Annotated in this window: 41 protein-coding genes; 30 read left to right on the top strand and 11 right to left on the bottom strand. The window is 61.4% G+C overall.

The genetic code is table 11. The features are described 5' to 3' along the window. Together APH42_RS17105 and APH42_RS17100 are read right to left on the bottom strand one after the other, a co-directional pair. Nucleotides 1-1162, bottom strand: a 1162-nt coding sequence (locus APH42_RS17105; protein WP_156352810.1) for an ATP-binding cassette domain-containing protein, incomplete at its 3' end; no start/stop codon positions are given. Further along, nucleotides 1163-2335 carry an efflux RND transporter periplasmic adaptor subunit gene (locus tag APH42_RS17100; protein ID WP_041166759.1) on the bottom strand — a complete coding sequence of 391 codons (1173 nt, stop codon included), beginning with the start codon at nt 2333-2335 and terminating at the stop codon, nt 1163-1165. Between the two features lie 237 nt (nt 2336-2572). On the opposite strand from APH42_RS17100, the gene APH42_RS17095 reads away from it, so the two are divergent. From APH42_RS17095 to APH42_RS17075, 5 genes are all read left to right on the top strand, one after another. Then, nucleotides 2573-3049, top strand: coding sequence for a sigma-70 family RNA polymerase sigma factor (locus APH42_RS17095; protein WP_012273369.1), 477 nt, complete (start codon nt 2573-2575; stop codon nt 3047-3049). 169 nt (nt 3050-3218) lie between these two features. Beyond that, on the top strand, nt 3219-3698 hold the full coding sequence (locus APH42_RS17090; protein ID WP_012273368.1) for a response regulator: 480 nt from the start codon (nt 3219-3221) through the stop codon (nt 3696-3698). A gap of 72 nt (nt 3699-3770) precedes the next feature. Beyond that, complete coding sequence (locus APH42_RS17085; protein ID WP_060493840.1) at nt 3771-5096, top strand: MFS transporter; 1326 nt, start codon at nt 3771-3773, stop codon at nt 5094-5096. A gap of 93 nt (nt 5097-5189) precedes the next feature. Continuing rightward, nucleotides 5190-5486: a type II toxin-antitoxin system MqsR family toxin gene (locus APH42_RS17080; RefSeq protein WP_060493839.1), complete on the top strand. Its 297-nt coding sequence runs from the start codon at nt 5190-5192 to the stop codon at nt 5484-5486. A gap of 2 nt (nt 5487-5488) precedes the next feature. Beyond that, a complete protein-coding gene (locus APH42_RS17075) occupies nt 5489-5890 on the top strand; it encodes a type II TA system antitoxin MqsA family protein (protein WP_012273365.1) in 402 nt (133 codons plus the stop codon). Nucleotides 5891-5960: 70 nt separating this feature from the next. Here APH42_RS17075 and APH42_RS17070 read toward each other — a convergent pair whose 3' ends face one another. After that, a complete protein-coding gene (locus APH42_RS17070; RefSeq protein ID WP_071984592.1) occupies nt 5961-7643 on the bottom strand; it encodes an electron transfer flavoprotein-ubiquinone oxidoreductase in 1683 nt (560 codons plus the stop codon). Nucleotides 7644-8175: 532 nt separating this feature from the next. On the opposite strand from APH42_RS17070, the gene APH42_RS17065 reads away from it, so the two are divergent. The 9 genes from APH42_RS17065 (at nt 8176) to APH42_RS17025 (ending at nt 15110) form a co-directional block, all read left to right on the top strand. Continuing rightward, nucleotides 8176-8925: an electron transfer flavoprotein subunit beta/FixA family protein gene (locus tag APH42_RS17065; protein ID WP_012273363.1), complete on the top strand. Its 750-nt coding sequence runs from the start codon at nt 8176-8178 to the stop codon at nt 8923-8925. Then, on the top strand, nt 8926-9855 hold the full coding sequence (locus tag APH42_RS17060; RefSeq protein WP_060493838.1) for an electron transfer flavoprotein subunit alpha/FixB family protein: 930 nt from the start codon (nt 8926-8928) through the stop codon (nt 9853-9855). Nucleotides 9856-9931: 76 nt separating this feature from the next. Further along, on the top strand, nt 9932-10753 hold the full coding sequence (locus tag APH42_RS17055) for an ABC transporter substrate-binding protein (RefSeq protein ID WP_060493837.1): 822 nt from the start codon (nt 9932-9934) through the stop codon (nt 10751-10753). A 9-nt stretch (nt 10754-10762) separates the two neighbouring features. Continuing rightward, nucleotides 10763-11116 (top strand): DUF4398 domain-containing protein, encoded by a 354-nt coding sequence (locus tag APH42_RS17050; RefSeq protein ID WP_012273360.1) that lies wholly within the window; start codon nt 10763-10765, stop codon nt 11114-11116. Beyond that, complete coding sequence (locus tag APH42_RS17045) at nt 11113-11925, top strand: OmpA family protein (RefSeq protein WP_012273359.1); 813 nt, start codon at nt 11113-11115, stop codon at nt 11923-11925. The genes APH42_RS17050 and APH42_RS17045 overlap by 4 nt, the downstream gene beginning before the upstream one ends. A 173-nt stretch (nt 11926-12098) precedes the next feature. After that, entirely contained in the window at nt 12099-13541 is a 1443-nt protein-coding gene (locus APH42_RS17040) for a PLP-dependent aminotransferase family protein (protein WP_012273358.1), read from the top strand. 64 nt (nt 13542-13605) lie between these two features. Continuing rightward, the gene (locus APH42_RS17035) at nt 13606-14088 is read left to right on the top strand and encodes a hypothetical protein (RefSeq protein WP_012273357.1); all 483 of its coding nucleotides are present in this window, start codon (nt 13606-13608) and stop codon (nt 14086-14088) included. Between the two features lie 128 nt (nt 14089-14216). Next, nucleotides 14217-14471: a YkgJ family cysteine cluster protein gene (locus APH42_RS17030; RefSeq protein WP_012273356.1), complete on the top strand. Its 255-nt coding sequence runs from the start codon at nt 14217-14219 to the stop codon at nt 14469-14471. A gap of 33 nt (nt 14472-14504) precedes the next feature. Next, nucleotides 14505-15110, top strand: a complete 606-nt coding sequence (locus APH42_RS17025; protein ID WP_041166550.1) for an START domain-containing protein — start codon at nt 14505-14507, stop codon at nt 15108-15110. A 75-nt stretch (nt 15111-15185) separates the two neighbouring features. Here the strand turns inward: APH42_RS17025 and gltA are convergent, their stop codons facing one another. After that, the gene (gene gltA, locus APH42_RS17020; protein WP_003254218.1) at nt 15186-16475 is read right to left on the bottom strand and encodes a citrate synthase; all 1290 of its coding nucleotides are present in this window, start codon (nt 16473-16475) and stop codon (nt 15186-15188) included. 352 nt (nt 16476-16827) lie between these two features. Between gltA and sdhC the strand changes: the two genes are divergently transcribed. The 11 genes from sdhC (at nt 16828) to APH42_RS16965 (ending at nt 30814) form a co-directional block, all read left to right on the top strand. Next, the gene (gene sdhC, locus APH42_RS17015) at nt 16828-17214 is read left to right on the top strand and encodes a succinate dehydrogenase, cytochrome b556 subunit (RefSeq protein ID WP_008091902.1); all 387 of its coding nucleotides are present in this window, start codon (nt 16828-16830) and stop codon (nt 17212-17214) included. Then, nucleotides 17208-17576, top strand: coding sequence for a succinate dehydrogenase, hydrophobic membrane anchor protein (sdhD, locus tag APH42_RS17010; protein WP_003254214.1), 369 nt, complete (start codon nt 17208-17210; stop codon nt 17574-17576). Before sdhC ends, sdhD begins: the two co-directional genes overlap by 7 nt. 3 nt (nt 17577-17579) lie before the next feature. Beyond that, the gene (gene sdhA / locus APH42_RS17005; RefSeq protein WP_012273354.1) at nt 17580-19352 is read left to right on the top strand and encodes a succinate dehydrogenase flavoprotein subunit; all 1773 of its coding nucleotides are present in this window, start codon (nt 17580-17582) and stop codon (nt 19350-19352) included. Nucleotides 19353-19363: 11 nt separating this feature from the next. Further along, nucleotides 19364-20068: a succinate dehydrogenase iron-sulfur subunit gene (locus tag APH42_RS17000; protein ID WP_003254212.1), complete on the top strand. Its 705-nt coding sequence runs from the start codon at nt 19364-19366 to the stop codon at nt 20066-20068. Between the two features lie 246 nt (nt 20069-20314). Then, nucleotides 20315-23146, top strand: coding sequence for a 2-oxoglutarate dehydrogenase E1 component (locus tag APH42_RS16995; RefSeq protein ID WP_012273353.1), 2832 nt, complete (start codon nt 20315-20317; stop codon nt 23144-23146). Between the two features lie 42 nt (nt 23147-23188). Further along, on the top strand, nt 23189-24409 hold the full coding sequence (gene odhB / locus APH42_RS16990; RefSeq protein ID WP_012273352.1) for a 2-oxoglutarate dehydrogenase complex dihydrolipoyllysine-residue succinyltransferase: 1221 nt from the start codon (nt 23189-23191) through the stop codon (nt 24407-24409). A gap of 93 nt (nt 24410-24502) precedes the next feature. Further along, entirely contained in the window at nt 24503-25939 is a 1437-nt protein-coding gene (gene lpdA / locus APH42_RS16985) for a dihydrolipoyl dehydrogenase (protein WP_012273351.1), read from the top strand. 172 nt (nt 25940-26111) lie between these two features. Beyond that, nucleotides 26112-27278, top strand: a complete 1167-nt coding sequence (sucC, locus tag APH42_RS16980) for an ADP-forming succinate--CoA ligase subunit beta (RefSeq protein WP_008091914.1) — start codon at nt 26112-26114, stop codon at nt 27276-27278. Next, a complete protein-coding gene (gene sucD, locus APH42_RS16975) occupies nt 27278-28162 on the top strand; it encodes a succinate--CoA ligase subunit alpha (RefSeq protein WP_003254203.1) in 885 nt (294 codons plus the stop codon). Before sucC ends, sucD begins: the two co-directional genes overlap by 1 nt. A gap of 372 nt (nt 28163-28534) precedes the next feature. Continuing rightward, the gene (brnQ, locus tag APH42_RS16970) at nt 28535-29848 is read left to right on the top strand and encodes a branched-chain amino acid transport system II carrier protein (protein ID WP_060493836.1); all 1314 of its coding nucleotides are present in this window, start codon (nt 28535-28537) and stop codon (nt 29846-29848) included. 216 nt (nt 29849-30064) lie between these two features. Then, entirely contained in the window at nt 30065-30814 is a 750-nt protein-coding gene (locus tag APH42_RS16965) for a DUF599 domain-containing protein (protein ID WP_012273349.1), read from the top strand. Between the two features lie 67 nt (nt 30815-30881). Here APH42_RS16965 and APH42_RS16960 read toward each other — a convergent pair whose 3' ends face one another. Then, nucleotides 30882-31184, bottom strand: coding sequence for a hypothetical protein (locus APH42_RS16960; RefSeq protein WP_012273348.1), 303 nt, complete (start codon nt 31182-31184; stop codon nt 30882-30884). Nucleotides 31185-31338: 154 nt separating this feature from the next. Here APH42_RS16960 and APH42_RS16955 point away from each other — a divergent pair, with 154 nt between their 5' ends. The 4 genes from APH42_RS16955 (at nt 31339) to APH42_RS16940 (ending at nt 35056) form a co-directional block, all read left to right on the top strand. Beyond that, nucleotides 31339-31815, top strand: a complete 477-nt coding sequence (locus APH42_RS16955) for a PaaI family thioesterase (protein ID WP_012273347.1) — start codon at nt 31339-31341, stop codon at nt 31813-31815. After that, nucleotides 31812-32294 carry a PaaI family thioesterase gene (locus tag APH42_RS16950; protein WP_012273346.1) on the top strand — a complete coding sequence of 161 codons (483 nt, stop codon included), beginning with the start codon at nt 31812-31814 and terminating at the stop codon, nt 32292-32294. Before APH42_RS16955 ends, APH42_RS16950 begins: the two co-directional genes overlap by 4 nt. Nucleotides 32295-32364: 70 nt before the next feature. Continuing rightward, a complete protein-coding gene (gene htpG, locus APH42_RS16945; protein ID WP_012273345.1) occupies nt 32365-34269 on the top strand; it encodes a molecular chaperone HtpG in 1905 nt (634 codons plus the stop codon). Between the two features lie 61 nt (nt 34270-34330). Next, nucleotides 34331-35056, top strand: coding sequence for a dienelactone hydrolase family protein (locus APH42_RS16940; protein WP_012273344.1), 726 nt, complete (start codon nt 34331-34333; stop codon nt 35054-35056). A gap of 32 nt (nt 35057-35088) precedes the next feature. On the opposite strand, the gene APH42_RS16935 is transcribed toward APH42_RS16940, so the two are convergent. Further along, nucleotides 35089-35952: a pirin family protein gene (locus tag APH42_RS16935; RefSeq protein WP_060493835.1), complete on the bottom strand. Its 864-nt coding sequence runs from the start codon at nt 35950-35952 to the stop codon at nt 35089-35091. A 117-nt stretch (nt 35953-36069) separates the two neighbouring features. On the opposite strand from APH42_RS16935, the gene APH42_RS16930 reads away from it, so the two are divergent. Then, nucleotides 36070-37074 carry an amidohydrolase family protein gene (locus APH42_RS16930; protein WP_060493834.1) on the top strand — a complete coding sequence of 335 codons (1005 nt, stop codon included), beginning with the start codon at nt 36070-36072 and terminating at the stop codon, nt 37072-37074. Between the two features lie 67 nt (nt 37075-37141). On the opposite strand, the gene fabB is transcribed toward APH42_RS16930, so the two are convergent. From fabB to APH42_RS16905, 5 genes are all read right to left on the bottom strand, one after another. Next, on the bottom strand, nt 37142-38362 hold the full coding sequence (gene fabB, locus APH42_RS16925; RefSeq protein WP_012273341.1) for a beta-ketoacyl-ACP synthase I: 1221 nt from the start codon (nt 38360-38362) through the stop codon (nt 37142-37144). 11 nt (nt 38363-38373) lie between these two features. Continuing rightward, entirely contained in the window at nt 38374-38889 is a 516-nt protein-coding gene (gene fabA, locus APH42_RS16920; protein ID WP_012273340.1) for a 3-hydroxyacyl-[acyl-carrier-protein] dehydratase FabA, read from the bottom strand. Between the two features lie 207 nt (nt 38890-39096). Further along, complete coding sequence (locus tag APH42_RS16915) at nt 39097-41028, bottom strand: ATP-binding protein (RefSeq protein WP_012273339.1); 1932 nt, start codon at nt 41026-41028, stop codon at nt 39097-39099. Further along, on the bottom strand, nt 41025-41915 hold the full coding sequence (locus APH42_RS16910) for a hypothetical protein (protein ID WP_060493833.1): 891 nt from the start codon (nt 41913-41915) through the stop codon (nt 41025-41027). Before APH42_RS16910 ends, APH42_RS16915 begins: the two co-directional genes overlap by 4 nt. Next, nucleotides 41915-43831 (bottom strand): TonB-dependent siderophore receptor (locus APH42_RS16905; protein ID WP_060493832.1); only part of this gene is annotated, 1917 nt, incomplete at its 5' end. The genes APH42_RS16910 and APH42_RS16905, both read right to left, overlap by 1 nt.

Genomic DNA, 43831 nt, shown 5'->3' with positions numbered 1-43831 from the left:
AGTTGAAGATCTCCGGGAAATAGGTGTTGTTGCCGCCCACATAGAACTTCTGGCTGTTGTTGCCATGGCGCACCATCAGTTTGTCGCCGATCACTGGCATTACATGCTTGACCTGCGGCAGTTGGCCGATGGCCGCTACATCGTCGAGCGTGATGGTGCCGGCGGGCTCACCCAGCGTTGCCGGCTTGCCATTGAGGTAGAGGATGTTCGAGCCGAAGGCGGCCATCTGCGCCATGACCTGGCGCTTGCTGCCTTCGCCCACGGCCAGCATCACCACCACCGAGGCCACGCCGATGACGATACCCAGCAGGGTCAGGGCAGTGCGGAAGCGGTTGACCCACATCACCCGCCAGGCGGCCTGCAGGGCTTCGAGCAATTCGCCTTTCCACGCCCCGCGCAAGGTGGCGCCGCGGTCCAGGCGCTGGCGCAACTGCTCGGCTTGCAGGCCTTGGCCGCTGTCGATCGCAGGCTGTTCGCTGGCCGAGTCACTGATGATCAAACCGTCGCGAATTTCGATCACCCGCTGCGCCCGCGCCGCCACTTCGCGGTCATGGGTAATCAGGATGATCACGTGGCCCTGGCTGGCCAGCTCGTCGAGCAAGGCCATCACCTCGGTGCCGCTGTGGCTGTCCAGTGCGCCGGTGGGTTCGTCGGCGAGGATGATATGGCCGCCGTTCATCAGCGCGCGGGCAATCGACACCCGTTGCTGCTGGCCGCCGGACAATTGGTGCGGGCGGTTGCCGGTGCGGCTGGCCAGGCCCAGGCGGCCTAGCAGGGCGCTGGCGCGAGCGTGGCGCTCGCGGGCGTCAATGCCGGCATAGATGGCAGGCATTTCGACGTTTTCCTGAGCCGAGCCCGACGGGATCAAGTGATAACCCTGGAACACGAAGCCAAACGCTTCGCGGCGTAACCAGGCCAGTTCGTCGCTGTCCAGGTCGGCCACGTCCTTGCCGGCGAAACGGTAGCTGCCAGCGCTGGGACGGTCGAGGCAGCCGAGAATGTTCATCAAGGTCGACTTGCCCGAGCCGGAGGCGCCGACGATGGCGACGAACTCGCCGGGGTGGATGCTGAGGCTGATGCCATGCAGGATGTCGACCTTGGGGGTATCGACACCGCCGTAGGACTTGCGGATGTCGATCAGCTCGATCAGAGGCGTGCTCATTCAGCCTCCACTCACGGCGGGGGCGCCGATGACCAGGCGCTCGCCTTCGCTCAGGCCGTCCAGCACCTGTACCCGCAAACGGTCGCTGAGCCCGGTGCGCACCTGGCGCTGTTCCACCTTGCCGTCGCCGGTCAGCACACGCGCCAGGCGCAGGCCGTCGCCGTCATCCAGCGCGGCCAGCGGCACGGTCAGCACCTGGCTGGCGGTGCCTGCAACGAAGAACACTTGCGTGGTCATCTCGGCCATCAGCGCGCCGTCCGGGTTGTCGACATCCAGCAGCACGCTGTACTGCACCACCTGGCTGCCGGCGCTGCCATTGCTGACGCTGGCCGGGCTGCCGCCGCCCTGGCTGGCCTGCTCCAGGGGCTTGGGCGGGATTGGCAGCACTTGCCGCACGGTGCTGGTCCAGCGGCGTTTGCCGCCGGCCAGGGTGGTGAAATAGGCGGTCATGCCCGGTTTGACCTTGCCGATGTCGGCCTCTGACACCTGGGCCCATACGGTCATTGGCGAAAGCTTGGCGATGCGCAGGATCAATGGGGTTTGCTGCTGGGCGTTGAGGGTTTGCCCCTCGCGGGCATCCACTGCCACCACCGTGCCGTCCATGGGCGCGTAGATGCGCGTGTAGCCTAACTCGGCTTCGTCGCTGCGCAGGCTGGCCTGGGCCTGGCGGATCTGCGCCAGGAACATGTCGATGCGCGCCTGGGTGACTTTCAACTGCGCGGCGGCGGTTTGCACGTCTTCGTCTCGGGTGGCGCCGGCGGCGGCCAGGTCGCGCTGGCGCTTGAGCTGCTGCTGGGCCAACAGGTACTGCGCGCGTTGTTCGGCCAGCTGGGCCTTGAGGTTGTCGATCGAGAAGCGCCCGGCATCCAGCCGCGCCTGCTGGGTGGAAGGGTCGATCTCGACCAGCAACTGGCCTTTGCGCACACTGTCGCCGACTTCAACGTGCAGCTTGTGGATCTGCCCGGAGGCCTGGGCGCCAACGTCCACGTAACGTCGCGGTTGCAAGGTGCCCAGCGCGGTCACGCTGCTTTCGATGTCGGCGCGGGTTACGGCGACGGTGCTCAGCGGCTGCGCGCCATAGGGCAGCGCCTTCCAGGCCAGCAGGCTGCCGAGGCCGAGCAGGCCCAGGCCAGTGAGCAGCACACGGCGACGGGTGTTGGTTAAAGGTCTCATGCAGACATCCAGCCAAGGGGTGTGGGTATGCGTAGCCAGGGTCAGGCGCATACCGGGTGCCAGATAGACGAAAGCGCTAGAGGGGGATTTAGCGAGGGTGAGTGAACGTGCGTCTTGCAGCCCTTGTTGCTGAGAATAATTATAATTTGTAAGATCGCACGTTGACATCACTCGGTCCCGCGTTGCTGCCTGAAAGGGCTTTCTGGCAAAAGCTGGCAGGACCTCTCAGGTAACGTCGTGGAACATTACTATCGCGAACTGGTGGGTTTCCTCTCCGCGCGCCTGGGCAGTCGCCAGGCCGCCGAGGACGTGGCACACGATGCTTACCTGCGGGTGCTGGAGCGCACTGACGCCGAGCGCATCGAGCACCCACGCGCCTTTCTCTACCGCACCGCGCTCAACCTGGTGGTCGACCGCCACCGGCGCCACCTGGTGCGCCAGGCCGAGCCGCTGGAGGTGCTGGACAGCGACGAACGTTGGCACAGCCCGGCGCCGGCCCACGACATGCAGCTGGACCAGCGCCTGGCGCTGATGCAGCGCGCGCTGGATGAACTGAGCAAGATCTGCCGCGACTGCTTTCTGCTGCGCAAGCTCGAAGGCCTGTCGCACCAGCAGATTGCCGAGCACCTGGGCATATCCCGTAGCCTGGTGGAAAAGCACATCGTCAATGCCATGAAGCACTGCCGGCTGCGCATGCGAGAGTGGGAATCGTGATTGCCGGGTTAAAGGAAAATGAAAATTCCGTCAGTCAATCACTTGATTTATGCGGCTTTCCCGACTTCTATTCAGTTAAGACCGCTGCCGGGCGTGGCCCTGTCAGTAGCCGTAATTGGCGCAGTTTGGTCATGGAATGCACCCATTACCCCACTGCCCAGGTCCGATCATGGCAAACAAGACCCTGCGCATTCTCATCGCCGACGCGCACCCCTGTCAGCGCTTGCAGCTGGAGCGGCTGCTCAATGGCCTGGGCTACTACCGAATCGCCCCCGTGGACAGCTTCGAGGAGCTGCAGCGGCTGGTGCAGTGCGCCTTGCAGCCCTTTCACCTGCTGCTGGGCAACATCGAGTTGGCCAGCCATGCCGGGGTTGACCTGGCACGTTTCTGCCGCGTCAGTACTCAGATCCAGCACGCCCTGCTTTACCACTCCAGCCAGTTGAAAGTGCCTGCGGTGCCGCAGACCGAGCGCCAGGCTGTGAGCCTGAGCCTGCCACAGGTGCCCGATAACGAGGCGCTGGAGTCGTTCATGGCGATCATCGACGCACCGCTGCTGGTCGGCAAGTTGCCGCTACCGGGCACCCTGCAGGCAAACACCCTGCGGCCACGGCCGAGGGCCAACTTCGCGCAGACGGTGTTCAACCGCTAGCGGCATCGCGGTCGGGGCAACAGGGCGGCTATTTGTTATGCTCTTGCCCTTTGCCGATTTGCGGAACCTGCCATGACTGCCATCGATACCGCTCGCCCGCCCCGGTTCAGCCGCGGCGACCATCGGACCCTGGGCCTGGCGGCGCTGGGCGGCGCGCTGGAAATCTACGACTTCATCATTTTCGTGTTCTTCGCGCTGACCCTCAGCCAGCTGTTTTTCCCGCCCGAGATGCCCGAATGGCTGCGGCTGTTGCAAAGCTTTGGCATCTTCGTCACCGGCTACCTGGCGCGGCCGCTGGGCGGCATCCTGATGGCACACTTCGCCGATCATCTGGGGCGCAAGCGGGTCTTCAGCCTGAGTATCCTGATGATGGCCCTGCCGTGCCTGCTGATCGGGGTGATGCCCACCTACGCCGACATCGGTTATGCCGCGCCGCTGATCCTGCTGGCCCTGCGTATTCTGCAGGGCGCGGCGGTGGGGGGCGAGGTGCCGAGTGCCTGGACCTTCGTCGCCGAGCATGCACCCGCCGGGCGGCGCGGCTATGCCCTTGGCTTCCTGCAGGCCGGGCTGACCTTCGGCTACCTGTTGGGGGCGCTGACCGCGACCCTGCTGGCGCAGCTGTTCACCCCGCAGGAAATCCTCGATTACGCCTGGCGTTACCCGTTCCTGCTGGGTGGGGTATTTGGCGTGATCGGCGTATGGCTGCGCCGCTGGCTCAGCGAAACGCCGGTGTTCCTTGCCCTGCGCGCGCGTCAGGAGCAGCCGGTGAAGTTCCCGCTGCGGCGGGTGCTGAGCGAGCACCGCCAGGCGTTGATCCCGGCCGCGCTGCTGACCTGTGTGCTGACCTCGGCGGTTGTGGTGCTGGTAGTGATCACGCCGACGGTGATGCAGCAGCGTTTCGGCATGAGTGCCGGGCACACCTTTGCCTTGAGCAGTGTGGGCATCGTCTTCCTCAACATCGGCTGCGTGCTGGCTGGGCTGCTGGTCGACCGTGTGGGCGCCTGGCGTGCGCTGATGCTCTACAGCCTGTTGCTGCCGCTGGGGATTGGCGCGTTGTATGCCAGCCTGGTGGGGCAGTGGGGTTTGACCTGGCTGGCCTATGCGCTGGCGGGGTTGAGCTGTGGTGTAGTCGGGGTGGTGCCGTCGGTGATGGTCGGACTGTTCCCGGCCGAGATCCGTGTGTCGGGCATTTCCTTCACTTACAACGTGGCCTATGCGCTTTGGGCCAGCACCACGCCGCTGGCACTGATTGCGCTGATGCCGTGGAGCCCGTGGGTGTGTGTCGGGTTTTGTCTGGTCATGGGCGCGGTGGGGCTGCTGACGGCCTTGTATTTCGGGCGCCGTGAGCCCTTGGCGTTTGCGGCGGAGCCGATGCCGATCATGTGTGGTGACAAATGAGCCGATAGCGGCCATGGGGCATTGAGGCATCCTTCTGGGCGGGGGTTATTGGAATAACCTATTAGCCAATTTAACCTGGAAGGTTAATTTCTCATGGAAAAGAGAACGCCTCATTGTCCGCTGGAGCGGATCAGGGCATTGCTGAGCGCTGGCCGCGTCAACCCTACAACGGCCTCATTACGAGGCGCTCAGGCGTTAGGGGTGGAGTTTGCGGACATGCTTCAGGTTATCGCGGGCCTGGAGCGCAGGGACTTCTACAAAAGCATGTCTTGTTATGTCAATCATCGCGTTTGGCAAGATGTCTACAGGCCGTTTACGGCGAAAGGCTACGTGTGCCTGAAGCTGTCTGTGGTTGATGACGTTCTCATCGTGTCTTTCAAGGAGTTGTAAACATGAGATGCCCAATTTGCGGCGGTGCGGAGCTCGCGCCAGACACTCAGGACATGCCCTACCGCTACAAGGGGGTGTCGACAGTGATCCCTGGTGTCGCGGGCGATTACTGCTCTGCCTGTGGTGAGGCAGTACTTGGCTACGATGAGGCTATGCGCGTCAGCGATCTGATGTCTGCTTTCAGCCGCCAAGTCAATGCTAAGGATGTCGACCCTGATTTTATTGTTTCCGTGCGCAAGAAGTTTGATCTGGACCAGCGTGAAGCGGGGGAAATCTTCGGTGGAGGGGTCAATGCGTTCTCTCGATATGAAAACGGCAAGACCACGCCACCCGTGGCGCTGGTGAAACTGCTGAAACTGCTGGATCGCCACCCAGAGCTTTTCGAGGAAGTACGTACAGCCTGATGTTGGCGGGCAACAAAAAGCCCCCGGTTCGAGAGAGCGGGGGCTTTTTGTCAGCGCAAGGGCAGGGGCCTTACATATTCGGGTAGTTCGGCCCGCCGGCGCCTTCAGGGGTGACCCAAGTGATGTTCTGGGCCGGGTCCTTGATGTCGCAGGTCTTGCAGTGCACGCAGTTCTGCGCGTTGATCTGGAAGCGCTTGTTGCCGTCTTCCTGGGTGACCACTTCGTACACGCCAGCCGGGCAGTAGCGTTGGGCCGGCTCGTCGTACAGCGGCAGGTTGCTGGCGATCGGAATGCTTGGGTCGGTCAGCTTCAGGTGGCAGGGTTGTTCCTCTTCGTGGTTGGTGCTGGAAAGGAATACCGAGCTGAGTTTGTCGAAGCTGAGCTTGCCGTCCGGTTTCGGGTAGTCGATCTTTTTCGAGTCGGCGGCCAGCTTGAGGCAGGCGTAGTCCGGCTTGGTGTCGTGCAGGGTGAACGGCAGCTTGCCGCCGAACCAGTTCTGGTCGACATAGTTGAACGCGGCCCCCAGAAGCGGGCCGAACTTGTGCATAGCCGGGCCGAAGTTGCGACTGGCGAACAGTTCTTCGTACAGCCAGCTGGCCTTGAAGGCACTGACGTAGCTGTTCAACTGGTCACCGCCTTCGCTGCCGGCAATCAGAGCGTCTGCTACCGCTTCGGCGGCAAGCATGCCGGACTTCATCGCGGTGTGGCTGCCTTTGATCTTGGCCACGTTCATGGTGCCTAGGTCGCAACCGATAAGTGCGCCACCGTTGAAGACCATTTTCGGCAGCGAGTTGATGCCGCCCTTGGCCAGGGCGCGAGCACCGTAGCTGATGCGCTTGCCACCTTCGAGGTACTGGCTGATCACCGGGTGGTGCTTCAGGCGCTGGAATTCGTCGAATGGCGACAGGTACGGGTTGGCGTAGGACAGGTCGACGATCAAACCGACTACCACCTGGTTGTTCTCCAGGTGATAGAGGAACGAGCCACCGGTGTTGTCCTTGGCCACCACATCCAGCGGCCAGCCGGCGGTGTGCACAACCAGGCCCTGTTCGTGCTTGGCCGGGTCGATTTCCCAGATTTCCTTCAGGCCGATGCCGTAGTGCTGCACATCGGACTCGTTGTCCAGGTTGAAGCGCTTGATCAGTTGCTTGCCGATATGGCCACGGCAACCTTCGGCAAACAGGGTGTATTTGCCACGCAGCTCCATTCCCGGGGTATACATACCGTCTTTCGGGTGGCCTTCACGGTCCACACCCATGTCACCGGTGACGATACCGCGCACCACGCCGTTTTCATCGAACAGTGCTTCCTGGGCGGCGAAGCCTGGGTAGACTTCAACGCCCAGGTTCTCGGCCTGCTGGGCCAGCCAGCGGCACAGGTTACCCAGCGAGATGATGTAGTTGCCATGGTTGTGCATGGTCTTGGGCACGAACAGGTCGGGCACTTTGGTCGCGCTGCCGGCATCCTTGAGCACATAGATGTCGTCGCGCTTGACCTCGGTGTTCAGTGGCGCGCCGAGTTCCTTCCAGTCGGGGAACAGTTCGTTCAGGGCGCGCGGTTCGAACACCGCGCCGGAGAGGATGTGGGCGCCGACTTCAGAGCCTTTTTCCACCACGCAGACGCTGATCTCGCTACCAGCTTCGGCGGCCTTCTGCTTCAGGCGGCAGGCGGCGGACAGGCCTGCCGGGCCGGCGCCGACGATGACCACGTCGAATTCCATGTATTCGCGTTCCACTGGTTCTCTCCTACTCATCAAGGCTCGTGCTGTTGCTTGGTCTTATGGGTGCTTGCGCGCAGTGGCTCATCACGGGAGCGAAACTGTAGCTGCGCAAATGACGGACTACACCGTTTTGTCTTGGCCGCGCATTATATCTACACCACTTGGCGGGTCCAATACAAACGTTTGTTTGAATTTGCCGCAGGCCAGTAAAATCACAGGTACGCGGCTGGAGGGTGACCGATTTGCCGTATTGACCGGATTGGGTGTTGCGGTCAAGATACGAGCGGTTTTACGTTCGCCGTAGGCTTGCAGCCGGGCGCAGGTACACCTCTAAAGACCAGGTGTGGAGCAGGGTTTTGCGGGCTTAGGCCGGTTTGTAGTGGAGTTTACACGCCACGACAGAAAATGACCCGTGAGTATTTGTCGCAATGGTCCGAACAAGACTGTTCGGTCACGGTGAAGTTACTGCCTCCCGACACGTCTTTAGAGGTGCCCTTGTACCCACGCGCATCGCCGGGCTCAGCCCCAGGCGACTATCTATTCACCGGAGAGTAACGAGGAATCCATGAAGGTTCTTGTAGCTGTCAAACGAGTGGTCGACTACAACGTCAAGGTTCGCGTCAAAGCGGACAACTCCGGCGTCGACCTTGCTAACGTCAAGATGTCCATGAACCCCTTCTGCGAAATCGCCGTGGAAGAAGCCGTGCGCCTGAAGGAAAAAGGCGTTGCGACCGAGATCGTCGTCGTTTCCGTCGGCCCGACCACTGCCCAGGAGCAACTGCGTACCGCCCTGGCCCTGGGTGCCGACCGTGCCATCCTGGTCGAGGCCGCTGATGAGCTGAACTCCCTGGCCGTGGCCAAGGCCCTGAAAGCCGTTGTCGACAAAGAGCAGCCGCAGCTGGTGATCCTTGGCAAACAGGCCATCGACAGCGACAACAACCAGACCGGCCAGATGCTGGCCGCGCTGACCGGCTACGCTCAGGGCACCTTCGCCTCCAAGGTCGAACTGGCTGGCGACAAGCTGAACGTCACCCGTGAAATCGATGGCGGCCTGCAGACCGTTGCGCTGAACCTGCCAGCGATCGTCACCACCGACTTGCGCCTGAACGAGCCACGCTACGCGTCGCTGCCGAACATCATGAAGGCCAAGAAGAAGCCGCTGGAAACCGTTACTCCAGACGCGCTGGGCGTATCCCTCGCCTCCACCAACAAAACCGTGAAGGTTGAAGCCCCGGCTGCTCGCAGCGCTGGCATCAAGGTTAAATCGGTGGCCGAACTGGTCGAGAAGCTGAAGAACGAAGCGAAGGTAATCTAAATGACTATCCTGGTTGTCGCTGAATACGAGAACGGTGCCGTAGCCCCGTCCACCCTGAACACTGTTGCCGCAGCCGCCAAGATCGGTGGTGATGTGCACGTGCTGGTCGCTGGCACAAACGTCGGTGGTGTTGCCGAATCCGCTGCCAAGATCGCGGGTGTGGCCAAGGTGCTGGTTGCAGACAATGCCGCCTACGCCCACGTGCTGCCGGAAAACGTCGCGCCGCTGATCGTCGAGCTGGCCAAGGGTTACAGCCACGTGCTGGCTCCGGCCACCACCAATGGCAAGAACATCCTGCCACGCGTTGCCGCGCTGCTGGACGTGGACCAGATCTCCGAGATCATCTCGGTCGAGTCCGCCGACACCTTCAAGCGCCCGATCTATGCCGGTAACGCCATTGCCACCGTGCAGTCGAGCGCGGCCATCAAGGTCATCACCGTACGTACCACCGGCTTCGACCCCGTGGCCGCCGAAGGTGGTTCGGCTGCCGTCGAGGCTGTTGGCGCTGCGCACAACGCTGGCATTTCGGCCTTCGTGGGTGAAGAGCTGGCCAAGTCCGACCGCCCAGAGCTGACCGCTGCCAAAATCGTCGTTTCCGGCGGCCGTGGCATGGGCAACGGTGACAACTTCAAGCACCTGTACAGCCTGGCCGACAAGCTCGGCGCTGCTGTCGGTGCCTCGCGCGCCGCGGTCGACGCAGGCTTCGTACCAAACGACATGCAGGTCGGCCAGACCGGCAAGATCGTTGCGCCTCAGTTGTACATCGCTGTCGGTATCTCGGGTGCGATCCAGCACCTGGCCGGCATGAAGGACTCCAAAGTGATCGTTGCGATCAACAAGGACGAAGAAGCGCCGATCTTCCAGGTGGCTGACTACGGCCTGGTTGCCGACCTGTTCGAAGCGGTTCCAGAGCTGGAAAAGCTGGTCTGATCCGCCTGCTTCACTTATAAAGAACCCGGCCCTCGCTTTGAGGGTCGGGTTTTTTTATGGGTTGAAGGAGTGAGGGATGACGTTGCGCGGAACGGGCAGGGTGCTGGCATGCTTGGCGGTGTTGGTGTCGCCACTGGCCATGGCTGCAGGCAAGTGCGAGCGCCTGGTGGCAACCGGCAGTCCCGATGCGCCACCCTATTCGTGGCAAGACCCGAAAGACCCGAAACACTTGATAGGTGCCAACGTCGACCTGCTGCGCCAGGTGGCTGGCGAACTCGGCGTGAAGGTCGAGGTGTTGAATGCCGGTCGCCGTGAGCAGGCGCTGGAAGAGGTGCGCAGCGGGCGCATGGACCTGTTGCTCGACACCCCCCTGCAGGTGGAGCAACTGACTGCGCTGGACTACATTCATCCGCCGTTGCAGCTCAACGAGTACCTGGTGTGGACCCGTCATGATGCGCAACTGACCTTCGATGGCCCTGCCGACCTGGCCAGGTATCAGGGCAGTTTGTCCGAGCGTGCGCGCCTGACCCCCGCCTTCACGGCATTCGCCAAGGCCCAGCTCAAGCTGGTGCCGGCACAGAACCTGACCCAGGCGTTCCAGAAACTGGTGCTCGGCCAGGTGGACTATGTGCTGGCTGGCCGCTATTCCGGCATGGCCATGGTCCAGAGCCTGGGTATGAACAATGACCTGATCGCCCGCGGCCTGCCGGTGGATCGGCCCGGTCTGTACCTGGCGCTATCGCACAACTCGGCGTGCAATGACAGCTGGTTGCGTGGGCAATTGGCAAAAAAACTGACAGAATTGCCGATCTCCGGTGCGTCCGAGGCTGTGCTGCAACGTAATGTCGAGCGCTGGAAAGCGCAGTTGCAGGTGCCGGCGGACGCCCCCAAACACTAGGAAGATTGCGTGAGAACCCAACCACTAATCCTTGCCCTGGCCGTGCTCGGCCTGGCTGGCTGCGCCAATGATCCGGCCCCTGACGAGCAGATGCGCATTTCCGAACAGGCACTGGAACAGGCCAAAGCCGTTGGCGCCACCGAGCAGGTCGAAACGCTGAAACTGGCTGAAGACAAGCTGGCCCGTGCCAAGGCCAACATGCTTACAGAAGACTACCGCGATGCGCGCATGCGCGCCGAGCAGGCCGAGCTGGATGCGCGCCTGGCCGAAGCCCAGGTGCTGAACCAGAAGAGCGAAGAGCAACTGCAACTGCTGCAGTCGCGGGTCAAGCGCCTGCGCAAGCAACTGGAGGTGCAGCCATGATGCGTCGTACGCCTTTGGCTGCGCTGGCGATGCTGGTGCTGGCGGCAGGTTTGCAGGGTTGCGCCAGTCAGCGCAGTAGTGCCGCGCTGGATGAGGCCGGCGCTGCCTTCCAGAAGGTCAAGGATGATTCCGATGTGCTGCGCAGTGCGCCGCGCGACGTGATCCGTGCCGGCGAGTCGCTGGCGCGCGCCGAGCGCTTGTCCAGCTACATCGGCACCGGTTCCGATGTGCGCCATTACGCTTATCTCAGCCAGCGCTACAGCGAAATTGCCAGCGAGCACGCCAAGCTGGCGTTGAACCAGGAGCGCCAGGCCAAGCTCGACCTGGAGCGCCAGCGCCTGCAGCTGGCTTTGCGCGAGGCCAAGCTGGCCAGCGTGCAGCAGCAGGGCAAGTGGGTCGAGTCGCAGATTGCCGCGTTGGCGTCGGAGCAGACCGACCGTGGCTTGGTGATGACCCTGGGTGACGTGCTGTTCGATACCGGCAGTGCCGACCTGAAGAACTCAGCCAGCCGAACTGTGCTCAAGCTGGTGCAGTTCCTGCAACTCAACCCGCGCCGCGTGGTGCGTATCGAGGGCTATACCGACAGCACTGGCCTTGCCGAGGACAACCTGAAGCTGTCGCGCGACCGGGCGCAATCGGTGGCCGACATGCTGGTGGACCTGGGCATCGACGAGAAGCGCCTGCAGGTGGAGGGCTATGGCGACCAGTACCCGATCGAGGCCAATGCTTCGGAGCGGGGCAGGGCGCAGAACCGCCGAGTCGAGATCGTGTTTTCTGACGACAAGGGCAAGCTCGCGCCAGCGCGCTGAGTCTTGCCAAAAAGGGGTCGCCTTGCGGCCCCGCTTTTTGTCGGCCTGATCGTTTCGCTAGCTATCACGCTGTTGTATTGTCGACTATGTTGCAATCTGTCCCAGTACACTTTGCAACTGTTACAGTATCCTCTACCGTCAGTGCCCCGTACAAGAACAACGAGCCTGTCGCCATGACCAACCTGCTGCTGTACCAGCGTATCGCCCAGCAACTGGCCGATGACATCCGTCGCGGTGTCTACCAGCCAGGCGAGCGGGTGCCCTCCGTGCGCAAGATGAGCGCCCAGCTCAATGTCAGCCATGCCACGGTGCTGCAGGCCTATGCCAACCTCGAGGATCAGGGGCTTATCCGCGCGCGACCGCAGTCTGGCTACTATGTGCATCAGACCCCGGCCTTGACCGCGCAAACCCCGGACATTGCCCGGGTGGAGCGCCCCGGCCTGGTCACGCGCGCCAGCATCATTCAGCAGGTGCTGACCGAGGCGCGCCGCGATGGTGTGTTCCCGTTCGGCGCCGCCGTACCGCATGTCGACTACTTGCCCGTGCGCGCCCTGCATCAGCAAATTGCCAAGGTGACGCGCTTCCATAGCCCTCGCGCCTTCAGCTACATGTTCAGCCCTGGTTTCGAGCCGCTGCGCCGGCAGATCGCCATTCGCATGCGCGATGCCGGCGTGCTGGTCGACCCGCGTGAAGTGATCGTGACCCATGGGTGTGTCGATGCCCTGCAGATGTCGCTGCGGGTGCTGACCCGCCCGGGAGACCTGATCGCCGCCGAATCGCCTACCTATTACGGCTTGCTGCAGTTGGCTGACCTGCTGGGCCTGAAAGTGATCGAAATCCCCAGCGATCCGTCCACTGGCATCAGCCTCGAGGCCTTGCAACTGGCGGCCAATCAGTGGTCGATCAAGGCCCTGGTACTGACGGCGCGCCTGAGTAATCCGCTGGGCGGCACGGTCCCGGAAGAACGGCAAAAGCAATTGCTGCGCCTGGCCTCGGACTTCGATATCCAGATCATCGAAGACGATATCTATGGCGAGCTGATGTTCGAGCAGGGCAAGACCAAGGCGCTGAAGGCGTTCGACCGGCTGGACCGCGTGATCTACTGTTCGAGCTTCTCCAAAACCTTGTCCCCCGGTGTGCGCGTGGGCTGGATGATCGCTGGGCGTTATCAGGACGAGATTCAGCGCCTGCAGACCTTCACCACGCACTCGGCGTGCAGCGTGACGCAGATGGGGGTGGCAGCCTACCTGGAAAATGGCGGCTACGACCGGCACCTGCGCTACATACGCCAGGAGTATCGCAAGAACCTCAGTGCCTATCAGTTGGCGGTGCAACAGCACTTCCCTGAGGGCACCCAGATGACCCGGCCGACGGGTGGCTTCATTCTCTGGGTGAGCCTGCCGGGGCGGGTCAATACCCAGGAGCTGCATGTGCGCGCGCTGGAGCAAGGTATCAGCATTGCGCCGGGGTTAATATTCAGTAACACAGAGCAGTTCAACCACTGTATCCGCCTCAATTGCGGCATTCCGTGGAACAAAGAGGCCGAGCGCGCTGTGATTACGCTTGGTTTGCTGGCACAGCAGTTGTGCAGGGAGCCTGCGCTCACACTTTTGTAAGGCTTGCCAGTCGTCTTTGGAACAGGGAGCATACGCACCTTTCCTGCCAGCCTGTCCATTTGCCATGAATGCTTTACGCCATTTTGCTCTGATCTTGTGCCTTGCACCGCTCTGCTACCTGGGCAGCCCAGCCTTGGCTGCGCAGCCGGCAAGTCAGGCGCAGGCGGCCCAAGGCAAGCAGGTGCCAAAAAAAGCGGCAGCCAAGCCTGCGCAGAAGCAGGCGGCAAAACGCGCCGATACCAAAAAGGCCAAGCCTGCACACAAGCCGGTCAGCAAAGCGGTTGGCAAGCCACTGCCCAAGGCAAAGCTGGACCTCAGCCTGCCGGTCGATATGGTCAACAGCCTTGAGCCGAATGTGGGTACACCTTCGCCCATCCAGCGACGCAAACCTTTGCTGCCGCCCATGTTCACTGAAAAGCCCGAGACCAGCGACAGCCCGTTCCAGCTTAATGGCCGGCTGATCAACAACGAAATGCAACTGCAACTGCGCAATGACAGCCGCCATGATGTAGAAGGTGCGGCCATCGATTTCGAGTATCGCCAATAGGTGGAACTGACTGCTGGGTCACGGCAGATTTCATCGTGCCAGCAATTTCAAACGCCTGTTTGAGCGGTTACTATCCAGGGACGTTCGTCCCGTTTTGTCCCAGGGAGTCCTGATTTTGGTGAATAGCCATGAATTGCCGTGAGGGCTGTGGTGCCTGCTGTATCGCCCCGTCCATCACTTCTGCGATGCCGCGCATGCCCAATGGCAAGCCGGCCGGTGAGCGCTGCCTGCACCTGACTGAGGCTAACCTCTGCGACCTGTTTGGCATGCCTGAGCGGCCGGCGGTGTGTGGTGGTTTCAAGGCAGATGTCGAGGTGTGTGGTAGCGATCGCGACGAGGCAATCAGGATTCTTGGTTGGTGGGAGCAGATGACGGCGGCGTGACAGGCTGGATCTTCGACAACAAGGATAAACATGATGAGATCGTTCAAGCGTATTGCACTGCTGTGTGGTGTGGGTGTTCTGCTGTCACCTGCGGCCTGGGCCGAGAATTGGCAAGTGGCCAAGGACGAGGAGGGGATCAAGGTTTCCCTCAGTGAAGTGGCCGGCTCCAAGTACAAGGCTTATCAGGGGGTTACCCTGATCAAGGCGCCTTTGGCCAAGGTGCAGGCGTTGCAGGAAGACGTGGTCGGTGCCTGCGCGTGGATTCATGAGTGCAAGTCGCAGAAACTGCTCAAGCATGAAGGCGATCAAAGCTGGACCTACACCCAGTTCAATACGCCGTGGCCAGTGACGCCGCGCGATTCCGTGCTGCATGTCACCACGGTCAAGGGCGCTGATGGCAGCCTGACCCGTAACCTGGTCGAAGAGCCGACCTATGTCCCGGAAGAGAAGGGCTTCGTGCGGGTGGCGAAGGTCGAGGGCTTCTGGAAGCTGGTGCCCAAGGGTGACAGCACGGAAGTGACCTACCAGGTGCACACCGAGCCCGGTGGTAGTGTGCCGGCGATGGTGGCCAATAAGTTCGTGGTCGACGCGCCATTCAATACCCTGAAAGGGTTGCGTGAGCGGGCTGAGAAGAACTGAGGCCTAACGCGGCGCTCCCACAATGCTACAAAAAAGGCTGCCCGAGGGCAGCCTTTTTGCGTTCAGCCATTAAGCTTACTTGCGGTCCTTCAGTGCAACGATGTCGCGTTTCTGCTCGCCGGTGTACAGCTGGCGCGGGCGGCCGATCTTGTACGGGCTGGAGAGCATTTCTTTCCAGTGCGAGATCCAGCCCACGGTACGTGCCAGGGCGAAGATCACGGTGAACATGCTGGTCGGAATGCCGATTGCCTTGAGGATGATCCCCGAGTAGAAGTCGACGTTCGGGTACAGCGAGCGCTCGATGAAGTAAGGATCGGTCAGGGCGATCTCTTCCAGGCGCATGGCCAGTTCCAGCTGCGGGTCGTTCTTGATGCCCAGCTCGCGCAGGACTTCGTCGCAGGTCTGCTTCATCACGGTGGCGCGCGGGTCGCGGTTTTTGTACACGCGGTGACCGAAGCCCATCAGCTTGAATGGGTCGTTCTTGTCCTTGGCCTTGGCGATGAACTTGTCGATGTTCGAGACATCGCCGATTTCATCGAGCATGGTCAGTACGGCTTCGTTCGCACCGCCGTGGGCCGGGCCCCACAGTGCGGCAATGCCGGCGGCGATACAGGCGAACGGGTTGGCGCCCGACGAGCCGGCCAGGCGGACGGTGGAGGTAGAGGCGTTCTGCTCGTGGTCGGCGTGGAGGATGAAGATCCGGTCCATTGCCTTGGCCAGCACCGGGCTGATCGGTTTGATCTCGCACGGGGTGTTGAACATCATGTGCAGGAAGTTTTCCGCGTACGACAGGTCGTTGCGCGGGTACATCATCGGCTGGCCCATGGAGTACTTGTAAACCATCGCGGCCAGGGTCGGCATCTTGGCGACCAGGCGCACTGCGGAGATTTCGCGGTGCTGCGGGTTATTGATGTCCAGGGAGTCGTGATAGAACGCCGACAGGGCGCCGACCACGCCGCACATCACCGCCATCGGGTGAGCGTCGCGACGGAAGCCGTTGAAGAAGGACTTCAGCTGCTCGTGAACCATGGTGTGGTTCTTGACGGTGCTGACGAACTGGGCCTTCTGCTCGGCATTCGGCAGTTCGCCGTTGAGCAGCAGGTAGCAGGTTTCGAGGTAGTCGGACTGTTCGGCGAGTTGCTCGATCGGGTAGCCGCGGTGCAGCAGGATCCCTTTGTCGCCGTCAATGTAGGTGATCTTCGACTCGCACGAGGCGGTCGCCATGAAACCAGGGTCGAAGGTGAAGTGACCAGTGGCCCCTAACCCGCGGACGTCGATTACATCTGGACCAACGGTGCCGGTTAAAATGGGCAGCTCGACGGGGGCAGCGCCCTCGATGACCAACTGCGCTTTTTTGTCAGCCATGTGGCCTCCTATTAATGCTTGAAATCATCAGACAGACCCCCCACGCAGGGCCCGCACCACTATAGAGGGATAAATTCAGATGTCAATTTGCCTAAAGGCTTGTTGAATCAGGCATTCAAGCCTGATTTTTCCCGAAATTCTCGCCCATTTACGCCTTTTGTTGGCTAAAGGCAATGCGCTATTTGGGCTACCCCGTCACGTTGTCATAAGCAGCCTAACTGTCTATACTCGGCACCCGACCGCCAGGGGCTTGCAAGCCCGAACTGCTGGGGGTCGCCGTTCCCTGGGTGGTGGGTACCTGACCAGTACACTTACCAACAACTTTGCCCTGATTCGCTAGGGGCTCTTCAGTGTGAAAAAAGCCGTGAAAAGCCAACGACCTGTAAACCTAGACCTAAGGACCATCAAGCTCCCCGTCACTGCGTACACGTCCATCCTGCACCGTATCTCCGGCGTCATCCTGTTCATCGGCCTTGCCATCATGCTTTATGCACTGGGCAAGTCGCTGGGTTCCGAGGAAGGCTTCGGCGAGGTGAAGGCGTGTCTGACCAGCCCGCTGGCCAAGTTCGTGACCTGGGGCCTGCTGTCCGCCCTGCTTTATCACCTCGTGGCAGGTGTTCGTCACCTGATCATGGACATGGGCATCGGTGAGACGCTGGAAGGCGGCAAGCTGGGCTCGAAAATCGTGATCGTCATCTCCGTGGTGCTGATCGTTCTGGTGGGAGTTTGGGTATGGTAACCAATGTCACGAACCTGTCGCGTTCGGGCCTCTATGACTGGATGGCGCAGCGCGTTTCTGCGGTCGTTCTCGCGGCTTACTTCCTCTTCCTGATCGGCTACGTGGTCGCCCACCCAGGCATCGACTACACCCAGTGGCATGGTCTGTTCTCCAACAACGCGATGCGGATCTTCAGTCTGCTGGCCCTCGTTGCCCTGGGCGCTCACGCCTGGGTCGGCATGTGGACCATTGCAACCGACTACCTGACGCCTATGTCGTTCGGCAAGTCGGCAACTGCGATTCGTTTCCTGTTCCAGGCGGTATGCGGCGTTGCGATGTTCGCTTACTTCGTCTGGGGTGTGCAGATTCTCTGGGGTATCTGATCCATGGCTAGCATTCCAACCATTTCCTTCGACGCCATCATCATCGGTGGCGGCGGCGCCGGCATGCGCGCAGCGCTGCAACTGGCTCAAGGCGGCCACAAGACTGCCGTAGTCACCAAGGTCTTCCCGACCCGTTCGCACACTGTATCCGCCCAGGGCGGCATCACCTGCGCCATCGCTTCGGCCGACCCGAACGACGACTGGCGCTGGCACATGTACGATACCGTCAAGGGTTCCGACTACATCGGTGACCAGGACGCAATCGAATACATGTGTCAAGAAGGCCCGGCCGCGGTCTTCGAGCTGGACCACATGGGCTTGCCGTTCTCGCGTACCGAAACCGGCCGTATCTACCAGCGTCCGTTCGGTGGCCAGTCCAAGGATTACGGTAAGGGTGGCCAGGCTGCTCGTACCTGTGCCGCTTCCGACCGTACCGGTCACGCGCTGCTGCACACCCTGTACCAGGGCAACCTGAAAGCCGGTACCACGTTCCTCAATGAGTACTATGCCGTTGACCTGGTGAAAAACCAGGAAGGCGCCTTCGTCGGTGTGATCGCGATCTGCATCGAAACCGGCGAAACCATGTACATCAAGTCCAAGGCCACCGTTCTGGCCACTGGCGGTGCGGGCCGTATCTACGCTTCCACCACCAACGCCCTGATCAACACCGGTGACGGTATCGGCATGGCCCTGCGTGCAGGCGTACCGGTGCAGGACATCGAAATGTGGCAGTTCCACCCAACCGGCATCGCCGGCGCCGGTGTTCTGGTCACCGAGGGTTGCCGCGGTGAAGGTGGCTACCTGATCAACGCCCACGGCGAGCGCTTCATGGAGCGTTACGCGCCGAACGCGAAAGACCTGGCCGGCCGCGACGTGGTTGCCCGTTCCATGGTCAAGGAAATCATCGCCGGCAACGGCGTGGGCCCGAACAAGGACCACGTACTGCTGAAGCTGGACCACCTGGGCGAGGAAGTGCTGCACAGCCGCCTGCCAGGTATCTGCGAACTGTCCAAAACCTTCGCTCACGTCGACCCTGTCGTCGCACCGGTTCCGGTCGTTCCAACCTGCCACTACATGATGGGCGGCGTTGCCACCAACATTCATGGCCAGGCCATCACCATGGACGAAGAAGGCAAGGATCACATCATCCCTGGCCTGTTCGCTGTTGGTGAAGTGGCGTGCGTATCGGTTCACGGTGCCAACCGCCTGGGCGGCAACTCGCTGCTCGACCTGGTGGTGTTCGGCCGTGCTGCCGGCCTGCACCTGGAGAAGGCGCTGAGCGACGGCATCGAGCATCTGGACGCCAGCGACACCGACATCGATGTTGCCCTCAACCGCCTGAACAAGCTCAACGAGCGCACCACTGGCGAAGACGTTGCCAGCCTGAAGCGCGAGCTGCAAAGCTGCATGCAGAACTACTTCGGTGTATTCCGTACTGGCGAATACATGCAGAAGGGTATCGAGCAGCTGGCGGGTCTGCGTGACCGTATCGCCAACGTCAAGATCAATGACAAGTCCCAGGCCTTCAACACCGCGCGTATCGAAGCGCTGGAGCTGCAGAACCTGCTGGAAGTTGCCGAAGCTACCGCCATCGCGGCCGAAGCCCGTAAAGAGTCCCGCGGCGCTCACGCCCGTGAAGACTTCGAAGACCGTGACGACGAAAACTGGCTGTGCCACACCCTGTACTACCCGGGTGAGAAGCGCGTTGCCAAGCGCGGCGTCAACTTTGCGCCGAAGACTGTTCCAGCCTTCGAACCAAAAGTCCGGACTTACTAAGGGTGGCTGCTATGTTGAAAGTCGAAGTTTATCGTTACAACCCGGACACCGACTCGGCACCAAAAATGGAGTCGTTCGACGTCGATACCGGCGGCAAGGACCTGATGGTGCTGGACGTATTGGCACTGATCAAGGAAAAGGACGAAGGTTTCTCGTACCGTCGCTCCTGCCGTGAAGGCGTTTGCGGTTCCGATGGCATGAACATGAACGGCAAGAACGGCCTGGCCTGCATCACCCCGCTGTCGGCGGTGGTGAAGGGCGGCAAGCTGGTTCTGCGCCCGCTGCCAGGCCTGCCGGTCATTCGTGACCTGGTGGTCGATATGAGCATCTTCTACAAGCAGTATGAGAAGGTGAAGCCATTCCTGCAGAACGATACCCCGGCACCGGCCATCGAGCGCCTGCAGTCGCCGGAAGATCGTGACAAGCTGGACGGCCTGTACGAGTGCATCCTGTGCGCGTGCTGCTCGACTTCCTGCCCGTCGTTCTGGTGGAACCCGGACAAGTTCCTGGGCCCGGCTGCACTGCTGCAGGCCTACCGTTTCCTGGCCGACAGCCGCGATACCAAGACTCAGGAGCGCCTGGCGTCCCTGGATGACCCGTTCAGCGTATTCCGCTGCCGCGGGATCATGAACTGCGTAAACGTTTGCCCGAAAGGTCTGAACCCGACCAAGGCAATCGGTCACGTACGTAACATGCTGCTGCAAAGCGGCACCTGATACAAAGTGTTGTACCTGCAGTAAGCCGAGGTGCGGGTGGTGAGCCCGCACTGAGGTAAAACCCGAACAAGGGCCCACAAAGCCCGCGTTCATTACCTATGAAGATATGAGACCAGCAGGGGCTTTCCGGGCTGGTACCCGGAAAATCAGCAGGATCCAAGTGGCGTGGTTCAGTCGCTGTTTTCGGACTTTTCCAGGTTTGCTGTGGCTCTCGCCGATCAGTCCCCTAATCGAGGGTGACCAAGCATGCAAGAAAGCGTGATGCAGCGCATGTGGGATAGCGCCCACCTTTCAGGTGGTAACGCTGCATATGTGGAAGAGCTCTACGAACTCTACCTGCACGACCCTAACGCTGTGCCAGAAGAGTGGCGCACTTACTTCCAGAAGTTGCCAGCCGACGGCAGCACCGCTACCGATGTATCGCACTCGACAATCCGCGACCATTTCGTACTGCTGGCAAAGAACCAGCGCCGCGCCCAACCGGTTTCCGCCGGGAGCGTGAGCAGTGAACACGAGAAGAAGCAGGTTGAAGTTCTGCGACTGATCCAGGCCTATCGTATGCGCGGCCATCAGGCTGCCAAGCTCGACCCGTTGGGGTTGTGGCAGCGCCCTGCGCCCGTAGACCTGTCGATCAATCACTACGGCTTGACCAATGCCGATCTTGATACGACCTTCCGTGCCGGCGACCTGTTCATCGGCAAAGAGGAGGCGAGCCTACGCGACATCTTCGATGCACTCCAGAAGACATATTGTCGCACCATTGGCGCCGAATTCACCCACATCGTCGATTCCGAGCAGCGCAGCTGGTTCCAGCAGCGCCTGGAAAGCGTGCGCGGCCGTCCGGAGTTTTCCGCTGACGTGCAGGCCCACCTGCTCGAGCGCGTGACCGCCGGTGAGGGCCTGGAAAAATACCTGGGCACCAAGTACCCGGGCACCAAGCGCTTCGGCCTTGAAGGTGGCGAGAGCCTGATCCCGATGCTGGATGAAATGATCCAGCGTTCCGGCTCCTACGGGACCAAGGAAGTCGTGATCGGCATGGCTCACCGTGGCCGCCTGAACGTCCTGGTGAACACCTTCGGCAAGAACCCGCGCGAGCTGTTCGACGAGTTCGAAGGCAAGAAGATGAACGAGCTGGGCTCCGGTGACGTGAAGTATCACCAGGGCTTCTCCTCGAACGTGATGACCACCGGTGGCGAAGTTCACCTGGCCATGGCGTTCAACCCGTCCCACCTGGAAATCGTTTCGCCTGTGGTCGAAGGTTCGGTGCGCGCCCGTCAGGATCGCCGCAACGACACCGTTGGCGACAAGGTGCTGCCGATCTCGATCCACGGCGACGCAGCATTCGCCGGCCAGGGCGTGGTCATGGAAACCTTCCAGATGTCGCAGACCCGCGGTTTCAAGACCGGCGGTACCGTGCACATCGTGATCAACAACCAGGTTGGCTTCACCATCAGCAACCCGCTGGACGCGCGCTCCACCGAGTACGCCACCGACGTTGCCAAGATGATCCAGGCGCCGATCCTGCACGTGAACGGCGATGACCCGGAAGCGGTGCTGTTCGTCACCCAGCTGGCCATCGACTACCGCATGCAGTTCAAGCGTGACGTGGTCATCGACCTGGTCTGCTACCGTCGTCGCGGCCACAACGAGGCTGACGAGCCGAACGGCACCCAGCCGCTGATGTACCAGCAGATCAGCAAGCAGCGCACCACTCGCGAGTTGTATGCAGAAGCGCTGATCCAGGCCGGTCGCATCGATGCCGAGCGTGCTCAGGCCAAGATCGACGAGTACCGCAACGCCCTGGACAATGGCCTGCATGTAGTGAAGAGCCTGGTCAAGGAACCGAACCGCGAGCTGTTCGTCGACTGGCGTCCTTACCTGGGCCATGCCTGGACCGCGCGTCACGACACCCGCTTCGACCTCAAGACCCTGCAGGACCTGTCGGCCAAGCTGCTCGAGCTGCCAGAAGGTTTCGTGGTCCAGCGTCAGGTATCGAAGATCTACGAAGACCGTCAGAAGATGCAGGCCGGTGGCTTGCCGATCAACTGGGGTTATGCAGAGACCATGGCCTACGCCACCCTGCAGTTCGAAGGTCACCCGATCCGCATGACCGGCCAGGACATCGGCCGTGGCACCTTCTCGCACCGTCACGCGGTGCTGCACAACCAGAAGGACGCCAGCACCTACATTCCGCTGCAGAACCTGTTCCCAGGCCAGCCACGTTTCGACCTGTACGATTCGTTCCTGTCCGAGGAAGCGGTACTGGCGTTCGAATACGGCTATTCCACCACCACGCCGAACGCGTTGGTGATCTGGGAAGCCCAGTTCGGCGACTTCGCCAACGGTGCACAAGTGGTGATCGACCAGTTCATCACCAGCGGTGAGCACAAGTGGGGCCGCCTGTGCGGTCTGACCATGCTGCTGCCACACGGTTATGAAGGGCAGGGCCCGGAGCACTCCTCCGCGCGTCTGGAGCGTTACCTGCAGCTGTGCGCCGAGCACAACATCCAGGTCTGCGTACCGACCACCCCAGCACAGATCTACCACCTGCTGCGTCGCCAGGTCATCCGTCCGCTGCGCAAGCCGCTGGTGGTCCTGACGCCGAAGTCGCTGCTGCGCCACAAACTGGCCATCTCGACGCTGGAAGACCTGGCAGAAGGCTCGTTCCAGACCGTGATCCCGGAAATCGACGCAATCGATCCGGCCAAGGTCGAGCGCCTGGTGCTGTGCAGCGGCAAGGTCTACTACGACCTGCTGGAAAAACGCCGTGCCGAAGGCCGTGAAGACATCGCCATCCTGCGTCTCGAGCAGCTGTACCCGTTCCCGGAGGACGACCTGGTCGAAATCCTGGCGCAATACAGCAACCTCAAGCACGCCGTATGGTGCCAGGAAGAGCCGATGAACCAGGGCGCCTGGTACAGCAGTCAGCATCACATGCGCCGTATCCTGGGCCGCCACAACAAGGCATTGGTCCTGGAGTACGCCGGTCGCGACGCTTCTGCCGCGCCAGCCTGTGGTTACGCTTCGAAGCACGCCGAACAGCAGGAAAAACTGCTGCAAGACGCCTTCACTGTCTAACGCCTTCGCGCACCTGAAACCGAATTTAAGGAAACACTGATAATGGCTATCGAGATCAAAGCCCCAACCTTCCCGGAATCGGTTGCCGATGGCACCGTTGCCACCTGGCACAAGAAGCCGGGCGAAGCCGTCAAGCGTGACGAGCTGATCGTCGACATCGAGACCGACAAGGTTGTCCTGGAAGTTCTGGCTACCGCCGATGGCGTGCTGGGCGACATCGTCAAGGGCGAGGGCGACACCGTCCTGTCCGACGAAGTGCTGGGTTCGATCGTTGAAGGCGGTGCTGCCGCCGCTCCAGCCGCAGCTGCCGCGCCTGCTGCTGCTCCGGCCGCTGCTGCCGCTGATGCTGGCGAAGATGACCCGGTTGCTGCCCCGGCCGCGCGCAAGCTGGCTGAAGAAAACGGCATCGACCTGGCTACCGTTGCCGGTACTGGCAAAGGCGGTCGCGTCACCAAGGAAGACGTGGTGGCTGCTGTTGCCAACAAGAAGTCGGCCCCTGCCGCTGCACCGGCTGCCAAGCCTGCTGCCGCTGCTGCACCGGTTGTCGTCGCCGCTGGCGACCGCACCGAGAAGCGCGTGCCGATGACTCGCCTGCGTGCCAAGATCGCCGAGCGTCTGGTCGAAGCCCAGTCGAACATGGCCATGCTGACCACCTTCAACGAAGTCGACATGACCGAAGTCATGGCCCTGCGTTCGAAGTACAAGGACCTGTTCGAGAAGACCCATAACGGCGTACGCCTGGGCTTCATGTCGTTCTTCGTCAAGGCCGCCACCGAAGCCCTGAAGCGCTTCCCGGCTGTCAACGCCTCGATCGACGGTAACGACATTGTCTACCACGGCTTCGCTGACGTGGGTGTTGCGGTTTCCAGCGACCGTGGCCTGGTGGTCCCGGTACTGCGCAACGCCGAGTCGATGAGCCTGGCTGAAATCGAAAACGGCATTGCCACCTTCGGCAAGAAAGCCCGTGACGGCAAACTGTCGATCGAAGAAATGACCGGCGGTACCTTCACCATCACCAACGGCGGTACCTTCGGTTCGATGATGTCGACCCCGATCGTCAACCCGCCGCAGGCCGCGATCCTCGGCATGCACAACATCATCCAGCGCCCGATGGCCGTCAATGGTCAGGTCGTGATTCGCCCGATGATGTACCTGGCACTGTCCTACGATCACCGCCTGATCGATGGTAAGGAAGCGGTAACCTTCCTGGTCACCATCAAGAACCTGCTGGAAGATCCGTCTCGCCTGCTGCTGGACATCTAACCCTCTGGCTGCGTACCGTGCCGGCCTTGGCTTCGCAAGAAGCCATGCCGCGCGGTTCGCGGCTTGTAGCTTGTAGCTGATAAGGAATCTTTTATGACCCAGAAATTCGACGTAGTGGTGATTGGTGCAGGTCCTGGCGGCTATGTGGCTGCCATCAAGGCTGCCCAACTTGGTCTGAAGACTGCCTGTATCGAGAAGTACACCGACGCCGAGGGCAAGCTGGCCCTGGGCGGCACCTGCCTGAACGTAGGTTGCATTCCTTCCAAGGCGCTGCTGGACAGCTCCTGGAAATACAAGGAAGCCAAAGAGAGCTTCAACGTCCACGGTATCTCCACTGGCGAAGTGAAGATGGACGTCGCCGCGATGGTTGGCCGCAAGGCTGGCATCGTCAAGAACCTGACCGGTGGCGTTGCCACCCTGTTCAAGGCCAACGGCGTTACTTCGATCCAGGGCCACGGCAAGCTGCTGGCTGGCAAAAAAGTCGAAGTCACCAAGGCTGACGGCACCACCGAAGTCATCGAAGCCGAGAACGTGATCCTGGCTTCCGGCTCGCGCCCGATCGACATTCCACCGGCCCCGGTCGACCAGAACGTCATCGTCGACTCCACCGGCGCCCTGGAATTCCAGACCGTACCGAAGCGCCTGGGCGTTATCGGTGCTGGCGTGATCGGCCTGGAGCTGGGTTCGGTATGGGCTCGTCTGGGTGCTGAAGTCACTGTCCTGGAAGCCCTGGACACCTTCCTGATGGCTGCCGACACCGCTGTGTCGAAAGAAGCCCAGAAGACCCTGACCAAGCAAGGCCTGGACATCAAGCTGGGCGCTCGCGTCACCGGCTCGAAAGTCAACGGCAACGAAGTCGAAGTCACCTACACCAACGCCGAAGGCGAGCAGAAGATCACCTTCGACAAGCTGATCGTCGCGGTCGGCCGTCGCCCGGTGACCACCGATCTGCTGGCTGCCGACAGCGGCGTGACCATCGACGAGCGTGGCTACATCTTCGTCGACGATCACTGTGCCACCAGCGTTCCGGGCGTGTTCGCCATCGGTGACGTGGTACGCGGCATGATGCTGGCCCACAAGGCGTCGGAAGAGGGCATCATGGTGGTCGAGCGCATCAAAGGCCACAAGGCCCAGATGAACTACGACCTGATCCCGTCGGTTATCTACACCCACCCGGAAATCGCATGGGTCGGCAAGACCGAACAGGCCTTGAAGGCCGAGGGCGTTGAGGTTAACGTGGGCACCTTCCCGTTCGCGGCCAGCGGCCGTGCGATGGCTGCCAACGACACCGGTGGTTTCGTCAAGGTCATCGCCGATGCCAAGACCGACCGCGTCCTGGGTGTACACGTGATTGGCCCATCGGCTGCCGAACTGGTGCAGCAGGGCGCAATCGCAATGGAATTCGGCACCAGTGCCGAGGATCTGGGCATGATGGTCTTCAGCCATCCGACCCTGTCCGAAGCGTTGCATGAAGCAGCGCTGGCAGTGAATGGCGGCGCCATTCACGTGGCCAACCGTAAGAAGCGTTAATTATAAGAAACCACGGCGGGCAGCCCGTCGTGAGTCTTGCGTGCATGACTCACCGCGGAACGTCCGCCGGACCGGATCACATGGGAAAACCCGGGGTCAACGGTCACAGGTGGTGCGGCGCCAGTAATGGCGCAGCGCCGAAGCGCAGTACCTAACGAAGACGGTAAAAAGCATGAATCTTCACGAGTATCAGGGTAAGCAGCTGTTCGCTGAATACGGCCTGCCAGTTTCCAAGGGTTTCGCAGTCGATACCCCTGAAGCTGCAGCAGAAGCTTGCGACAAGATCGGCGGTTCCGAGTGGGTTGTAAAAGCTCAGGTTCACGCGGGTGGTCGCGGCAAAGCGGGCGGCGTCAAGCTGGTTCGCAGCAAGGAAGACGCCAAGGCGTTCGCTGCGCAATGGTTGGGCAAGCGCCTGGTAACCTACCAGACCGATGCCAACGGTCAGCCAGTGACCAAGATCCTGGTCGAATCCTGCACTGACATCGCCAAAGAGCTGTACCTGGGCGCTGTAGTCGATCGCTCGAGCCGCCGTATCGTGTTCATGGCCTCCACCGAAGGTGGCGTGGACATCGAGAAAGTCGCTCACGAAACTCCTGAGAAGATCATCAAGGCTACTATCGATCCGCTGGTCGGCGCTCAGCCGTTCCAGGGTCGTGAACTGGCATTCCAGCTGGGTCTGGAAGGCAAGCAAGTTGCACAGTTCGCCAAGATTTTCGTAGGCCTGGCCAAGCTGTTCAAAGAACATGACCTGGCCCTGCTGGAAGTCAACCCGCTGGTCATCAAGGCCGACGGCGACCTGCACTGCCTGGATGCGAAGATCAACATCGACGCAAACGCCATGTACCGTCAGCCTAAGCTGAAAACCTTCCACGACCCGTCTCAGGACGACCCTCGTGAAGCCCACGCTGCCAGCTTCGAGCTGAACTACGTGGCCCTGGAAGGCAACATCGGCTGCATGGTCAACGGTGCTGGCCTGGCCATGGGTACCATGGACATCGTCAACCTGCACGGCGGCAAGCCGGCCAACTTCCTCGACGTTGGCGGTGGTGCTACCAAAGAGCGCGTTACCGAAGCGTTCAAGATCATTCTGTCCGACAGCAATGTCGCGGCCGTTCTGGTCAACATCTTCGGCGGCATCGTTCGCTGCGACATGATTGCCGAAGGCATCATCGGTGCAGTGAAAGAAGTCGGCGTTAAAGTTCCGGTTGTGGTTCGCCTCGAAGGCAACAACGCCGAACTGGGCGCTAAAGTACTGGCAGAAAGCGGTTTGAACATCATTGCGGCAACCAGCCTGACCGACGCTGCTCAACAAGTTGTCAAAGCTGCGGAGGGCAAGTAATGAGCGTCCTGATCAATAAAGACACCAAAGTCATCTGCCAGGGCTTCACCGGCTCGCAAGGTACTTTCCACTCCGAACAGGCCATCGCCTACGGCACCAAGATGGTCGGCGGCGTAACCCCAGGCAAGGGTGGCACCACCCACCTGGGCCTGCCGGTGTTCAACACCGTCAAGGAAGCCGTGGAAGCTACCGGCGCTGACGCTTCGGTCATCTACGTACCGGCTCCGTTCTGCAAAGACTCGATCCTGGAAGCTGCCTTCGGCGGCATCAAGCTGATCGTCTGCATCACCGAAGGCATTCCTACCCTGGACATGCTGGATGCCAAGGTCAAGTGCGACGAGCTGGGCGTGACCCTGATCGGCCCTAACTGCCCAGGTGTCATCACCCCGGGCGAGTGCAAGATCGGCATCATGCCAGGCCACATCCACCTGCCAGGCAAGGTCGGTATCGTTTCGCGTTCCGGCACCCTGACCTACGAAGCTGTGAAGCAGACCACCGACGCCGGCTTCGGCCAGTCGACCTGCGTCGGCATCGGCGGTGACCCGATCCCGGGCTCCAACTTCATCGACATCCTGAAGCTGTTCCAGGAAGACCCGAAGACCGAAGCGATCGTCATGATCGGTGAGATCGGCGGTTCGGCTGAAGAAGAAGCTGCGGCCTACATCAAGGCCCACGTGACCAAGCCAGTCGTTTCCTACATCGCTGGTGTTACCGCACCTGCGGGCAAGCGCATGGGCCACGCTGGCGCCATCATCTCCGGCGGCAAGGGCACTGCGGACGAGAAGTTCGCCGCCCTGCAGGACGCTGGTGTGAAGACCGTGCGTTCCCTGGCTGACATCGGCAAGGCCCTGGCCGAGCTGACTGGCTGGGAAGCCAAGAAGTAATACTGCTACACCCCCCACGCGCACAGAGGCCACCTTCGGGTGGCCTTTGTCGTTTCTGGGGGCATCACAGGCGGCGAGGAAACTTGATGAGTTTGATAGGAATTTTCGTACAGACGAAGTTTTCAAGTGGAGGATAATTCTTACTGTCTTCGGTCGCACAGACGACAAACATGTACGCACATCGGACAAGCAGCACTGTGCCAGTGCGTTTAACTGACAAAACAGTTACATTACGTGTTCACTCTGTGCCCGTACCCCAAAAGGGAACGACACGCTAAACGGGTCTGGCCTATCAAGCCGGGCAGCATTTCCCCTCATCCAAAGGGAAATCCCCTCTCGAATCCCGATTTCAGCAGTGTGGTACTACCTTAAATGAAAGTTCTCAAAGGCCAGGATATCCTGGCGCTTGGCTTTATGACGTTTGCGCTTTTCGTTGGCGCAGGCAATATCATCTTCCCGCCTATCGTCGGTCTGCAGTCTGGTCCGCACGTGTGGATGGCAGCCCTGGGCTTCCTGGTCACTGCCGTGGGCCTACCAGTCATCACCGTGGTCGCGCTGGCCAAGGTCGGTGGCGGCATGGATGCCCTGAGCAGCCCGATCGGCAAGTTCTTCGGCGGCCTGCTGGCAGCCGTGTGCTACCTGTCGGTCGGTCCGCTGTTCGCCACCCCGCGCACCGCGACCGTGTCGTTCGAAGTGGGTGTTGCACCGCTGACCGGTGAAAGCCCGCTGGCGCTGTTCATCTACAGCCTGGTGTACTTCGCCGTGGTACTGGCCGTGTCCATGTACCCTGGCAAGTTGCTCGACACCGTGGGCCGCTTCCTGGCGCCGTTGAAGATCATCGCTCTGGCCGTGCTGGGCATCGCTGCCTTCGCGCTGCCGGCCGGGACCATTGGTGAGGCACAGCCTGCCTATGCTGCGGCTGCGTTCTCCAAGGGCTTCTCCGATGGCTACCTGACCATGGACACCCTGGGCGCCTTGGTGTTCGGTATCGTCATCGTCAACGCCATCCGCTCGCGCGGTGTCGAGTCGCCGAAGTTGATCACTCGCTACGCCATCATCGCCGGCCTGATCGCAGGTGTTGGCCTGGCGCTGGTGTATGTCAGCTTGTTCCGTCTGGGTGCCGGCAGCCATGACATCGCGGCTGATGCCACCAACGGTGCTGCGGTTCTGCATGCTTACGTGCAGCACACCTTCGGCTCGCTGGGCAGCGGCTTCCTGGCCGTGTTGATCGCACTGGCCTGTCTGGTGACCGCGGTCGGCCTGACCTGTGCCTGCGCCGAGTATTTCAGCCAGATCCTGCCGCTGTCGTACCGTGCATTGGTGGTGATCCTGGCCAGCTTCTCGTTGCTGATCTCCAACCTCGGCCTGACCAAGCTGATCATGTTCTCGATCCCGGTGCTTACCGCCATTTACCCGCCTTGCATCGTGGTGGTTGGCCTGAGCTTCGTGAAGGACCTGTGGAACTCGCCGACCCGCATCCTGGCGCCGGTGATGCTGGTGTCGCTGGTGTTCGGCATGGTTGACGCAATCAAGGGCAGCAGCATTGCCCATGTGCTGCCGGACTTCATGGCGCATCTGCCGTTGAGCGACCAGGGCCTGGCCTGGCTTGTGCCTTCCGTGGTGACCCTGGTTGGCGCCGTGGCTTGCGACCGCATGCTCGGCAAGCCGCGCGAGGCGCTGGCCTGACCTGTTAAGTCGAAGCCTGAGGGCGGCACCGGCCACAAGCCGAAAGGTGCTCGCCAAGGGCCTAGGCAGAAAAGCCCCGTATCCGCAAGGATGCGGGGCTTTTTGTTTGCCGGCATGATCAGAGGAAAATTCAGGACGGTGTGTGCCTTTTGCCGCTTGCCAGCGTCGAAACCCGGTCCCTATTCTCTAGGTACCTGGCCCTCTCGGGAACCCTGCATGAACTTCATCCAAAGCAACCTCAACAACCTGCTGGCCGTGGCTTGGTTCGCCCTATGCTGGGGAGGTTATACCCGCTATGCCATCTGGAAGGGCCGTGACACCGCATGCCTGGCCAGCGTGCTGCACCTGTACCGCGAAGACTGGATGCGCCGCATGCTGCTGCGCGACAACCGCATTGCCGATGCCAGCGTAATCGGTAACCTCGAGCGCAACGCGTCGTTCTTTGCGTCCAGTACCCTGATCATTCTCGCCGGTATCCTTACCGTGCTTGGAGCGTCCGACCGGGCGCTGTCGTTGCTGGCCGACTTGCCGCTGGTGCAGCAGACCTCTCAAGGCATGTCGGAGATCAAGTTGCTGTGCCTGGCCACGGTGTTTGTCTACGCCTTCTTCACCTTCAGCTGGTGTATGCGCCAATACAACTTCGCCGCCGTACTGGTGGGTTCGGCACCGATGATCGGCGAGCGGCTGGTCAATGAGCTGGAGCGCAAGGCATTCGCTTCACGGGCGGCTCGGGTATTGTCGTTGGCAGCTAACCAATTCAACCTGGGTTTGCGTTCGTATTACTTCGGCATGGCCATGTTGAGCTGGTTCATTAGCCCATGGCTGTTCATGGCCATGAGTGTCGGGGTAGTGCTTATTCTGTACCGGCGAGAGTTCCATTCGGATGTGCTGGATGTGATGGTGTTCACACCTACCGAAAGTGTCACCAACGAGCCGGTCAAAGAAAGTACCGCTGCCAGCAACTGAAACGATTAATCCAAATGTTGTAGATACAAAAAAACCCGACAAAGTCGGGTTTTTTTGTTTTAGCCAATTACTGCTTGGCAGGTTCGGCTGGAGTAGCTTCTGGTGCCGGGGTGGCTGGCGCGGCTTCTGGAGCCGGAGTAGCCGGAGCGGCTTCTTCGGCAGCCTTCTGCTCGGCTTCGGCCTGATCTTTGGCGGCTTCGGCGTTTTCCTTAGCGGCTTCGTTCATTTTATCCTGAGCTTCGCCCGCTTTTTCCTGGGCTTGCTCGGCGTGTTGCTGTGCGTCCTGGGCTTTGTCTTCGCTCGCTTTATCGCAAGCGGCCAGGCCCATGGCAGCAGCCAGCATCAGAGCAAAAGCAAAAGGTTTACGCATGGGGGTGTTTCTCCTTGGTGGAATAAGTGACTTGTTCCTTCGAGTGCAACTACGCGGAATAAGTTCCGCGAAGGTTACAGATATATAACGCCGTGTTCTATATAGACTTTTTAACGAATTTATGCCGCTGCAGCGCAGCCAGTGGGAAGCGCCAATGAGTGATTCAACCTTGATGGCCATGGCCGAGCGTTTTCTTTCGGCATTGAAACATTGTCAGCTGTTGCAGATGCGCGTGGCGCAAGCCGATGGCGATGGCATGACCCTGATCCTGCCCTGGTCACCGGCCATTGTCGGCAACCCGCAAACCGGCGCCGTGCATGGCGGTGCGCTGACCACACTGATGGACACCACCTGCGGTATGGCCACGCTGTGCGTGCTGCCGCGCTTCGAAGTGTGCCCGACGCTGGACCTGCGCATCGACTACATGCACCCGGCCGAGGCCGGCAAGGACATCTACGGCCACGCACAATGCTATCGGGTTACCCGAGACGTGATCTTCACCCGTGGCACCGCCTATCAGGATGACCCCGCACAGCCAATCTGCCAGGTGGTGGGTACGTTCATGCGCCTGGGCCAGGAGATCAAGGGTGGCATCCGTTTCGGCAACAGCCTGAAGGAGGGCGAGGCATGATTCCGCATGCGGTTCGTCAGCAACTGAACGCTGCCCATGCGGTGGGCGACTACAGGCCATTGCTGGCGCTGATTCCCTATGCCGGGCTGATCGGCATCGAATGTGAACGCCAGGGCGATGACTTGTTGTTCCGCCTGCCCGCCAGTGCGGACAACATCGGCAACCCGTTATTGCCGGCCATCCATGGCGGCGTGATCGCCGGCTTCATGGAGTTGTCGGCAGCGCTGTACCTGCTGATCTACAGCGAGAGCGCCAGCATTCCAAAGATCATCGACTTTTCCATCGACTACCTGCGCGCCGGGCATTTTCGTGACACTTACGCCCAGTGCCAACTGTGGCGCCAGGGCCGCCGAGTGACCAACGTGGCCATTACCGCCTGGCAAGGCGACAAGCAGACGCCGATTGCCACAGCCCGTGCGCATTTCAAGATCGAACCGGAAAAGCCCTTGAAATCATCTGGGCAGCCCCCATCTGAATGACATCCGCCGTTAACGCTGGCCGAACTGGCCGCCAGGCGCCAACTGTCATCAGATCGGAGTTTCGAAGACCATGACTGTGGAAACACAAAAGGAAACGTTGGGCTTCCAGACTGAGGTGAAGCAGCTGCTGCACCTCATGATTCACTCGTTGTACTCCAACAAGGAAATCTTCCTGCGGGAGCTGATTTCCAACGCCTCCGACGCCGCTGACAAGCTGCGGTTCGAAGCCCTGGCCAAGCCAGAGCTGCTCGAAGGCGACGCCGACCTGAAAATTCGCCTGAGCTTCGACAAGGACGCCGGTACCGTGACCCTCGAGGACAACGGCATCGGCATGAGCCGCGAAGACGTCATCGCCCACCTGGGTACCATCGCCAAGTCCGGCACCGCCGACTTCATGAAGAACCTCACCGGTGACCAGAAGAAGGACTCGCACCTGATCGGTCAGTTCGGCGTGGGCTTCTACTCCGCGTTCATCGTTGCCGACAAGGTTGACGTGTACAGCCGCCGTGCTGGCCAGCCAGCGGCCGAGGGTGTGCACTGGTCGTCGAAAGGCGAGGGCGAGTTCGAAGTCGCCACCATCGACAAGCCACAGCGCGGCACCCGCATCGTCCTGCACCTGAAGAAGGACGAACTGGAATTCGCTGATGGCTGGCGCCTGCGCAACGTGGTCAAGAAATACTCCGACCACATCGCTCTGCCGATCCAGTTGCCCAAAGAGCAGGCTGGCGCTGAAGGTGAAGAACAGCCGGCCGAAGAGTGGGAAACCGTCAACCGCGCCAGCGCCCTGTGGACCCGTTCGCGCACCGAGGTGAAGGACGAGGAGTACCAGGAGTTCTACAAGCACATCGGCCATGACTTCGAAAACCCGCTGGCCTGGAGCCACAACAAGGTCGAAGGCAAGCTCGAATACAACTCGCTGCTGTACGTGCCGGCCCGTGCGCCGTTCGACCTGTACCAGCGCGAAGCACCGCGCGGCCTGAAGCTGTACGTGCAGCGTGTGTTCATCATGGACCAGGCCGAGTCGTTCCTGCCGCTGTACCTGCGCTTCATCAAGGGTGTGGTCGATTCCAACGACCTGTCGCTGAACGTGTCGCGTGAAATCCTGCAGAAAGACCCGATCATCGATTCGATGAAGACCGCGCTCACCAAGCGCGTGCTGGACATGCTGGAGAAACTGGCGAAGAACGAACCCGAGCAGTACAAGGGCTTCTGGAAGAACTTCGGCCAAGTGTTGAAAGAAGGCCCGGCCGAAGACTTCGCCAACAAGGAGAAAATCGCCGGCCTGCTGCGCTTCGCTTCCACCCAGGACGACAGCGGCGAGCAGAGCGTCGCCCTGGCCGACTACCTGGCCCGTGCGAAGGAAGGCCAGGACAAGATCTACTACCTCACCGGCGAGTCGTACGCGCAGGTCAAGAACAGCCCGCACCTGGAAGTCTTCCGCAAGAAAGGCATCGAAGTGCTGCTGCTGACCGACCGTATCGACGAGTGGCTGATGAGCTACCTCAACGAATTCGACGGCAAGGCCTTCGTTGACATCGCCCGTGGCGATCTGGACCTGGGCAAGCTGGATTCGGAAGAAGACAAGAAAGCCCAGGAAGAAGTCGCCAAGGACAAGGAAGGCCTGGTCGAGCGCCTGAAAGGCGCGCTGGGTGACAGCGTGGCCGAAGTGCGCGTGTCGCACCGCCTGACCGACTCGCCGGCAATCCTGGCCATTGGCGAGCAGGACCTGGGCCTGCAGATGCGTCAGATTCTGGAAGCCAGCGGGCAGAAGGTGCCGGAGTCCAAGCCGATCTTCGAGTTCAACCCGAGCCACCCGCTGATCGAGAAGTTGGACAACGAGCAGAGCGAAGACCGCTTCGCCGAGCTGTCGCACATCCTGTTCGATCAGGCGGCCCTGGCGGCCGGTGACAGCCTGAAGGACCCGGCGGCGTACGTTCGTCGCCTGAACAAGCTGCTGGTCGAGCTGTCTGCTTGAGTTGATGCACAGGAAAGCCCGCTTCGGCGGGCTTTTTTCATGGTGAGCTAAGGAGTGCTTGATGAGCAAGGTAATCGTCGAATCGTTGGTTTATCACCTGTCCGGCAAAACCTATGAAAGCCGCCTGGTCTATGAGCCAGGTGCGCTGCCGAAGCCCGGCCTGGTGATGGCGCCGAACTGGATGGGCATTGGCGAAGGCGCGGAGCGTATCGCCAAGGAAGTGGCCGAGAAGGGCTACGTGGTGTTGATTGCCGACCTGTACGGTCAATCGGTGCGCCCGTCCAACGCCGACGAGGCGGGTGCGGCGATGATGCCGTTGAAGAATGATCGCAGCGAGCTGCGCAAGCGCATGCAGGAAGCCCTGGCGCAGTTGCTGGGGCAGTCGAAGGCGCTACTGGAGCCGGGCAAGGTCGCAACCTTCGGCTTTTGCTTCGGTGGCTGCTGTGCGCTGGAGCTGGCGCGTACCGGCGCCGACCTGCGTGCGGCGGTGTCGTTCCACGGCACCCTGGACACGCCGAACCCGGAGGATGCCAAGCGCATCAAGGGCTCGGTGCTGGTGCTGCATGGCGCTGCCGACCCATTGGTGCCGAAAGAGCAGCTGCCGGCGTTCGAGGACGAGATGAACGCCGCCAAAGTGGACTGGCAGTTGCTGAGCTATGGCGGGGCAGTGCACTCGTTCACCGACCCGAATGCCAATGTGCCGGGTAAGATGCAGTACGACCGCCGTACCTCGGAGCGGGCGTTCCGGTCGATGCATAACCTGCTGACGGAAGTGTTCCAGCGTTGAGATCGCAGGGGGCCGTAACGCGGCCCCCAACATTACCGTGGCAGCTCGATCCTGGAGGTTTCCCCGGGCACCACTGGCCAATCCCTCGCCGCCCAGCGTGCCCTGGCCTGCTCGATCAGCTCCGGGTCACTGGCCACGAAGTTCCAGTTCATCCGCCGTGGACCATCCAGCGGCTCCCCGCCAATCAGCACCAGCTGGCACTCACCCTCCGCGTACAGTGTCACGTCTTCGCCCTCTGGCAGTACCACCAGGCTGCACGGCTCCACGTCCGCGTCGTTCATCTGCAACTCGCCATCCAGCAGGTACAGTGCTCGCTGCGCATGCTCGGTGGGTATCGGCAAGGTGGTTGCCGGCTGCATCCGTACATGGGCATAAAGGGTAGGGGAGAGCACCGGCACCGGTGACTCCAGGCAGAACCCGCTGCCTGCAATCATGCAGATGCGCACCCCCAGGCTGTCACTGACGGGCAGGCTCGCGGCCGGGTGATGGCTGTAGCTTGCCGGGCCTTGCTCATGCTCGCGCGGCGATGCCAGCCATACCTGCAGCCCATGCAGGCGCGAACCATGGGCCAGGGCATCTTCTGGGGTGCGCTCGACGTGGGCCACGCCGCTGCCTGCGGTCATCCAGCTGACATCACCCGGCAGCACACGCTGTGCCGAGCCGAGGCTGTCCTTGTGCAGGATCGCCCCTTCAAACAGGTAGGTCAGGGTCGACAAGCCGATATGCGGGTGTTGGCGGATGTCCATGCCATGCCCGGCGGCATAGTCGGTTTCGAGCATATGGTCGAAGAACACGAACGGGCCGACGCTGCGGCACTGGGCCGAAGGCAGCGGGCGCAGGATCGGCTGGCCCTCGACCGATTCGGCGCGCGGGCGGATGATCAGGGGGCTGCTCATGGGGTGTGTTCCAGGCGAGGTGAGTGTGCACCCAGCATAGCGGTTTGCCTGCTTCGGCTGAACCGTCTCGTTTGCCGGCCGGTCTACTGTTTTCGTATTTGTAGAAGGAAGCAGCCCATGATTGCCAGAGCGCTGGCCTGCGTAATGTTGTCTGCCTCGCTTTGCCAGGCGGCACACGCGCGCGACTACCGCTACAGCGACGCCCACCTGCACTACGTCGACTTCTTTCAGGAAAGCGAAGGCATGCCGGCGTTGCTCAAGGCCATGGACGCCGCAGGCATCGAGCAGTCGATGATTTCCGGCATTCCAGTGGCCAAGAAATGGCACGAAGACGAACCCAAGCGCCCACGCTATTACGCCGGTGACGACGCCGATGCCTATTGGTACAGCGCCACCGACACCTATGTGGCAGCGGCCCTGGAGCAGTTGCCGATTGAGCAACGAAAACGCTTTCATCCGTTTTTGACCGGCTTCAACCCGGTGGACAAGAACGCTGTCAGCCACATCGAGCGCATGCTCGAAATGAACCCGGGGTTATGGCAGGGCATTGGCGAGGTGTTCACCCGCCACGATGACCTGACCGCGCTGACCAGTGGCGACACACCGCGCGCCAACAACGAGGCCATGACGCGTATCTACCATCTGGCGGCCGAGCGTGACCTGCCGGTGCTCCTGCATTCCAACATCACCTCCAAGCGCGAGCGCAACCCGCTGTACCTGGCGGAGATTGAAGAGCCACTGCTCAATCACCCGCATACACGGTTCATCTGGGCGCATGCGGGCAGCAGCATGGAGATACACCGCCACCAGACGCAGATGGGTTTTCTGTTGCCGGTGCTCACGCGATTGCTGGAGGACTACCCGAACTTGTATGTCGACCTGTCGTGGAGTGTGCTGCAGCCTTATCTGCTGGATGACAAAGGCGTGCCGCGCAAGGAATGGCTGGCGCTGGTCAAGCGCTATCCAGAGCGGTTCATGCTGGGGTCGGATGTGGTGGGGCGGTTTGGCAGCCTGGGTGAGCAGATGCACGGGTTCAAGCCGTTTCTGGATGCCTTGCCGATAGAGGTGGCCAACAAAGTGGCCCGCGATAACTTTCTGGCTGTACTGCCCAGGCAGAAATAAGTGCGACAGGTTAAAAATAAAAACGCCCCGAACCAGTCGGGGCGTTTTCATTTACCGCATTAGCGTCTTACTTGCCTTCCCAGCGCTTGAGCACCAGGGTGGCGTTTGTGCCACCGAAGCCGAAGCTGTTGCTCATGACCGTGTCGATCTTGGCGTTTTCTTCGGTGTTACGCAGGATTGGCAGGTCGGCGACCTCTGGGTCCAGCTCATCGATGTTGGCGGAGCCGGCGATGAAGTTGTTTTCCATCATCAGCAGGCAGTAGATCGCCTCGTGCACGCCGGCGGCGCCCAGCGAGTGGCCCGACAGGCTCTTGGTCGAGCTGATCTTCGGTGCCTTGTCGCCGAACACGGCGCGAACACCTTTGATCTCGGCCACGTCACCGACCGGAGTCGAAGTACCGTGGGTGTTCAGGTAGTCGATCGGGGTGTCGACGGTAGCCAGCGCCTGCTGCATGCAGCGGATGGCACCTTCGCCGCTCGGGGCAACCATGTCATAGCCGTCGGAAGTTGCACCGTAGCCAACGATTTCGGCGTAGATCTTGGCGCCACGGGCCAGGGCGTGTTCCAGCTCCTCGACCACCACCATGCCGCCGCCACCTGCGATGACGAAGCCATCACGGTCGGCGTCATAGGCGCGCGAGGCCAGTTCCGGGGTTTCGTTGCGTTTGGTCGACAGGGCGCCCATGGCATCGAACAGGAACGACTGGCTCCAGTGCTCTTCTTCACCACCACCGGCGAAGACGATGTCTTGCTTGCCCCACTGGATCTGCTCCAGGGCGGTGCCGATGCAGTGTGCCGAAGTGGCGCAGGCCGACGAGATCGAGTAGTTCAGGCCCTTGATCTTGAACGGAGTGGCCAGGCACGCCGAAACGGTGCTGCCCATGGTGCGGGTAACGCGGTACGGGCCGACGCGCTTGACGCCTTTCTCGCGCAGGGTGTCCAGCGCTTCCATCTGGTTCAGGGTCGAGGCGCCGCCGGAGCCAGCCACCAGGCCAGTGCGCGGGTTGGAAACCTGCTCTTCGGTCAGGCCAGCGTCCTTGATCGCGTCCTGCATCGCCAGATAGGCGTAGGCCGCGGCGTGGCCGACGAAGCGGTAGACCTTGCGGTCGATCAGTTCTTCGAGGTTGAGGTCGATGGACCCGGAAACCTGGCTGCGCAGCCCCATTTCCTTGTATTCCGGGTTGAAACGGATACCCGGACGGCTGTTACGCAGGTTTTCGGTGACGGTCTCTTTGTCATTGCCCAGGCACGATACGATGCCCAGACCAGTGATAACGACGCGGCGCATGCGAATAACCCTTAGAAATTGTCAGTGGAGGTGAACACGCCGACCCGCAGGCCTTCGGCAGTGTAGATCTCGCGGCCGTCGACGCTGACCGAGCCATCGGCGATGGCCATGTTCAGCTTGCCCTTCAGGACGCGCTTGATGTGAATGTTGTAGGTGACTTTCTTGGCGCTAGGCAATACCTGGCCAAAGAACTTCACTTCGCCCGAACCCAGCGCGCGGCCACGGCCTGGCAGACCCTGCCAGCCCAGGAAGAAGCCGACCAGCTGCCACATGGCGTCGAGGCCCAGGCAGCCCGGCATGACCGGATCGCCTTCGAAATGGCAGGCGAAGAACCACAGGTCCGGGGTGATATCCAGCTCGGCGACCAATTCACCTTTGCCGTACTTGCCGCCTTCTTCGCTGATATGGGTGATGCGATCGACCATCAGCATGTTCGGCGCGGGCAGTTGCGCATTACCTGGGCCGAACAGCTCACCGCGACTGCAGCGCAGCAGGTCTTCCCGAGTAAAGGCGTGTTGTTTGGTCATGCGAGCTCCTCAATAACCCCCTGTGGCAGGGGATGAATCTTCCCGGCCGGCCCGAAAACCAATGGCTTCGAGACGGCAGCCTACAGGTAGACTATTGCGTTGTGGTGAAAGTCACAGCGCACCTGCCGAAAGAAGTACAGGTGTGCACTGAAACGTCTATTTTCAGGTCCGATGAAGGTCCTGTCCAGTGTTTAAGACTGCCGCACTTTAGCATTTATCGCCAGTCGCGGTTGTCCGACCGGGTAACCAGCGCTGCAGCACCCGCTGCAGTTCGGTGCGGCGCAAGGGTTTGCTCAGGTAGTCGTCCATGCCAGCGGCCATGCAACGCTCGCGGTCGCCCTGCAAGGCGTTGGCGGTCAGGGCGATGATCGGTAGCCCGGCGCCGTTGGGCAACTGACGGATGCGCCGGGTGGCTTCATAGCCGTCCAGGTGCGGCAGGCGGCAATCCATCAGCACGGCGGCGAAGCGCTGCTGGCCAACCAGGTCGACCGCCTCAAGGCCATCCTCGGCCGTGCATACCGCAAGCCCCAGGCTGCGCAGCATGGCCTCGATGACGCTTTGGTTGACCGGGTTGTCCTCTACCAGCAGTACCTGATCATTGTCGGGCACTATCGTTGGCGCAGTGGTGGGCGGCTTCAGTGGGACGGGGGCAGGGGTGGCGAGGGCCAGTGGCATTTCCAGGGTGAAAGTCGACCCCAGGCCCTCACGGCTTTCACCGCGCAGCTTGCCGCCCATGCGCTCGGCCAAGGTGCGGGCGATCGAAAGCCCCAGCCCGGTGCCGCCATAACGGCGGGAAATCGAGCTGTCGGCCTGCTGGAAAGCGATGAACATCATTTCCAGGCGGTCGCTGTCGATGCCGATGCCGGTGTCGCGCACGCTGCAGGTCAGCCAGATCAGTTGCCGATCGAGTACCTGCCAACGTGCTTCGACCTGTACCTGCCCGCGTTCTGTGAATTTCAGGGCGTTGCCTATCAGGTTCAGCAGGATCTGGCGGATGCGCGTGGGGTCGCCGTTCACCTGCAGTTGCTCGAAGCCGGCCGGCAGTTCCAGGTGCAGGCCCAGGCCGCGCTGCTGGGCGCTGTGCTGGAACGACTGGACACTGCTGGTGATCAACTCGCCGAGATTGAAGTCGATGTGCTCCAGTTGCAGCGCGGCGCGCTCGATACGCGAAAAGTCGAGGATGTCGTTGATGACCTTCAGCAAATGCCCGGTGGACTCGCTGGCCACTGCCGTGTAATCGGCCTGCTCGCTGCTCAGCGGTGTGGTTTCCAGCAACTGCAGCATGCCTAGCACGCCATTCATCGGTGTGCGCAGTTCATGGCTCATCATGGCCAGGAAGTCCGATTTCGCGCGGTTGGCCTGTTCAGCCTCCTCGCGAGCCTGGATCAATTCGGCAATGGCCTGCTTCTGTTCATCGCTGGCCTGTTCCAGGGCGCTGGCCAGGTTGTTGATGTGACGCGCCAGGTGGCCCAGTTCGCTGTCGTCCACCACCGGCAAGGGGGTGTTGTACTCGCCCTGCTGAATGGCCTTGACCGCATGCCCCATGTCGCTGATCGGCTTGGCCAGGCTCAGGGCCAGGCGGCGAGCCAGCAAAAAGGTGAACAGCAGGGCGAACAGTGCAAGGATCCCGGCCTTGATCACGATTTCCTGTTGCCGCTGGCTGAAGGCATCATCGGACATGCCGACTATCACCCGGCCCAGGTAGTCGTCACCAATGGCCGGGGTGGTGGCCTTGCCCTGTTGCAGGAAATCGTTGTCCAGGCGGATCTGTTGCAGGCGGATGGGCGCCTGGAACACTTCTACCTGTTGTGCGCGGTTGGCGCTTTCGTCGGACTGCTCCACGTACACGAGGATGTGGTTGCGGCTGTCCTGCACTTCCAGAAAACGCACATGCGGGATGCTGAGGGTGGCGCGCATCAGCCCTTCAAGTACTTCGTTGTTGCCCGAAATCACCCCGTACTCCGACGCCGGTGCCAACTGGTTGGCGATCAGTTGCCCGGTGTGGTTGAGTTCCTGGCGCAGGTCCTGGATACGCACGAAGGTAAAGAAGCTGATCAACAGCAAGGTCAGCAGCAGGGCAGGGCCGAGGCTGATGATCTGGGTGCGGGTATGAATGTCCCAGCTCAAGCGCTTGGTCATGGGGTGGGGTCTCCTGCGGCCAGGGCCTTGGCGGCGGCGTTCGGATCGATCGGTTCAAGGCCCAGGGCGCGGGCCACCTGCTGGTTGCCACTGACGCCATAGCGTGTCGGGTACAGGCTGCGCGGCCAGCGCGCAGGCGGCAGATCGAGCAACTGGTCGAGCTCCGCCAGCCAGTCGTCCTGATCGCTGTAGGTGCTGGCCAGGGCGCCGGCGCGAACAAAACCGGCGTTCGGCCCGATCAGGGCCATCTGTCGACCATAGCTGCTCAGCAGCAGGTTCTTCGCGGTCTTGGAGTTGTACAGGTTGGGGTCGTCCAGGCCCAGCAGCACATCGCTGCTACCCAGCAGATGCTGCAGCGGCCGGCTGTCACGCGGGTCGGACCAGTTCTGGGCGATGATCTCCAGGCCCAGGGGGCGTGCGGCATGGCGCAACTCGTCGAGCAGAAAACTGCTGTGCTCACCGTACAACACCCCAATGCGCTGGGCCTGCGGCAGCAGGTAGCGCGTCAGGCGCAATTGCCGGCCCAACGGCGCGTCACTCCACAGCAAGGTGAGAAACGCGGGGCGCGACTTTCCCAGGCGCTGTTCAGCCTGTACCCGGCTGACCCGCATGGCCAGGGCCGGTGGGCCGGCGGTTTCGCCCAGCCGCCACTCCAGTGCGGAGCTGTCGAGCAGGATCAAACGCTGGTCGGCTTTGAGCTTGCTCGGGCGCGGCAGGTCGGCTGTGGTCTGGAAATGCACATGATCGTGGGGCCGACGGCTTTCCAGCGCGGCGACGAAACTGCGGATACCGGGCTGGTCCTCAGCCCCCACCAGCAGGATTTCACTGGCCGACAGTGGCCCCAGCGGCCACAGGCACAGCAGCAACAGGCGCAGCAACAGGGCCATCAGAACTCCAGCTCCGCGCTGACGCTCAGGCGGTGGCGGCTGTCGAAGCGGTTCTGGACTGCCGTGGTTGGCTCGTCGTCCAGGCGCTGCTGCCACAGCGCTGCCAGCTCCAGGTTGCTGCCAACCACTCGAAAGCGCTTGGCCAGGCGTAGGTCCAGGCGTTCATAGCGGTACTGGTTGAGAGCATCGTCGCCGTAGTAGAACAGTGCACTCGACCAGCCGGCACCCCATTCGCGCATCCACCCGGCCGAGCCGCTGTTGTGGGCGCTGAGGCGGCGGTCGTCGGGGTTGCTGGCCCAGGCATCGACGTAGGCGTAGGTCAGGCGCAGGCGGTCGCGCAGGGTCGGGCGCCAATCCAATTGTGCCTCGCTGCCGCTGAACCGGGCCTTGTTGGCGTTGCTGGCGATGTACTGGTTGTTCTTCAGCGGTTCACTGATCATGCCGGTGATCTCGTCGTAGAACAGCTTCACATCCATGTTCAAGCCAATGTCGCTGAAAAAGCCGTTGTAGCCCAGCTCGCGCGAGCGCATGCGTTCCTGGTCGAGGTCGCCGGGGCCACGGGTCTTGACGAAGTATTCACCGTGCTGCTGGCCGAACGCGTTGGTGCTGAGGTTCTTGACCGTGTAGCTCCAGTTGACGTTGTTCTCGAACATGTCGGGCGAGCGCACTGCCTCGGAATACACCGCACGCAGGCCATGGCGTGGGGTGATCAGGTAGTTGACCGCGACACGTGGCGTCAGCGAGCTGCCAGACAGGCGCGAGTCTTCGAACATGGCCCCGCCCTGAAGGATCCAGTGCTCGTCGGCGCGCCACTCCAGCTGGCCGAACAGGCGCCAGGTCTGGTCGTCGAGGCTGCCGTTGAAGTAGGTCTGCGAGTCGGCACGGTCATAGCGGTAGTTCATGCCACTGAGCAGGCGAAGGCTGTCGGTCAGGCTCAGGGTATCCTGGATCTCCAGGTCGTAGCGGGTTTCGCGGGTGCTCTGGTCGACATCGCCGCAGACCGGCTGGTTGCCGCCGGCCTTCCATTGCTCCTGCACTTTGTTCGAGAGGGCACTCAACACCGGGTCGCTGGTCGTTGGCAGGTCGCCCAGGGCGACACCGCGCGCTACTTTTTCGGCAAAGTCGGGGTTCATTTGCCAGAGCTGGGTCAGTTCGGCGCTGAACGATTCCAAGGCATCACAGGCGCGCCATACCTGCTGGCGATCGAAATGCTGCGCCGAACCCTGAATATAGAGGCTGTGCTCGGAGCTGAAATCCTTGGTCCAGCGCAACGAGCCGGCATAGTCCTTGGCATTGACGTCTGCGTTGTTGCCTGCCTCGTACTTGGCGAACACCGGCTGATAGGTATAAGGCCGCTGGTTGCTACCTTCCTTTGCCGCCAGTTGCCATTCCAGGGTCTGGTCAACCGCCAGGTTGTGGCTGGCACTGAGGTTGAAGCGGGTCAGGCGGCGGCTGTCGCGGTAGTCCTGGCCGAACTGGTTTTCATCGAAGCCGTCGTCTTGCTGGCCCGACACCGACAGGCGCATGTCACCGCCGTCCCAGCCAAAGCCGTGGCTGGCGTAGAAATCGTTGATGCCATCCTGGCCGCGGGTCACCTTCAGCCGCGTGCCATGGCTGTCGGCGGGGTTGCGGGTGAGGATGTTCACCACCGCCATCAGGGCGTTGGCGCCGTAGCTGACGGTGTTTGGGCCGCGGAACACCTCGATGCGCTCGATATCCTCCATGGCCAGGGGAATGTCGCTCCAGTCAACCGTGGCCAGGCCTGCGCGGTACACCGAGCGGCCATCGATCAAAACCTGCATGCGGCGTGCGTCGTTGACGTTGCTGCCGTGGTAGTTGACCGTGGGCTGGTTGCCGGCACCGTAGCCGATCATCATGCCGGGTACCAGGCGCAGCAGCTCAGGGATGTCACGGGC

Origin of the sequence: Pseudomonas sp. NBRC 111140 (assembly GCF_001320885.1) — a bacterium.
GTDB lineage: Bacteria > Pseudomonadota > Gammaproteobacteria > Pseudomonadales > Pseudomonadaceae > Aquipseudomonas > Aquipseudomonas putida_P.
The sequence above is the reverse complement of the archived record's forward strand: the minus strand, read 5'-3'. Positions and strand labels throughout refer to the sequence as shown.

Bases quoted from the DNA above. Each gene is read 5' to 3' on its own strand.
- htpG (WP_012273345.1), top strand. From the start codon at position 32,365: ATGACTGTGGAAACACAAAAGGAAACGTTGGGCTTCCAGACTGAGGTG.
- APH42_RS16995 (WP_012273353.1), top strand. From the start codon at position 20,315: ATGCAAGAAAGCGTGATGCAGCGCATGTGGGATAGCGCCCACCTTTCA.
- APH42_RS17040 (WP_012273358.1), top strand. From the start codon at position 12,099: ATGACCAACCTGCTGCTGTACCAGCGTATCGCCCAGCAACTGGCCGAT.
- APH42_RS16915 (WP_012273339.1), bottom strand. From the start codon at position 41,028: ATGACCAAGCGCTTGAGCTGGGACATTCATACCCGCACCCAGATCATC.
- fabB (WP_012273341.1), bottom strand. From the start codon at position 38,362: ATGCGCCGCGTCGTTATCACTGGTCTGGGCATCGTATCGTGCCTGGGC.
- gltA (WP_003254218.1), bottom strand. From the start codon at position 16,475: ATGGCTGACAAAAAAGCGCAGTTGGTCATCGAGGGCGCTGCCCCCGTC.
- sucC (WP_008091914.1), top strand. From the start codon at position 26,112: ATGAATCTTCACGAGTATCAGGGTAAGCAGCTGTTCGCTGAATACGGC.
- APH42_RS17080 (WP_060493839.1), top strand. From the start codon at position 5,190: ATGGAAAAGAGAACGCCTCATTGTCCGCTGGAGCGGATCAGGGCATTG.
- APH42_RS17025 (WP_041166550.1), top strand. From the start codon at position 14,505: ATGAGATCGTTCAAGCGTATTGCACTGCTGTGTGGTGTGGGTGTTCTG.
- APH42_RS16910 (WP_060493833.1), bottom strand. From the start codon at position 41,915: ATGGCCCTGTTGCTGCGCCTGTTGCTGCTGTGCCTGTGGCCGCTGGGG.
- sucD (WP_003254203.1), top strand. From the start codon at position 27,278: ATGAGCGTCCTGATCAATAAAGACACCAAAGTCATCTGCCAGGGCTTC.
- APH42_RS17075 (WP_012273365.1), top strand. From the start codon at position 5,489: ATGAGATGCCCAATTTGCGGCGGTGCGGAGCTCGCGCCAGACACTCAG.
- APH42_RS17090 (WP_012273368.1), top strand. From the start codon at position 3,219: ATGGCAAACAAGACCCTGCGCATTCTCATCGCCGACGCGCACCCCTGT.
- odhB (WP_012273352.1), top strand. From the start codon at position 23,189: ATGGCTATCGAGATCAAAGCCCCAACCTTCCCGGAATCGGTTGCCGAT.
- APH42_RS16940 (WP_012273344.1), top strand. From the start codon at position 34,331: ATGAGCAAGGTAATCGTCGAATCGTTGGTTTATCACCTGTCCGGCAAA.
- sdhA (WP_012273354.1), top strand. From the start codon at position 17,580: ATGGCTAGCATTCCAACCATTTCCTTCGACGCCATCATCATCGGTGGC.
- APH42_RS17065 (WP_012273363.1), top strand. From the start codon at position 8,176: ATGAAGGTTCTTGTAGCTGTCAAACGAGTGGTCGACTACAACGTCAAG.
- APH42_RS17060 (WP_060493838.1), top strand. From the start codon at position 8,926: ATGACTATCCTGGTTGTCGCTGAATACGAGAACGGTGCCGTAGCCCCG.
- APH42_RS16955 (WP_012273347.1), top strand. From the start codon at position 31,339: ATGAGTGATTCAACCTTGATGGCCATGGCCGAGCGTTTTCTTTCGGCA.
- APH42_RS16965 (WP_012273349.1), top strand. From the start codon at position 30,065: ATGAACTTCATCCAAAGCAACCTCAACAACCTGCTGGCCGTGGCTTGG.
- sdhD (WP_003254214.1), top strand. From the start codon at position 17,208: ATGGTAACCAATGTCACGAACCTGTCGCGTTCGGGCCTCTATGACTGG.
- APH42_RS16935 (WP_060493835.1), bottom strand. From the start codon at position 35,952: ATGAGCAGCCCCCTGATCATCCGCCCGCGCGCCGAATCGGTCGAGGGC.
- brnQ (WP_060493836.1), top strand. From the start codon at position 28,535: ATGAAAGTTCTCAAAGGCCAGGATATCCTGGCGCTTGGCTTTATGACG.
- APH42_RS17045 (WP_012273359.1), top strand. From the start codon at position 11,113: ATGATGCGTCGTACGCCTTTGGCTGCGCTGGCGATGCTGGTGCTGGCG.
- APH42_RS16950 (WP_012273346.1), top strand. From the start codon at position 31,812: ATGATTCCGCATGCGGTTCGTCAGCAACTGAACGCTGCCCATGCGGTG.
- APH42_RS17030 (WP_012273356.1), top strand. From the start codon at position 14,217: ATGAATTGCCGTGAGGGCTGTGGTGCCTGCTGTATCGCCCCGTCCATC.
- APH42_RS17085 (WP_060493840.1), top strand. From the start codon at position 3,771: ATGACTGCCATCGATACCGCTCGCCCGCCCCGGTTCAGCCGCGGCGAC.
- APH42_RS16960 (WP_012273348.1), bottom strand. From the start codon at position 31,184: ATGCGTAAACCTTTTGCTTTTGCTCTGATGCTGGCTGCTGCCATGGGC.
- APH42_RS17055 (WP_060493837.1), top strand. From the start codon at position 9,932: ATGACGTTGCGCGGAACGGGCAGGGTGCTGGCATGCTTGGCGGTGTTG.
- fabA (WP_012273340.1), bottom strand. From the start codon at position 38,889: ATGACCAAACAACACGCCTTTACTCGGGAAGACCTGCTGCGCTGCAGT.
- APH42_RS17100 (WP_041166759.1), bottom strand. From the start codon at position 2,335: ATGAGACCTTTAACCAACACCCGTCGCCGTGTGCTGCTCACTGGCCTG.
- APH42_RS17035 (WP_012273357.1), top strand. From the start codon at position 13,606: ATGAATGCTTTACGCCATTTTGCTCTGATCTTGTGCCTTGCACCGCTC.
- APH42_RS17000 (WP_003254212.1), top strand. From the start codon at position 19,364: ATGTTGAAAGTCGAAGTTTATCGTTACAACCCGGACACCGACTCGGCA.
- APH42_RS16930 (WP_060493834.1), top strand. From the start codon at position 36,070: ATGATTGCCAGAGCGCTGGCCTGCGTAATGTTGTCTGCCTCGCTTTGC.
- APH42_RS17070 (WP_071984592.1), bottom strand. From the start codon at position 7,643: ATGAGTAGGAGAGAACCAGTGGAACGCGAATACATGGAATTCGACGTG.
- lpdA (WP_012273351.1), top strand. From the start codon at position 24,503: ATGACCCAGAAATTCGACGTAGTGGTGATTGGTGCAGGTCCTGGCGGC.